Raw genomic sequence first — 42352 nt, forward strand, 5'->3', positions numbered from 1 at the left:
TTACCTTTTTGTTATTGGGGCGCCCGCCACCACCGCCCCGGCGATCGAGGCGGGAATCCGGGGCGCGAAGAACATGCCGGACAGGATCATCGTGCGGGTGCCGCTGCGGGCGGCGGTCTCGGCCAGGGAGCGGGCCAGACGGGGCCGGAGCAGCGGCTCGCCTCCGGTGAGCATGACCAGCTCCGGCCGGTCCGCCGGGGTGAACGTCCCGGCGAACCGCTGGAAGATCTCCCCGGGGTGCTCCTCGGAGCCGGGCAGCGAGCCGGTCGAGCAGTGACCGCAGCGCAGCGGGCACCGCCGGGTGATCGCCATGAGCACCGCGGCGGCGGGTACCGGGCGCAGCGCCAGGATGTCCATCAGGTGCACGGGAGCACCTCCGGGGGGTCCCCGGCCAGCTCGCGCAGGAGCGCGGCCGCGGCGCGCACGGTGTGCAGGGCGCTGGTGCCGACGGCGGCCTGCTGCTCGCGCGTCGGCCGCAGGCCGTCGAGCATCCGGTCCAGGCCGTCACGGTGCCCCGGATCCAGCGCGGCGTGCCGCCACAGGGTGCGGAAGGCCGCCCGGGGGTACCCGGTGCCCCGTTCGAGATGTTCGAGCAGTGCGGGGGAGGGCGCCTCGCCCTCCAGCACCGCGACGTATCCGAGCAGCGCGACGGGGTGGTGGTGCAGCACCCAGTAGTACTGGGCCCCGACGAGTTCGGCCACCGACGGGGGCGGCGTGCGGCGCAGCAGTTCCTCCGCCGAGGGCTCGATCGAGGCCAGGTCCTCGCGCAGCCAGTCGTCGTGACAGGCCTCCTCGGCCGCGTGCCGGTCCAGGTACTCGCCCAGCTCCCCCTCGCCCAGCTCCACCGCCCTGGCCGACGCGGCCCGCAGCAGCGGTACCGAGGCTCTGATGACCATGTGCATCGCGCACAGGTAGTCGCGGTAGCGCCGTCGAGGACCGGGGGCGCGCCACAGCGTGCTCTCCGCGCTCCTGAGCGCGCGGCCGGCCAGGTCGATCTTCGCCCGCAGGATGGCGCTGGGGGGTGGCATCGGGCTCCCGTCGTCTGAACGAAGTGTCGGCTCGGCCGGTTGGATAACGGTTGAAACCCGGTATGGAAGTACCTGGTGCCGCGCCCTGCCAGGGGCGGTGCCATGCCTCAAACCGGATTCCAACCGCGATCAAGGCGCGCTTTAACCGGGGGCTCGCACACTGGGCGCCACGTGCCGAAGAGGGAGCCAGACATGGCGGACGTCGCGGTCGAGACCAGCGAACTGCGCAAGACCTACGTGAGCTCGTCCGGGGTGACCGAGGCGGTGGCCGGGCTCACCCTGCGAGTGGGCAGGGGGGAGCTGTTCGGCCTCCTCGGGCCCAACGGGGCGGGAAAGACGACGACGATCGGCATGCTCACCACCAGGATCGTGCCCACCGGTGGTGTGGCCAGGGTGGGGGGCGCGGACGTGGTGCGCGAGCCCATCGCGGTCAAACGCCACATCGGTGTCGTGGCCCAGTACAACAACCTCGACCGGCAGCTCACCGCGTGCGAGAACCTGGAGTTCCGCGGCCGGTACGCCGGGCTGCCCGCGAAGGAGGCCAGGCGGCGGGCGCTCGAGTTGCTGGAGCGGTTCGGCCTGGGTTCCCGCGCCACGGCCAGGATCACCGAGATGTCCGGCGGCCAGGCGCAGCGCGTCATGATCGCGCGGGCGCTGATGCACCGGCCGGACATCCTCTTCCTCGACGAGCCCACCTCGGGTCTGGACCCGCAGACCAGGGTGAACCTCTGGGACACCCTGCGGGAGATCCGCGCCGGGGGCCAGACGATCGTGCTGTCCACCCACTACATGGAGGAGGCCGAGGAGCTCTGCGACAGGATCGCGATCATCGACCGTGGAGCCGTGCTGGCCTGCGGGGAACTCGCCGAGCTCAAGACGGCGACCGGCCTGCGGACCGTGCTGACCCTCACCTACGACGGGGACCCGGAGAAGCTCGTCGAGCAGGCCCGGCGGCTGGCGGGGGTCGCGGACGCCGAGGTCTCGGAGAACCGGCTGCGCGTCTTCACCCTGGCGCCGGAGGGCATCCTCGCCGCCCTGGTGAGCGCGGGCCAGGACGCCGGGCTGGCGCTGGCCGACGTCCGGGTCGTCCGGCCCAGCCTCGAAACGGTGTTCCTCGCCCTGACCGGGCGGGAGTACCGGGATTGACCTCCTCCCCGCGGCATCGCGCCGCGCCCCCTCTCCCGGGGCCAGAGCCCGGGATCTCCCCGCTCAAGGAGATGCGATGACGGCATCGACCATCGCGCCGCCGGCCGCGTCACGCGGCTACGCGCGCACCTTCGGCGCGCTGCTCGCCAGGGACCTGCGGGTGCTGCGGCGGGACCTGCCCTCCTTCATGGCCCGCACCGTGGTCCAGCCCGTCCTGTTCATATTCGTGTTCGCCGTGGTCCTGCCGCGGATCGGGTACGGGGCGGGGCAGGGACTCTCCGAGGCCGGGCGCGCGGAGACGTTCGCCACGATCCTGGTCCCCGGCCTGGTCGCCTCAGGCATCGTGCTCCAGGGCATCTTCGCCGTGACGACCCCGCTGGTCATGGAGCTGTCCTACACCAAGGAGATCGACGACAGGGCGCTGGCCCCGATCCCGGTCTGGGCCGTCGGGGTCGAGAAGATCGTCGCGGGTGCGATCCAGGGGGTGATCGCGGCGGTGGTCGTCTTCCTCGCGGTGCTGTTCGTGCACGGCCCCGGCGAGGCCCCGAACATCGACTTCGGCCGCTGGCCGCTGCTGATCGCGGTGCTGGTGCTGTCGTCCCTGCTGACCGCCTGCCTGGGCCTGCTCATCGGCACGCTGCTCCCGCCCCAGCAGCTCAGCGCGCTGTTCGCGATCTTCATAGTCCCGCTCATGATGCTCGGCTGCGTGTACTACCCCTGGTCCGCCCTGGAGGCGCTGCCCTGGCTGCAGACCGCGGTTCTGGTCAATCCGCTGGTCTACGTGAGCGAGGCGCTGCGCGGCGCGCTGAGCCCCGCCGTCCCGCACATGCCGGAGGCGGTCGCGCTGGGCGTGCTCGCCGCCGGGACGCTCGCCACGGGCGCGCTGTCGCTGCGGTCGTTCGCGCGGCGTCTGGTGGGTTAGCGGTGGACGGAGATCTGCCCCGGCGATGGTCCGGCGACCCGGTCGGCCGCGACGCCGAGCTCGCCGGCCTGCGCGACCTGCTCGGCTCGGCGCGGCTCGTCACGCTCACCGGCGCGCCGGGGGTCGGCAAGACCCGGCTGGCGCACGCGTACGCCCATGCCCGGGCCGGCGCCTATCCCGGCGGGATCTGGTTTCGCGACCTGACCGCCGGTCTCGGTGATCTCACCGGCCTCGATGCTCTTGCCGTGGTCCCCGGCGACGGGCCCGCGCTGCTCGTGCTCGACACCTGCGAGCGCGTCGCCGACCGGTGCGCCGTGACCGTTCCGGAGTTGCTCGGCACCCACCCCGGGCTCCGTGTGCTGGCCACCAGCAGGGAGCCGCTGAGCGTTCCCGGCGAGGTGACCTACCGCCTTGCCCCGCTGGACGTGGCGCGGTCCGCCCGCCTGTTCGCCGAACGCGCCGCGGCGCAGGGACGGCCCGCCAGCCCGGAGACCGCCGAGGCGGTGGAGGAGATCTGCCGCCGCCTCGACGGCCTGCCGCTGGCCGTCGAGCTCGCCGCCGCGCGCTCGATCATGCTGTCGCCGGCGCAGATCGCCGAGCGGCTCGACGACCCGCTCCGGCTGCTGGCCGGGGGGAGCCGTACCGCCCACCCCAGGCACAGGTCGCTGGAGGCGGCGATCGGCTGGAGCCACGAGATGCTCCCCGGACGGGAGCGGCTGCTGCTGCGCAGGCTCGCGGTGTTCGAGGACGGCTTCGTCATCGACGACGTGGAGGGAGTCTGCGCGGGCGCGGGTATCAGGCCCGACGTCGTCGTCGACCTCCTGGCCAGGCTCGTGTCCAGGTCCCTCGTCGAGTGCGACACCGCGGGCACCGTGACCCGCTACCGGCTGCTGCGGGTCGTGCGCGCCTACGCGGGGCAGGAACTGCGCGCCGACGGCGAAGCCGAGACCGTGCGGGCGCGCCACGCCGAGTACTACGCGGCGCTGGCCGAGCGGGCGGCGGAGGCGCTCACCACGGGCGCCGCCACGCCGCACCTGGAACGCGTCGAGGCCGCCTACGCCAACGTGCGGGCGGTGCTGTGCTGGTGCGTCTCCGGCGGGCCCGCGACGGTCGGGGCCAGGCTGGCGAGCGCGCTGGAGACGTACTGGATCGTGCGGGGCCGCCCGCGCGAGGGGCGCGGCTGGCTCGCCTCGCTGGTCTCCGCCGGAGGGCTGGTCCACGGCGAGGTGCCGGCCGCCGCGGCGCTGAGCACCGCGGTGCTCTCCTGCGCCCTCGGTGAGTACGCCGACGCCGCGGACGCCTGCCGCCGGGCCCTGGCCATGTTCCGCGAGCTGGGAGACGAGGCCGGGCAGACCCGGGCCCTCGCGGTGCTGGCGGGCCTGCGGACGATGAGCGAGCCCGCCTCGGCCAGCCGCACCCTCACCGAACTCGCCGCCCAGGGCAGGGCACCGGCGGGCCACGCGTGGAACTGCGCGCCGCTCGTCCTGCTCGGGCACGCCCGCGTCGCCGCGGGGGACCTCACCGGGGCACGCGCGGCACTGGAGCGGTGCGTCGCCATCGGCCGCAGGCACGGCTCGGAACTGAGCCTGGAGATGGGTCTGCTGGCCATCGCGCAGGTGGCCGTCTACCAGGGCGCTTACGCGGAGGCGGAGAGCGCGCTCGGACAGAGCCTGGCCGCCGCCGAGCGGATGGGCGACGTCTGGGGAAGGGCCGCGGTGCTCAGGGGGCTGGGGGAGGTGGCCTCCTGCCGGGGGCGGTACGGCCAGGCGGGGGAGCGGCTCGCCGAGGCGGTCGAGATCGCGCGCTCCGCGGGCTCCCCGCCGCTGCTCGGTGACTGCCTCGACACGCTCGGCAGGATGCTGCTCGACATCGGCGAGTACGAGGCGGCCAGGGAGGTGTTCTCCGAGGTCGCCGAGGTGGGCGAGCGCACCGCCGCGCGGCTGGCGGCGATGGGGCTGGCCGGTCTCGGCGCGGCGATCCTGGGTGCGGGCGGTGCCGCCGCGGCCGCCGCGGCCCTCACCTTCGCCGAGGAGGCCATGGCGCGCGCACGCGAGACCGACGACCGGCCGCTCACCTGGCGGTGCCTGTTCACCCTCGGCCGCGTCACCCGGTGCGCCGACCCGGTACGTGCCGCCTCCGCGCACCACTCGGCGCTGCGGGCCGGTGCCGCCATGGGCCTGCGCGCCCAGACGGCCGACTCGTTGGAGGCCATGGCCGGGCTCGCGGCAGGGCACCACCGCCACGAGCACGCCGCCAGGCTCTTCGGCGCGGCCCAGTCGCTGCGCGACCGGCTGGGGCTGTCGCGTCCCCCGGCGATGGCGCCGCAGCACGAGGCGGACCTGGCCGGGGTGCGCGCGGCGCTGGGCGCCGACGCCTTCGCCGCCACGTGGGCCGAGGGCGCCGGGCTGGACGTCGGCCAGGCCGTCGTCTACGCGGGCAGGGGCCGGGGGCCGCGCGGGCGGGGGGTCGGCTGGGCCGCCCTGACCAGGGCCGAACGCCAGGTGGCCCTGCTGGCGTCCGGCGGGCTGACCAACCGCGAGATCGGCGCGAAGCTCTTCGTGTCGCCCCGCACGGTTCAGGCCCAGCTGTCCAGCGTGTTCGCCAAGCTCGGCCTGTCCTCGCGCAGGGATCTGGCCCGCGAGTACGACTCACGGGCCAGATCCCTGCGCGAGCAGGACTCACCCCTCCTCGCGCAGCGCGACGACCCCGGTGGCGCAGAGGATCCTGAAGGCCGCGTCGCATACCTCACGGGTCGGCTCGGTGGCTGAGCCGGCCCGCGTCTTGTCCCGCCACTCACCGACCGTGATCCCCACCGCGGCCGCCTCGAAGGCGGCCAGCAGCGGGCCGGTCAGCGGGTAGCCCACCGCGCCGCCCCGGGGGAACAGGTAGCCCTGGCGTTCGTGGGCGAGCGCGTCGAAGGTCAGCGTGAAGTCGCGCAGCAGCAGGTGGACGGGGTGGTCGGCCCAGTGCACGGCGTCCGGCGCGACGCCCGCGACGAGTGCGCCGTCGGCGAGCCCCGGTGGATCCTGCGCGGTCGTCGCCCGCTGGGCTCGGACCGCGGTGTCCCAGGCGAGCCCGTCGAGTAGCAGGCGGCGCACCCCGGGGGGCAGGTCCGCCTTCTCGATGAGGGGCGCGGGGTCGGTGCCGGAGCCCAGGTCCAGGCGCTCGGCCCAGTCCGCGACGTCGCAGTCCGCGACCGCGATCATGCAGCGCAGCAGGGTGGGCGCGATGTCCTGCAGCGCCTCGACCCGCCCGGCGAAGACCATCGCCCGCCGGTAGTCCTCGGTGCCGAAGCCGCGCGAGCTGACGACGAGCGGGGGCTGGAAGTCGAAGAACTCGATCCCGTACTGCTCGGCGTACTCGAAGAAGTCGGTCCCGGGGAAGGCCATCAGCGGTGCGAAGTGCACCTTCTCCACACCGCTCGCGTAGGCGAAGCGTACGCTGTCGCGGACCTTGTCGGCGTTGTCCCCCGGCATGCCGATGATGATGTCCGCGGCCAGGGCGTGGTTGTGGTGGCGGCGGATGAGGGAGGCGGCCTGGGCGAACCGCTGCCGGTCGAACCTGCGGGCCGCCAGTTGCAGGGTGTCGGCGTCGGACGACTGGATGCCCAGGGTGATCACGCGGCACCCGGCGCGGTTCATCGCCCGTACGTAGTCGAGGTCGACGTGTTTGACATCCGGGTAGACGTCCACCACCGTCCCCCGGTTGTGCTCGGCGACGATCTCGAAGATCTCCATGGCCCGGTGCCGCGAGATGCCCAGGTGGGCGTCGCACATCCGCAGGTAGGGGATGCCCCCGGCCAGCAGGTAGGTCAGCTCGCGCTCGATCCGCTCCATCGGGAACGCGCGGAGTTTCGGCGCGCTGTAGAGGCAGAACCTGCACTTCTGCCGGCATCCCCGGCCCGTTTCGTAGGCCAGGACCGCGCCGGGCCTGCGCCGCAGGATCGGCTCCAGGGGGAGCCTGTCGGCGGTGAAGACCAGCGGCAGCGCGCCCAGGTCGACGTCGGGCGGGTCGTCGTTGTGCACGGGCTCGCCGTCGACGCGCCGGGTGAGGCCCGCCACCGCGTCCAGGTCGCCGCCCCGCGCCAGCTGTTCCAGCAGGTCCGGGTACGCCTCCTCGGCCTCGCCGCGCAGCACCAGGTCCAGCCACGGGTACTCGCGCAGCAGGTGGGCGGCCATCCGCCGGGAGTTGGCCTGGGCGCCGCCCCACACGACGCGGCAGTCCGGCAGGTGCCGCTTGACGATGCGTCCCATCCGGGTGAACTCATCGTGGTTCCAGACGAACGCGGAGAAGGAGATCACATCCGGCCGGTAGTCGAACAGCCGCGCCATGAAGGCGTTGTAGTGCCCCAGGTAGTCCTCGGCCAGGTTGCCCACGTCCTCGTGGAACCAGACCCGGTGCTCGACCCGCGACGGGGGGAGGCGGTCGGCCACGGCCGCCCGGATCAGCTCCACCCCCAGCGAGAACCCGTCGTCGTTGGAGTAGACGAGCACGGCCTTCAGGGTCATGACGATCTCCCCGCTGTCGCTTTCGGCGTCACTGCCGACGTCACTTTCGGCCGTGCGGAGCGCAGTTCCTCGGCGAGCCTGTCGAAGGCGGCCGCCGCCCGCGCGTGCGCCTCCCGGTAGGCGACGGCCTCGATCGGCTCCTCGTCCAGCGCGCGTTCCACGATCCCGATGAGGTCCTCGCCGGTGTGCGCGTTCCAGTGGCGGTGCGCCATGCCCAGCTCGCCGGTGAGCTCGTGCAGCTTGCTCGTGCCGTTGCGGCGGCTCCAGAACGGGTCGACCGCCACGAACGGGGTGGCGCCGCGCAGCGCGAGGATCGCGCTGTGGTAGCGGGAGACGAGGACGAGGTCGCAGCGGGAAAGGGCCTCGGTGAGCTCCTCGGCTCCGGTGGAGGATCTCCGAAGGGGCACCTCCCGGATGTGGGCGCCCGGCACCGACCGGGCGAACCGGGCGCCGACCTCCTCGTCCCCGTAGATGTTGGGCACCGTGATGAACTCGATGTCGGCGAAGCCCGCCAGCTCGATCAGCGTCAGGCCCAGCTCCGTCACGAACCCCAGCGCGGCGGCCCGCTCCCCGGGACCCGTCGCCTCGGCCATGACCTGCTCCGGTGGCACGCACAGCGCGAGGTCCGCCGCGCCGTGCCCGGCGAGGTTGCGGGAGACGAGGTGGGTGACCAGCTGCGAGGTCACCCCCGGGGCGCCGACGGCGACGCCGATCAGCGGCCGGCGCCGCCCCGGGCGCGGCGGCCGGGGCAGCGGCTCCAGCGCGAAGGCGGGATCGGGGACGACGGTCGTGTCCGGCACGCCGGTCGCCTCGCCCATCCGCAGGGCGGCTCCCGCGCCGCGCACGGTCAGGTGGTCGATCCGCTCCCGGACCGCCCTCAGGTAGCCGCGCCAGTCGTCGCGCGCCGCCGCCGGGGTGTCGTCCTGCAGGCCCACACCGTGCCAGGCGACCCACACGCCGGGGTCGAACGCCCGAGGGTCGCCGCCCAGGCAGAACACCTGCATGATCGGGTGCCGGAACGGCGGGCCGCTCCACAGGCCACCCGCCATCACGACGGCGTCGAACGATCCCGCGCCGGGCCAGTTCCCCTCCCCGTCCACCCAGAGCGGTGCGGGCTGTGCCGCCGTGCTCCACGGGCAGAAGTGCCCGAAGACGGCACCCGGCAGGCGGCGGGAGAGCTCGGCCTCCGTCACCGCCGCCAGCAGCCGGTCGCCGACGTTGGGCAGGCTGCTCCCCGCCCAGATCGCGATCCGCCGGGACATCTCGCTCACCCGCCGATGGGGAACGGCTGGCGCAGGCCGAACTCTTCCCAGCCGCGGCGCTCGGCGTACTCGTTGTAGACCCCGCCGCACTGCGTCCGCAGTGGGCAGCCGTCGCAGGGCGGCCCGTACGAGCGCATCTGCTCGTCCATGAACGCGTCGTAGTCGTCCAGGACGTTGCCCTGGTACATCATCCGGATCGAGCGCGTGCCGTCCTCGATGGCCAGCGCCTCGTGCGGGGTGACCACGCAGAGCGGGAAGCCCTCCAGCGTCAGCCGCGCCGGTGAGGCGAGCATCATCTCGATCACCGGCAGCAGGTGCCTGCGGGTCTCGGCGACCGTGGGCGCCTGCATGTCGAGGGCGAAGAAGCCGCTGCCCACCGGGTGCAGGTTGGAGATGTTGACATGGTCGACCTCCAGCTCGACGCAGAGCCGGCAGATGTCCATCAGCCGGCCCATGTTGAGCCGGGTGATGACGGTGTTGGTCCGCACGGCGACGCCCGAACGCTTGGCGTTGCGGATGCCCTCGATCGTCTCGTCGAACCCGCCCGGCGTCTGGGTCAGGCAGTCCTGGATCACCGAGGTGGAGCCGTGCAGCGAGACCACGAACAGCTCGACCCCGGCCTCCGCGAGGCGCTGGGTGAACTCCGGGTCCTTCAGGCGGCGCGCGTTGGTCTGGATCTCCACGCGCGGGTACTCCAGCAGCCGGATCGTACGCAGCAGCTCGAACAGGCGCGGATGGATCGTCGGCTCCCCGCCGTGCAGGTTCACCGACGTGTACCCCTGCCCCGAGTTCTCGGCGAGGAAGCGGATCAGGTCGCCGTACTCCACGCTGTCGGACTTCGCCAGCGGCGACCCCACGACGCAGAAGCCGCACTTCTCGTTGCACAGGTCGGTCACGTGCATGCTCAGCTGTTTCATGTCCACCTCACACCAGGCCCAGGCGGCGCGCCGCCGAGGCGAAGACCTCGGGGGTGCCGGGATGATCGGTCAGCGTCTCCAGGTACGCGGCCCGCTCGCGCGCCAGGCCGTCCTGGACCCCCCGGTCGTACAGCACGCCGTGCAGCGCGGACAGCACGGCGGGCTCGTCGAGCAGCTCGGCGTGAGCGAAGGTCGATATGTAGGGATTTTTCGCCACGATGGGGTCGAGGAAGCTGTGGAACCCCAGCGGCCACATCCGGAACGGATACATGGGCAGGGTCCGCGACAGCCAGGAGCGCACGTCCTCCGACAGGCCGGACAGCTCCGCCTCGACCCGGTCGATGTCCGGTTTCTCCGGGACGTCGAACCGGTTGGTCAGCACCAGCCCGGGGATGTCGGACAGCACGGCCCTGGCCAGGGTGGTGGCGCCCAGGTTGAGCGTCAGCACCAGGTCGACCGAGCCCAGCAGCACGTTGAACCGGTGCGGCGAGCAGGCGGGGATGACGTGGGCGCGGTCGGCCAGGTCCGCCAGCACCGGCGGCACGCTGCCCACCAGCACGAAGCGGGCGCTGGGCGGCAGCTGCCGCAGGTAGTGCACGAGCAGTTCGGGAACCTGGTCGGCGATCCGGTCACCGTTCTCGTCGGCGTACCTGTCCTGCTGCCATCCGGCCACCGCGAGCAGCACCATCCGGTCCTCGGGCGCCATCCCGAAGGTCTCGCGCAGGTGGTGGCGGGTGCGGCGGCTGACCCGCTCGTTGCCCTCCCACAGGCGGAAGGGGTACGTCCGGGAGTCGGAGTCGAGGTGGCAGATCGGTACCGGGCGCAGGTGGGTGGGCATGTCCATGATCCGCCGGGCGACGCTCATCGCCTTGCCCTGGAAGACGTCCACCGCGAACTCGGTGTTGGCCCACTCCCAGATGTCGATCGGCATGATCGGCAGGCCGTACCGCTCGATGAACCACGGGTCGACGCCATAGCGCTTGGGGAACACGCCGCAGTAGGTGAAGTAGTCGGACAGCACGATCGCGTCCGGGCGGAAGTCGCGGACCGTCTCGTCCACCAGCAGCGTGGCGAAGGAGCCCATCGAGTTGTTCAGCACCAGGTACGGGAACCCGCTGCCACGCAGCAGCTTCTCCGACGTGGGCTCGACGATGAAGAAGCTCTCGATTCCGGCCCCCCTGAGCTGGCGGGCCAGCGACATGCCGATCAGCGTCTCGCCGTATCCGGCGCTGCTCATCGCGAAGAAGAGAAGCCTCACGGACCCACCGCCAGAAGTGAGGGGCCCTCCATGGACCGGCGGACGGCGAGCGGCGTCCCGACATCCTGGAACGCGCCGCCGGGGAACTCGACGGCGCGGACCCGCAGGCCGCTGCGGACCGCGAGGTCGAAGTAGTGGCCGAGCACCGGCTCACCGTTCCGGTGGCTGTCGTTCCGGGGGGCCTTTTCCCGGGTGTCCTGGAGCAGCCCCTCGTGCAGGAGCCTCGCGAAGGCGTCCCCCCAGATCGCCGCGCCCCAGGTGTTCATGACCGGCGGGTCGGCGGGCTTGTCGAACACCCGGTGCACCCGGTCTCCGCGCAGGATCACCGGGCCGAGGCGGTGCGCGTCCGGCGTGGGGAAGACCGCGAGCGCGAGGTCGGCCCCCGTCTCCTCGTAGAGGTGGCGCAATCGGGTCAGCGCGTCGGGCGGGGTGAAGACCGTGTCGGGCATGACGAACACGACGTCGCGCCCCCTGGTCCATCCCCGGGCCAGGTCGAGCGCGCAGGCCAGGCCGCGCGCCTCCTCCTGGAGGAGGTAGGCGATGTCGACGCCGAGGTGGCGCCCGTCCCCGAGATAGGCGACCACCTCCAGCTTCCACGGAGCCACCACCACGATCGCGCTGCCGACCCCCGCACCGGCCAGCGACTCCAGCGCGTACTCGGCGACGGGACGTAGCCGGGCGCCTCCCTCGGCCTGCTCGTACACGATGGGCAGCAGTTCCTTGGGGTAGCGCAGCGGGGCCATCCGGGTGCCCCGGCCTGCGGCGGGTACGAGTCCGACGAAGTCCGTGCTCGTCAAGTGCCACTCCTTACTGGTTGGGGAGCGTCGGGCGCGGGCCGCGGTTCGGCAGGTCGCTCGCCGAACCGGACCAGCCGGATGGCGTCGATCAGCTCGCGCTGGAACGGGTCGGCCGCGATCTCACGCAGCCGGGCCCGCCCGTCGAGTGAGCGGAGCATCTTGTAGCAGAGGTCGCAGCCGTTGGTGAAGGTCGCTCCCTTGAACAGCCCGCGCACCGCGGGGGAGGAGGCCACCATGCGTGCCACGCCCTGCGGCCCGTACACCCGCAGGAACTGGTATTCGTAGTTGCGGTCGGCGTCGGCGAGGATCTCCTGGAACGACTTCTCGTGCAGGTTGCCCATGAAGTAGGCCAGGTCGGAGAGCGTGACGTAGGCCCCGGCCTTGCCGATGTGGCAGGCGGACAGGTCGCCGTTCGGGTTGATCAGCGGGGTCTCCAGGTAGCACGAGGCCGAGAAGTGCTCGGGATCGGGGGGCAGGCCCACCTGGTGCGCGGTCTTGATGAACGGGGTGGGGATCACCCGGTCCACATGCACCCGTACCCGGTCCTCGAAGCGCCGGTACAGCCTGCGGATCTGCTCCTCCTCGTGGTCCTCGGCGATGGTGATGCAGAGGCTGATCTCGGGGATCTCCCTGGCGATCGCCCCCTCGATCACGTTGACCACGTGCTGGGTGGGGACGCGTTCCTGGTGGTAGACGTCGGTGCTCAGAAAGAGCCGGGTGAGGCCCGGCAGCTGCCCGAGGATCTTGTCCACCGTCGCGGCCGAGCGGCCCCAGAAGCTGCTGGTGAACACCGAGATCCGCGGCCTGCCGGGGTGGCCGGCGGCGGCCCCGACCCCGGATCTGAGCATCCGGAATCGCTGGAAGGGCTCGCCGCCGGTGAAGATGATCTCCGGGATGCCGCTGTCGCACGCCTGTGCCACCCAGCGCCCGATCTCGTCCGCGGTCGGCTGGCGGTCCCGCGTGGAGCCGGTGAAGCCGCAGTGCCGGCAGCCCACGGTGCAGATCTCGGTGACGCTGACCAGTATCGAGTTGAAGTGCACGACACCCCCAGAGGCGTTTAGTAGTAGCCGCCGCCGCCGGGTTCCTTGACGGGGACCGTGTGCGCCTGGACTGCGGGCTTGAGCAGGCCGGCGCCGGCCAGCTCCTTGATCTGGTCGATGTGGTCGGCGCCGAGGTTGTACTCGGTGGCGACCGACTCGGGGTCACTGAGCAGCTGCTCGGCGAACCCGGGGTCGGATGCGGCGCGCTGCACGAGATCGCGAACGCGTGGAGACGACTCGCTCATTGGTCCCTCCCATGGGACGGGGTTTCGTGGGCCGGTCGGGCTTCCCACGCGATCAAGGTATGAATCCGGCGGTCCCCGAACCACCGCCTGGCAGGCGTATTCCGGGGCCGTCAGGAGGCGGAGGGCGCACCTCGGACCGGCTGCCCGGCCGCGCGCGATGGCCTATGCGCCCGGCGCGGTGGCCTAGATCCTCACCGGTGTGGCGTAACCGGCGCGCGGCGCGGGTGGGGGCGGCCACCGCGGCGCGAGGCGGCGTACCGTCGGGGGCATGCTCAGGTTCGCCGAGCTCGACGCCCTGCGGCGGCAACGCGGAAGGTCGGCCCTGCTCCTCATCACCGACCGGTGCCCGGTCGGCTGCGCGCACTGCTCGGTCGACTCCCGCCCGGACGGCCCGCGCGTCACCGACCGCGCCCTCTTCGCGGAGATCGTCGAAGGGCTCTGCGAAGACGAGGCGCTGCGGGTCGTCGGCGTCTCCGGCGGGGAACCGTTCGTGGAGCGGCGCGCCCTCGCCCACGCGGCCCGGCGGATCCACGCCTCGGGCAAGGCGCTGGTCCCCTACACCAGCGGCTACTGGGGCGCGGGCGGCGATCCCCCCGGATGGATCCGGTCCGTGCTGCGCCTGTCGGCCTGCGTCGTACTGGGCGTCGACGCCCACCACCCGAGCCCGCGCGCCGCCGTGACCGCCGCCGCCCGCGCCGTCGCCGCCGAGGGCGCGTGGCTGGTGGCGCAGGTGCTGGACGACCCCGCCCAGATCGAGGCGGCCCGGGACCTCCTCTCCGGCGCGCTGGGGGACGGCTGGCGCGATCTCGCCGAGATCCACCCGGTCCCGCCGCTGCCGTACGGCCGCGCCCGCGGCCTGTTCCCCGAGGCCCGTCGCGTGCCCGGCGCGCGGCTGGGCCGGTGCGCGATCGCGCACACCCCGACGGTCCGCTACGACGGGCGGATCTCGGCCTGCTGCGACGAGAACGTCATCATGGGGGCCGGCCCGCCCGACCTGCACCGCGTGGCCCGCGACCGCGCCGGTGTGCGCCGGGCACTGGCCGATCTCGCCGCCGACCCGTTCCTCGCGGTCCTCGGCTCCCTGGGTACGGAGGCGCTGACCGCCCTGCCCCGCTACCGTGACCTCGCGGAGCGGGAGTTCTCCGGCATCTGCGGGATCTGCCGCCACATGCTGAGACGCGCCGCGGGCGAGCGCGACGCCCTCCTGCACGCGCTGGCGCTTCTTTCGCCGCCCGGGGAGGCGGACCCCCTGGGGTGAGCCCGCCTCTCCGCGAGGGGCGGAGGGCGGGCTCCGGGCGCACCGTCAGCCGAACGCTGTCAGCCGAACAGGGCCCGGCGCAGCGCGACCACCCGCTCGGCGGAGGCACGGCGGCTGATCTCCGCCTGCGGGAGCATCCCGTCGAAGCCGTGGAAGGCACCCGGGTAGAGATGGAACTCGGTGGAGACACCCGCCTGAACCAGCCGCAGGGCGTAGTCGACGCACTCGTCCCTGAAGACCTCCAGCTCACCGACGTCGACGTACGCCGGGGGCAGGCCCGACAGGTCGGCCGCCCTGGCCGGGGCCGCGTACGGGGAGACGTCCTCGCCGCCTGCCCGCTCACCCAGCAGGGCCTTCCAGCCCAGGAGGTTCGCCGCCCGGTTCCACACGATCGCCTCGGTGAACTCCAGGCTGGACGGGGTGGTGTTGCGGTCGTCCAGCATCGGGCAGATCAGCAGCTGGAACGCCAGGGCCGGGCCGCCCCGGTCGCGGGCGAGCAGTACGGTTCCCGCGGCCAGACCGCCTCCGGCGCTGATCCCGCCCACCGCGATGCGATCCGGGTCCACCCCCAGTTCGGCGGCGTTCTTGGCGGTCCACACCAGGCCCGCGTAGCAGTCCTCGACCGGCGCCGGGTCCGGGTGCTCGGGAGCCAGGCGGTAGTCGACCGAGACGATCACGCATCCCAGTTCGGCGACGTAGTCGTTGAGGCGTGCGTCCTCCATCTCGACCCCGCCGAGGATCATCCCGCCGCCGTGGATCCAGTACAGGCAGGGAACGGCTTCCCGCCGCCCGGCCGGACGGTAGATCCGTAGCCGGATGTCGGGGTCGCCGTCCGGACCCGGCACCGTCCGGTCCTCGATCGTGACCCGCTCGTCCGGCGCGAGCGGAGCCATCGCGGCGCGCGCCGCGCTCAGCTGGAGGCGGATGCCGGGCAGGTCCTCCAGCCGTAGGGCACCGAGGTCCGCGACCGGCAGGGGGGTCGCCTCAAGGGCGGCAGCCAGTCCGGGATCAAGGTTCGGATGAAATGCCATGTCACTCCCATGGGATCGGTCCATTCCGTCGATCATGCGTGAACCCGCACCCCTCCACAACCGCGACATGGCTGGGATGAGGGCACCGCCGACCGCCCCTCGGCACGACGAGAAGGACCCAGCCGGCTCGGGGCCACGTGTGAGGGGGGAGAGGTGAATTCCGCGCCGATCGCGGAAGCCGCCACCGGAAATGAATCCCGATAAAAATCATTGGCGCCGGGGGCCGGCTTTGCCCTTCAATGAACAAAGGCAGGGGCGCCCGCTCCGGCTCAGGGAAAGGAGTGGCCGTGAACCACGGTGCATCGCCGGTGTGGCAGCTGAAGCTCCTCGCGTCTTCCCTGTTCAACAGCCTCGGTCAGGTCCCAGGACGGTCAGGCGGATAACCCCCGAAAGGGAAACCGCCGAGCCGCCAGAGACCCCGTCGCAGGCGGCTTCTTCATTTCCTCGGCCGGGTACGACCGCTTTCGCGGCGGTAACCGGACGGCTGATTTCCGAGATGGACAACTCCACAGTGCAGCACGTTGAACGCGAATTCGTTCGGGCTCCCCTTCCGGAGGGCGCGAAAGGATTCACCCCCGGGAGATTCCGGGGAGACACGCCGCAGAGGCCGAACCGGTAAGGCAGCCGGCTTCCACCCGGCAGGACGGGGTTCGAGTCCCCGCTGCGGCTCCGCCCTGAAAGAAGAGGGCCATGGGACTGAGACTCGGCGAGGGGAGTGGCGACCCCCGCCCGGTCGGCAGGCCCGCAGCGCGTCCGGTACGGCCCACGCCAACCGGCCCGGACGCGTGACGGAACGTAGCTCAGCAGGAGGAGCATCCGGCCAGGGACCGGAAGGCCGCAGGTTCGACTCCTGCCGTTCCGACGACACCGTGTCACCGCGACACGGGCGATACGGAGCCGTGGTGACCGTCGCCGGGAGGCGGGCACACGGCAACGCAGCACCGAACACGGCACCACCGGCGCGCCGCCCGGCGCGCCCGGCCGCTCTGGCCCAACGGCAGAGGCGCCGCGCTCAGGACGCGGATGTTCGGGGTTCGAATCCCCGGGGGGACTTGAACCGTTCGCCCATCTCCTGAGCAGGGTCGACGCCCCGTGGCTGGACATCTCATGCCCGGAATGAGCGCGCAAGGGGGCGGCTCCCGGACTCAACTCGACAAAATCGGGTCTGGCAGCGCGGCACACGCCCATGCCGGGCAACCCCAGCAGGCGATTTCCGCTGTGCCCGGGACAGGGGTAGCACGGCGGCCGATGCTCGGCGGCTGTACCACCGAAACCCGGCCCGTGACTCAGCAACCTGATCGATTCAGGAGTGAGGCCATGCGCCGCCCGTCGTCGCCACCGATAGCCGGGGCGATGTTGGTCGAAACGGTCCCGGTTGAGCGTACCCAGCGAGATCGGGCTGGGGACCGGGTCATCCTCGGCTTTGCTGTGGCTGTCCTGCTGGCGGTCGCCGGCGCGGCCGCGTCTCGTACCACCACTTCTACGGTCTGGCGCTGGATCTCAGTGAGTGTCACGCCCATGGCGATCACCTAGCGCCCCCGCTGATCGCGCCTCAAGTAGACTGCGTCAACGAGTGACGACACGGGCCGTTAAGGATTGTGACGCATCGCATGCTCGACATGGAGAAACTGATGATGCTGCGGGCGGTCGCCGCAGCGGGGTCCATCGCGGCGGCCGCACGGGAATTGCGTTACACGCGTTCGGCCGCGTCGCAGCAGATGGCGGCATTGGAACGACTGGCGGGGATACCGCTTCTGGTGCGTGCGGGGAACCGCATCAGCCTCACTCCCGTGGCATGGCAGCTCGTTGAACACACCGAGCGGATCCTCGTCGAGTTGCGCGCGGCGGAGACGACGCTGCACCGGGAGGCCGGTGAGGCCGCTGGGCTGCTGAGGGTCGGCGTGCCTTTCCGCGAGGGGCCGGCCATCATGAGCAGCGCACTGACCCAGTCACGGCAACAGTTCCCCAAGCTCGAGATCAGGCTCGCCGCGACAACAGACGAAGCCGCGGCGGAGGAGGTGCGGCTCGGCCGGCTGGACATGGTCATCCTGTCCCGGTACGGCGCCGCGACTCCGCACAGCCAGCCCGGACTCCGTGAGTGGGTTCTCGGTAGTGATCCGTTACGGCTGTGCGTCCCGGTCGGTCATCGGCTGTCGGGTGAGCGGAGTTGCGCCCTCGACGATCTGCGCGACGAGCCATGGGTCATCAGTCCGACCAGCACGCTTGGACGCCTCACCACGACGTTGTGCATCGCTGGCGGCTTCCAGCCGAAGATCGTCGCGACGGTGGACGACGTGGCGACCGCTCTCGGCCTGGTTGGCATCGGCTGGGGCGTGACCATCGCCCCGGATCTCACGCCAGCGGGTCCGGAGGCGTCGGTGCAACGCATCAGCCTCATCGGGGTCGACGTCGTCCGGCACAGCGTCCTCGTCGTGCGCGACGGTGAACAGCTTTCGCCCGGGATCGCGGCCGTCGTGTCCGCCGTACATGCCGTCAACGCTGCGTTGCGACTCGCCCAGGCGGCCCGCCCGACCTGACGTCTCGGCGGATCGCCGGAGGTGTTCGTGACCTCCGCTGCGGGGAGCCGGGTGACGCGCCTGGTCTTGGTCATGGGTGGCGGTCCAGCGAAGTGAGCGCGCTGGGCAGCGCCAGATCTGACGCTACACCGCCCCGGACGGCCTGCTTCCGGCTCGGCTGGACCGGCTGCGGTTCCGGGCCGGCAGCAGCGGCAGGGTCCGCGGCGCGACCAACGTGGACAGAACGACCACGCTCGTGGAGCGCCGGATGACCGACCGGTTCAGCTCCAGCAGCAGCTGCAGCTGCAGTTCCAGGTTCGACGCCGAGGCCAGGCGGCAGACGACGTCACCGGCCCCGGTGGTTGCATATGCCTCGATCACGCCCGGCAGGCTGAGCAACAGGTCGCAAACCTCTTCGAGGCGGCCCTGCGTGATCTCGAGCGTTGCCAGCGCCTGCACGGGACATCCAGCGGCCACGACGTCGACCTGCGGCACGTACCCCATGATGACGTCGGCAGCATCTTGTCCGGCGCGAACCCAAGCCACGGCTATGTGGACAGAGCCACATAGCGGCCCCAGCCGGTCGGCATGGCCTCGGCGCCCGGCCGTGATCAATGAACGCCCGGCTCCTCGGCTGGCGTACGGGTCAGTCGAAGATCCCGGGGAGCGCCGCGGCTGAGTCCGCGAAGCGCGGAGACCGGCGATCCGCTGTGCGTGGCGCCAGTTTCGCTAACGGTGGGGGAGCCGGATGGTAACGGTGACTTACTTGCCTTGGTCGCAACCCGGATGTCCAATTATCAGATAACAGTCGGCGACGATGTCGGAGGTTGATGTTACCTTTCTCAGCGCTGCGGCTGCCGGATGACCGCAGCACACGAGAATCCGAACTGATAAGGCTGTTCACCACTACATCTCCGGTCCGGAATGATCGGCCGTCATCTCACCCTGTCCTTCGCCTCGCGCACTTGTGACACTCCTTTGCTCGTCGCAGCCGGGGCCGATTTCGCGCCGTACTTTGGGGATGTCCTGTAAAGATAAAGGAGTACCTGATGATCCGCAGGATTGTTGAGTTCTTCCGTCGGCGTCGCCGCAGTAAGCGTCGTGACGACGGCTCTATTTACCCGATGTTCTGATCGGGAGCTTCCCATGACGAGTACTGTGACGGCGCCACGGATCGACGTGCGGGCTCTTTACCTGCGGGCGCTTGACCCGGAAGGTCCGCTGCCGTTGGGCGGCGCGGAGGCGCGGTTGATCGACGAGGCGCTCGCGGCGGTGCCGTCTGCGCCGTTGTCGGGATCGCTTGACGTGCTGGTCGGTGATGCCGGTCGGTGGAGTTCGGCGGAAGCCGCGCGTTTTCGGGTCGAGTTACCGGATGTCGATGTCGCGCGGGTTCTGCTGAATTCGGCGCCTCTCGCCTTGGCCGGTGGCGCTTGGCTGCAGTGGATGTCGAGTTCGGCCAATGGTGATACGGAGCTTGCCTTGCAGGTTCTCGCGCTTTATGCCACTGACATCGGAGTCGGTTCGCCGCATGCCGACCGGGGGAACGTTTATCGGGCGTTGCTGGCGCGGCGGCGTGTCGCGGTGGAGTCCAGTCCGCTGCGGTTGGTGGCCAATGAGCAGGTGGAAACTTTCAGTTTCCGGCTTCCTGCATTGTTGCTGGCGATGAGTCGGCTTCCCGGGCGGTATTTCGCGGAGTTGCTTGGTGCCGATGTCCTCTTGCGCGCGGTGGGCTGGTTGCCACCTCTGGCGGCGCTGCCGCCCGCGACGTTCGATGACACCGTACCCGGTGATCTCGACCTGGGCGGTCGGCGACCGGGTGAACAGGTGAGTGCCCTGGATCGCTCGGTGAACGCGGCGAAGACGTTGCTGGCGAACGATGAAACAGGCGAAGAGACGACGCGTCGCCTCCTGCTCGGGTTCGGCTGGGCGGCGCATGAGCTGCGGCAGTGGTGTGCTCGGTTGCGGGGTGAGATGAAGCTCGCGCGACATCCTGACTATGACGTCTGGCGCTTGTTGTTCTCCCGAGCTCGCCAGGCGGCTGTCTATCACGGCCAGTACATGCTGGAAGGACGACCGCTCGCGGAGTGGTTCGCCGATATCGATGCGGGTCCTGCGGCTTTTCTCGACGCGCTGGCCGGCAGCGGTCTGGTCCGGCCCGGCCATCCTGACCGCAGCCCGCTCCTGCGTGGGCTGATCGGCGAGAAGGGGCCGATGTTCCGGGTGTTCACCGAGGACGAGCTGGCGGTGTTGCGCCGGTGGATCGCTCAGTTGCCGACGGAGGAATGCGGCTCGGATGACCGCGAGGATCTCCATGTGGCCCAGCGGAACTGGTTCCGGACCGGCGCGAAGCGGCAAGCGGTTCTGCCCGCCGCCGGACCTCAGGCCGGTGAGGTCGAGCCGACCACGTTGCGGGACGCCTATCATGCGCTGCTCACCCGTACCGACACTCCCGGGTTGCGTCGGTACGCCTACGTCTACGCGACCCGGTGGCTCACGCGGAGCCGGTTCGGGCTGAACCAGGCGTCGCGGCAGCTGCCGGTGCGCTGGGATCAGGAGAGTGGGCTCCGCGGCTGGCTGGAGGATCAGCACGATCGTCACAGTGAGCAGGTGAGTCAGGCGGAGGACGGCCTGCCGACGCGTGAGCAGCTGATCCGGTCGACCTTGCAGCTCGCGCCGCTGATCATGATCGATGGGGGGTGGTTGCAGGGGTTCACCGATTACCGGCTCGCTTCGTCGGAGGCCGGCCAGTTCCTTTTCCGTACGTATTGGGATGAACTGGGCAATGGTGACATCGATCTGAACCACCCGCGGATTTACCGGGCGTTGCTGGCCGAGATGGGATATGACCTGCCGGACACCGCCTCGCCGGAGTTCGCGGCGTGGCCGGGGTTCGATGACCGGTCCTTCGCGCTGCCGGTCTACTGGCTCAGCATCGCGCGGTTCCCCCGGACGTTTCACCCGGAGATTCTCGGGCTCAACCTGGCGATGGAGTTGTCCGGCGTCGGTGGGAGCTACCGCACCGCACGCACCGCGCTGCGCGAGTACGGGTTCAGTACCCAGTTCGTGGATCTGCACAACACGATCGACAACGTCGCCACGGGACACTCGGCGTGGGCGTCCGACGCGATCGACTGCTACCTGGCGGACATGCCGTCCGGCGGCGATCAGGGCCAGCTGGGTCAGGTGTGGGAGCGGATCAGGCTGGGATATCGCTCGTTGAATCCGCCCGAGGGCCGGGGTGTGGAGATCTACACGACGGCCCGGTCAGTCCTTGCGACGGTCGGCCGGCGCAAGCAGCCTCGGAAAGGTGGTGCCCGGTGACAAAAACGGTTCTCGGCCTGTCGGCCTACTATCACGACAGCGCGGCGGCATTGGTCCGCGGCGGTGACATCGTCGCAGCCGCCCAGGAAGAACGCTTCAGCCGCACGAGGCATGATCCCGGCTTCCCGGCCGGAGCGGTGTCCTACTGCTTGGACGAAGCCGGAGTGCGCCTCAACGATCTGGACTCGGTCGCCTACTATGAGCAGCCGAAGCTGAAGTTCCGGCGAGTGCTGGCGACGTATGCCGCTTCGGCTCCGCACGGGTGGGCTTCGTTCCGTCGGGTCCTTCCCGAGTGGCTCGGCTGGAAGTACCGCACGACGGAGACTGTCCAGGCCCGGCTGGCCGACCTTGGCCGGGGCTCGCCGCCCGGGGTTGTCTGTTTTGGTCATCACGAGACGCACGCGGCCTCCGCGTTCCTGCCCAGCCCGTATCAGTCCGCTGCGGTGCTGACGGTCGACGGGGTCGGTGAATGGACGACCACTTCCTTGTGGCATGGCCGCGAGGATCAGCTGACCCAGGTGGCGGAGTTGAACTTCCCGCACTCGCTGGGGATGCTGTATTCGGCGTTCACGTACTTCTGCGGGTTCAAGGTCGACTCCGGTGAGTACAAGCTCATGGGTCTGGCGCCTTACGGGCAGCCTGTGTTCGCTCCGCTGGTCCGCGAGAAGCTGGTCGATGTGAAGGCGGACGGGTCCTTCCGTCTCGACACCCGCTATTTCGAGTTCCTGCGCGGTCAAGTGATGACCGGTCGTGCGTTCGAGCAATTGTTCGGCGGACCTCGGCGGCTGCCGGAGGCCCGGCTGACTCAGCGGGAGTTCGATCTGGCCGCGTCGGTCCAGTCGGTCGCCGAGGAGATCATGCTGAATCTCGCCGCTACCGCCCGCGAGATGACCGGGGAGGCGAATCTCTGTCTGGCCGGGGGCGTCGCGTTGAACTGCGTGGCCAACGGCAAGATCGCCAGCAGCGGGCTGTTCGACGAGATCTGGGTGCAGCCCGCCGCCGGCGACGCGGGTGGAGCGCTGGGGGCCGCTCTGCTCGCGGCACGGCACGACGGCGGGCGTGCCCATGTGACACAGGGGCGGGACGCGATGCGAGGTTCGCTGCTCGGCCCCGCGTACGCCACGGAAGACATCCAGCGTTTTCTCGACAGCGGCGGGTATCCCTACACCCGCCTCGACGAGCGTGACCTGACCGCCAGGGTGGCAGCGGAACTGGCGTCGGGAAAGATCGTCGGGTGGTTCTCGGGCCGGATGGAGTTCGGTCCCCGGGCGCTCGGGGCGCGGTCCATCCTCGGCGACGCGCGTGACCCGGAGATGCAGTCGAAGATGAACCTGAAGATCAAATTCCGTGAGTCGTTCCGGCCGTTCGCCCCGGTGGTGCTGGCCGAAGACGCCAAGGAGTACTTCGATCTGGGGCAGCCCAGCCCGTACATGCTGATTGTCGCCCCGGTGGCACAGCAGCAACGACTGGAACCGGGCGAGGACGAGAAGGCGGACAGCGAAAGCGCTGATCTCACCACACGGCTCAAGGTGACGCGAAGCAGGATCCCGGCGGTCACCCACGTCGACCATTCAGCGCGGGTCCAGACCGTCGACGGCGAAAGCAATCCGCTCCTGCACCGGCTGCTGAGCGACTTCAAATCCGCGACCGGCAGCTCGGTGCTGGTCAACACCTCGTTCAACGTACGCGGCGAACCCATCGTGGCCTCTCCTGAGGACGCTTACCGCTGCTTCATGCGGACCGAGATCGACCTGCTCGTGCTCGGCAACTTCCTGCTGGCCCGCACCGCGCAACCACGCTGGCACGAAGAAGACGACTGGCGACGCGAGATCCCGCTCGACTGATGCCCCGGTGAGGAGACGATGATGGCTTGGCTGCGCAGCAGTGTTCTGACGGCTCTTTTGTTCGTGCTCTACATAGGGGTCTTCCTGCCCTGGGGCCTCGTGACCCGCGTGGTGCGAGACCCGCTGCACCGCCGGCTCGACCGGACGGCCGTCACCTACTGGACGGTCATCGCGACATCCCCAAGGGGGGATTGAGCTGACTCCAGCGGTGATCACACAGTTTTCCGATCAATAGCCAAAACCGCCGAACAAGCCTGAAAACGAGTAAGAATTCTGCTGGAATTCCTACTTTGTTGAGCCGCAGATCTTGTCGTAAGGAGATCAGGTGGACCGTTACGCTGAATTAGTGCCACAGATGGCGCAGTACGAGAAGTACGCGAAGGGCGGAATACCCTGGCTACCGTACATCATGTATTTCAACGCGCTGAACTACAGTTCTCCGGTGATCAACACCGACTCGGGCGGCTTCCGTATCTCCCGGAGCGGCATGAAACGGTACTCACTGCAGGAAAATCTGCCCCCTGGTCCGGTCAGTCTCGTCATGGGCGGTTCTTCCGCCTTCGGCTTCGGTGCCACGTGCGATCAGAAGACTCTGGCCTCCCTGCTGTCGGAGAACAACACCGGGACACCGTGGTTGAACCTTGCTGCGCCTGCGTTCAATTCGACCCAGGAGGTCGTACTTTTCCTCCTGAACCGGCACCTGCTGCCGGAGGTTCGCGACATCGTCGTCTACGGGGGTCTCAATAATCTCGTCGTCGCCGGGCTTCCCGGGGCGGCCGAAAACTACGGCCAGTTCTTCTTCTCTGGTGAGTTCTTCGGCCATTTCAACGGCCAGGAGGTCGCCAGGACGGACGTCTCGCACATTCCCGGCCGAGACTCCACCAGCCAGAACCCCCTGTCTCGCATCGCACGGTTGCTCCGGCCGCAGAGCAAGAAGGCCGGGGACGCACCCAGTGGGCCCAGTGCGGAGGAAAGAGTCGAGATCGCCACTCGTCTCCTCTTGAAGGATCTCGACCGTCTGCTCGAACTGGCGGAGCCAACGGGTGCTCGTGTGCATTTCGTTCTGCAGCCCACACTTTCCTGGACCGGGAAGAAGCGCTCAGCCGAGGAGGCCGCCCTTCTAGAGGACGACACAGGGATGTGGGCGCAGATGTGGGCCGGCTTTCAACCCGTGTTCGCGGAAGCCGTCTACACCGAACACGCGCAGCGGGTAGAAGAGATATGCAAGACCCGCGGCGTCTCGTTCCTGGACATGAACAAGTCCCTGTTGCTCTCCGTCAACTCCGACGATTGGCTTTTCGTCGACCCGGTGCACCTCAACGACACCGGAACGGAAGCGGTGAGCGAGATCCTCAAACGAGAATTCAATCTTCACTGACCAAGCGGACAGCAAGAAGTATCCCTCATGTTTCGAAAGATCGTCGACTTTCTGCGCGGGCGGCACCGCAAGCGCCGGAGCGACGGCCATGTGCTGGCTGAAAAAAGAGGGGAATCGTGCCTCGTCGGCTCGCGTCATCGGAAGCACGGCATTTCTCTCCAGAACCTGCTGGGGCGAGCTCGGCTTGATTTCCGCAGACTTGATCAGCGCAACACGATCGACAACGTCGAAACCGGCCACCCCGCTTGGGCGTGAATACGATCGACAACTACATGGCCGAAATCATCGACCTTCTCGAACCAGGGCACGAGGACGTGATGTGGGACCGCACTCGCGCCGGATCCGTGGATTCTTCTGCGGTCCGGACTTTCCCACCCTCGCCCCCGGCCTTGGGTAATGTACACCCTGGCTTGTTGCGATGACTCGGACGATCAGGTCCACAAGAGTGGTGTCCTAAGAAAGCGAAGCCAATTCATGAACGTGACCACCGAAGTCGATCCCCACCTCATTGCCGTCGCCGCCGAACTGCCGCGCCCCGAATACTCGACCGACGAACTGATCGCCGCCGGGCACGGGCATCTTTCCGACAGGCTTGTGGCGATGTTGAGCAAGCTGGGTATCCAGAAGCGGCACTCGATTTTGAGCAACTACCCGGATGTCCTCTTCCGGGGCGCCGAGCCGGAACTGGACATCCCCGCGTCCACCCTGGCCGCCAGGGCCGTGCGCACCTGCTTGGCCAAGGCCGACGTGCCGATGGACTCCATCGGTCTCGTGCTCGGCGTGTCCAGCAGTCCCGCCCGGCTGCTGCCCAGTCTCGTGTGCGACCTGTTCGCCCTGATACCGGAAATTCCCCGGACCGCGGCGAATCTGAGCATTGAGTTCATGGGGTGTTCCTCGATGGCGAAGGCCGTCGACACTGCGCGGTGGTTTCTGAACTACCGGCCCGAGCAACACGTTCTTGTGTGCTTCATGGACGCGATCACGCCATTGTCTCCTGAACTGCCGGACTTCTACTCGCATTTCTCAGAGGTGGATGTGGAGGGCCGGCAGGGCACCGTGAACGTACTGCACGGGTTCCTGTTCGCGGATGCCGCCGTGGCGATGGTTTTCGGTGCGCAGGGCGGCGGGCCGTCGTTCGGCCCGGTGGCGAATCTGACGAACGAGCGGGCGTCGGACGCCGAACTCGGCACCGTCCCGGACGGCGGATCGGACATCCCGCTGGTGTACGGGCGACGGGCTTACACGCTGAGCCCCGACGTCACCCCGCGTGGCGCCTTCTATGCCAGTGAGACCCTGAAGAGGGTGCTGGACAGTGACGAGTGCAAGCTGCGTGATCCCAGCGAGGCCGCGGTGCTGCTCATGCATACCGGTAGTACTCGCATTCTGGACGAACTGTGCGCGCAGTTCGGTGTTCGGCCGGAGGACGACATCGTCGGCTCGTCGTATCGGGTGTTGCGAGACTACGGGAACACCATTGGTTGTTCTGTCCCGCTGATGTTGGCGGAGTCGACCCGCCGGCCGCCAGGGCAGGGATTGGTCGTCTCGTTCGGACTCAGCTTCGCCTGTGGCGCTTTCACAATGAACATCCCCGACGGCGGCTGGAGACCCTGACTGCCGACCCGGGCCTACCCGTCAGGGTGTCGGAACCCACTAGGAGCCAGGACTCGAATTCGCGTTTGGAGTGCACATGCGTTACACCCTTCCCTCCTTGTTCGCCGCAGCCGCGGATATCGGGCAGGACGAACCGGCGGTGTTCGCCGACGGTGGATACCGATCCTGGAGGCAATGGCGTGACGACGCGGACGCGTTGGCCCGGGGGCTGCAGGAGTCGGGTGTCGGGCCGGGCGACGTGGTGGCCGTCCATCTGCCCAACAGCTGGGATTTCCTCACTCTCCACATTGCCATCGCCGCCGCGGGCGCGGTGATGCTTCCGCTGCACCTTGGTCTCGGGCTGGTGGAACTGCGCTCGCTTCTCGAGCGCACTGGCGCCGGAACGATTGTCGTGCCGGCCGACAACCAGGGACGATCCGGGGCCGAACTCGCCCGGCAGCTTCGCACGGGCTCATCAGCGCTGCGGCATGTGCTGATGACCGGAGAGCCGGACGACACCGTTGGCGACGTCGGCTGGATCGAGACGGTGAAGCGCCAGTGGAAGGGAGCGTCGCCGCTGCCTGTGCGCGTGTCACCGGACGATCCATTCGTGTTCCTGCCCTCGTCGGGGACGACCTCGCTACGCCAGAAAATCTGCGTGCACACCCACGACAGCCTGCTGTCCAACGCGGCCGCGACCGCCGCTGACGGCCAAGCACTCCGCACCGACGAAATCGTCAGTGCCAGCCCGTTCACGCATCTTTTCGGCTTGCTTTCCATCCATCTCAGCCTGGTCACCGGCGGCAGGCAGGCGCTGTTGCCCAGGTGGGACGTCGAGCACTTCGGTCAACTGACCCGGCACGCCGCGCCAACGGTGCTCTTCGCGGTACCCGCGCAGATCCGGGACATCGTGTCACGGCTGGGCACAGTGGAGGACCCGAGCGGATTCACGCTGCGGGAGATGCGGGTCAGCGGTGCGGTTGTTCCTGCCGCACTCGTCGAGGAGGCGCGCCGCCGCACCAAGGCACGGGTGATCGTGCACTGGGGCATGTCCGAGCTGGGTGGGGGCCTGTTCACCCGGCCCGGCGATCCGCCTGAGACGGCGATCAGGAGTGTCGGCCGTCCGGTCTCCGAGGGGGAGGTGCGGGTCGTTGGGGAGAACGGCACGCTGTGCGGCGTGGGTGAGACCGGCGAACTTCAGTTCCGCGGCCGGTCCTTGTTCAAGGAGTATCTGGCGGAGCCGGAGCTGACACGTGCCGCGCTGACAGCGGATGGCTGGTTGCGGACCGGTGACCGGGCCAGCCTGAACGCGGACGGCACGGTCGCGTTCCGCGGTCGTGATGCGGACCTGATCAATGTCGGCGGGGTGAAGTTCAGCGCGACGGAGGTCGAGGTACTGCTCGCGACCTTTCCAGGTCTGCGGCAGGTCGCCGTTGTCGGCCGCCCGGACGAGCGTCTCGGCGAGTATCCATGCCTGGTCGCCAGCCTGCGCGACGGCGGGTCGGTCACCTTGGGGGAGGTCACCGAGCACCTGGCCGCCAAGGGAGTGGCGGACTATAAGATGCCCGCTGAGCTGATCCTGCTCGAAGAAGTACCCTGCACTCCGACAGGAAAGATCGCGAAGAGCCGCCTCATCGCGATGCTCGACGACGGTGCCGCAACCACGTCGACGTGGGCTCAGCGACTTCTGACACACAGCCCCGCCGAGCGCTTCGCCCAGGCGCTGGAACTGGTTCGGGCTCAGGTCGCCTCGGTACTCGGGCGGTCCGATCCGATCGGGCCGGACCAGGTCTTCACGGACTACGGCCTGCGCTCGCTGACCGCTGTCAAGCTGCGGATGGAACTGGTCGAGGCCACGGGGTGCGATCTGCCGACGACCGTGGCCTTCGACCTGCCAACGCCCCGCCGGCTGGCCCGGCATTTGGCCGACCTGCTCAGCGCCGAGCACCGTGTTCCGGGCAGCGTTATCACGTCACGGTCGCACCGGCGTGGTGACGAGGATCCCGTTGCCGTCGTGGGCATGGGTTGCCGGTTGCCCGGCGGTATCGCCTCTCCCGCCGAGCTGTGGGACCTGCTGGTGGCGGGAGCGGACGCGATCGGGGATTTTCCCGCCGACCGTGACTGGGACCTCGGCGCGGCCGCCTCTTACGTCCGACGCGGTGGCTTCCTTCCGGATGCCGCCTGGTTCGACGCCGAGTTTTTCGGGATCTCGCCGCGGGAAGCCGCCCTCATGGACCCGCAGCAGCGACTGTTGCTGGAAACGGCCTGGGAGGCACTGGAGCACGCCCGGATCGACCCGGTCTCGCTGCAGGACAGCGAGACCGGCGTATTCGTCGGCATGATGGCGTCGGACTATCTGCCGAGCCGGCAGGAAGCGGCACCGGGCTTCGACGGCGGGGCGATGATCGGAAACGCGAGCAGTGTCGCATCCGGCCGGATCTCCTACCTACTGGGGCTGCGCGGCCCTTCGCTCACCGTGGACACCGCGTGTTCGTCGTCGCTGGTCGCCTTGCATCTCGCGGCACAGTCCCTACACTCCGGAGAGTGTTCGCTGGCGCTGGTGGGCGGCGCCACAGTCATGTCGACTCCCGCTACCTTCGCGGAGTTCGCCCGGCAACAGGCACTCTCCTCCGATGGACGGTGTAAGGCCTTCGCCGCCGCAGCGGACGGTACCGGGTGGTCGGAAGCCGTCGGAATGGTCGTCCTCGAACGTCTCTCGGACGCTCACCGTGCCGGTCACCGGGTGCTCGGTGTCATCAGGGGCAGTGCCGTCAACCAGGACGGCAGGTCAAACGGGTTGACCGCGCCGAGCGGCCCAGCGCAACAACAAGTGATTCGCAGGGCATTGGCCGACGCTGGGCTCTCACCGTCCGATGTGGACGTGGTCGAGGCGCACGGCACGGGCACGAAGCTCGGTGATCCGATCGAAGCGCGGGCGATCCTGTCCAGCTACGGGCAGGACCGCGACAGCCCGTTGCTGCTGGGTTCGGTGAAGTCGAACCTCGGACATACCCAAGCCGCCGCCGGTGTCATCGGGACGATCAAGACGATCCTGGCGATCCAGCACGGGCTGGTGCCCAAGACGCTGCATGTGGATGAACCTTCGCCGCACGTGGACTGGTCTGCGGGGGCGGTGCGTCTGGCCACCGAGCCGGTGCCGTGGCCCGTGACCGGACGGCCACGTCGCGCCGGTGTGTCAGCGTTCGGGATCAGTGGTACGAACGCGCACATCATCCTGGAGCAGGCCCCGGTCGAGGCCGATGTGACCACAGCGCGGGCACCGCTGGCGGCGGTGCCACTGATCCTCTCGGCGTCGACGCCGCAGGCACTGAGAGCGCAGGCAGAACGATTGCTCGCCGACATGGACGCGGGCGTCGACGCGGCGGACATGGGCTACTCACTGGTCTCGACACGGGCGAGCCTTGAGCATCGTGCGGTGATCGTCGACGCCGATCGCGCCGAACTGGCCGCTGTTGCCCAAGGGACGTCCGCCGTGGCGGTGACCGGTCGCGCGGACGTGCCTGGCCGGACTGTGTTCGTCTTTCCTGGCCAGGGTGCGCAATGGGCCGGTATGGGCCTCGAACTGCTCGATTCCGCTCCGGTTTTCGCGGATGCCATGGTCGAGTGTGACAAGGTACTCAGTGAGTTCGTCGATTGGTCATTGATCGAGGTCCTCGGTGACGAGTCGGCCCTGCAGCGGCCCGATGTCCTCCAGCCCACCATGTTCGCGATCATGGTCTCGCTGGCCCGGCTGTGGCAGTCCCACGGTGTCACCCCCGACGCCGTGATCGGCCATTCCCAGGGGGAGATCGCCGCAGCGTACGTCGCCGGCGCGTTGTCGTTGCGCGACGCGATCCGGACAGTTGTACGGCGTGCGCTCCTGTGTTCGTCGCTGATCGGTACCGGCCTGTTGTTGTCCGTGGAGTCGACCTGGGACCTCGAACAACGGATCTCCCGATGGCCCGGTGTGAGCATCGCCGCGTACAACGGACCTTCTTCGGTGGTCCTGGCCGGAGGTGCAGACGCCATCACCAAACTGGCCGAGGAGTACCGAGCAGAAGGCATGCGGGCCAGCGTCATCCCGGCCAGCTTTCCGTCGCACTCCGCGTCCGTCGAGCCCCTCCGCGACCGGCTGCTGGAAGAGCTGTCCGGCATCAGCCCGCGACCGGTGGACATTCCCTGGTATTCCACGGTGACCGGCGCGGTGATGCGCGGATCGGAAGCCGGCGCCGGCTATTGGTACGACAACCTGCGCCAGCCCGTCCAGTTCGCTTCGACCGTGAAAACCCTGGTGTCAGCGGGATTCGGGCACTTCATCGAGATCAGCTCGCATCCCGTGCTCGTTCCGTCGATCCGGGAAACGGTGGGCGAAGCCGGATCGGCCGTGGGCACACTGTGCCGTGACAAGGGCGGTGTGCGACGATTCCTGACCTCGGCGGCTGAAGGCTACGTGCGCGGCCTGGCCGTCGACTGGGCGAGCTTGTTCGACGGCAGCGGAGCACGGCGGATAGACCTGCCTACCTATCCGTTCCAACGCAGTCGTTACTGGCTTGGCGGCGCGGCGCGGCCACGGGCGGCCGGTCTCGGCCAGCAGGGCCTCACACACCCGTTGGTATCGGCCCTCGTCGAAGATCCAGGCCACGACGGCTCGGTGTTCACCGGCCGGATTTCCCTGGCCGAACTGGCCTGGCTGGACGATCATCGCGTGAACGGCACGGTGGTGGTCCCGGGAACAGCATTGCTGGAACTGGCGATTCAGGTCGGCGACCGCTTCGGCCGCGGGCGGGTCAACGAGCTGTTGGTGCTCTCCCCCCTGGTGGTTCCCGATCACGGCGCTGTTCAGGTGCAGGTTCGCGTCGGCGACGAGCGGGACGAGTGTCTCACGTTCATCATCTATTCCAGGATCGAAGGTCGCGAGTCATGGACGAAGCACGCGACCGGAGAACTCGGCCCGGATACGACCTCCCCCGGATTCGCCCTGTCCGCATGGCCACCGGAGGGGGCGCAGGCGGTGGATCCAAGTACCGTGTACCAGTCCCTCGTCGATGCCGGTGTGGCGCACGGGCCGATGTTTCGCACCTTGCGTGTGGTCTGGCAGCGCGGTTCCGAATTGTTCGCCGAGGTGGAACTCCCGGAGGGACCGCGCGACGAATCGTCCGCGTTCTGGCTGCATCCCGCTCTGCTTGACGGAGCACTCCATCCGACCGCGTTGCTCAGTGGCCCCTCCGACGGCCCGCTGCTGCCGTTTGCGTGGCGAGGCGTGAGCCTGTTCGCGACCGGGGCGACGGCACTTCGGGTGTGCCTACGCCCCGACAGCGATGGAACGGGGGGATTCGCCCTCGACATCACCGATGACCAAGGCATTCCGGTCGCGCAGGTGGAATCCCTCATCCATCGCCAGCTCACGGCCGGCCTTCCCGGCGCGGGCACGGCGTATCGGGAATCGTTGTTCCGGATGGACTGGGCCGCCGTCGACCCTGACCGGTGTCCGCGGTCCGACCATGACGTGCTGGATCTGAGTGCGGAGCGCGACCTACGGAGCGTCCTTGCCAGGGTCGTCACGACGATGCGGGATCGGGCGCCCGGCGCGGCCGGGCTGGTGGTCCTTACCAGCCACGCGGTGACCACCCGGGAGGGCGAGGACACCGATCCGGCCCAAGCCGCGGTGTGGGGTCTGGTCCGTTCGGCGCAGCAGGAGAACCCGGACTCATTCCTCCTTGTCGATACGGACGACCCGGCGTCATTCGAGCCGACCTTGCCCCCGGGGGAAACCGAGTTCGCCATCCGCTCCGGTGCGATCCTGGTTCCCAGGCTGGTCAGGCAGCCAGTGGACGACGAACCGACGACGCTGAACCCCACGGGCACCGTGCTGATCACCGGCGGAACCGGGACCCTCGGCCGGCTGCTGGCCAAACACCTGGTCCAGCAGTACGGGGTGCGTCAGCTGCTGCTGCTGTCCCGGCGAGGACCGGACACTCCCGGTGCGGACGTGCTTCACAAGGAGCTGGCCCACTGCGGCGCAACGGTGAACATCGTCGCCTGTGACGTGGGCGACCGTGCGGCCCTCGCCGATGTCTTGGCCGGAATAGCCGCCGAGCACCCACTGACGGGGGTGGTTCACGCCGCCGGGCTGCTCGACGACGGTGTGGTCGGCTCGCTGACCGCCGACCGGTTCGACACCGTGCTACGCGCCAAAGCCGATGCCGCATGGCACCTACACGAACTCACCCTGGACCGTCCTCTGGAGATGTTCGTGTTCTTCTCCTCGATCGCCGGCCTGCTCGGCAGCCCCGGCCAGGGCAATTACGGTGCGGCCAATGCCTATCTGGACGGGCTGGCTGCCTACCGGCGGGCTCGAGGCCTCTCGGCGGTGTCGGTGGCCTGGGGACTGTGGGAATCGGACACCGGCATGACCGGCACGATGACTGCGGTGGATCACGACCGGATTCTTCGCAGCGGCATCGAGGCATTGTCCGACGAGGATGGGCTTCGCCTCTTCGACGCCGTGCTCACCGCGGGTCCCGCGCTGCTCGGGGCAATGCGCGTCAACGTCCCGGCACTCCGGCGCGGTTCGCCGAGACCCGCATGGAACGGCATCGTTCGGCCGCCGAACAGGCGGACCATCGTGACCGGAGCCAGTGAAGCCGGCACAGCGGGCTCGTTGCGCCGACAGTTCGCAGAGCTCGACGAGGCTGGACAGGTTCGGCTCATCGAGAACACGGTGCGCTCTCATGCCGCTGCCGTGCTGGGCCACAGTGACCCATCCGTAGTGGACCCGAACCGGGAATTCCTGCAAAGCGGATTCGACTCGCTGTCGGCGATGGAGTTGCGTAACCGGCTCAACCAGGTCACCGGCCTGAAGCTGGCCTCGATGGCCGTGTTCGAGAGCAGGACTCCCGCCAGGCTGGCCGATCTGGTGCGCCGCGCCATGGTCGAGCAGCCGGACGCGAGCGTGACCAGGACAGACGTGTCCACAATGGATCATCATGGCGATGACTTGGTCTTTTCGCTGGTCCGGCAGGCCGTGGACGCAGGGAAGGTCACCGAAGCCTTCGGCCTCATGCGTGCGGTTGCCGACCTCCGGCCGTCCTTCGCGTCCGTCGCGGATCTCGGCTCGTTACCGACGCCGATGACGTTGGCGGAGGGACCGTCCGGCGTTCGGCTGATCGCCTTGAGTTCACCAATGGCCGACGGTGCCGTTCACCAGCACGCGCGGCTCGCCGCGCATTTCCAGGGCGTCATGCGCATGTCGGCGGTGCCGTTGCCAGGATTCGAGTCGGCCGAAAAACTGCCCGCCACCGGCGAAGTCGCGGTCGCTGCGGTAGCGGAAAGCGTGCGGCGGGTCAGCGCGGGTGACCCGTTCGTACTGCTCGGCTATTCCTCCGGCGGGGCGCTTGCCTATGCCACCGCCGACTACCTGGAGACCAAGCTGCAAATCCGACCGGCCGCAGTGGTTCTTCTCGACACGTTCAGACTCGGCGACCCGTCGGCCCCCCTCGATCAAGTACTGCAGCGGATGTTCTCGGTCGAGCCGACCTTCGGCGCGATCACCGGCGACCGGCTCTCTGCCATGGGGCGCTGGCTGGCCGTTATGTCCGAGCTACGGTTCGACCCGATCACCGCGCCGGTTCTGTTCGTCCAGGCCGCCAAGCCGTTCACGCAAGATGACCAGGATTCCGGCCGCTGGGTGGCCACGCCCTTCGAGCCGACACACACTCTCAGGTCCGTGCGATCCGACCATTTCACCATGGTCGGGACCGATTCTGACCAGACCAGTCGCGTAATCCAGGAATGGCTTGAAAAGACGCTATGACTGCATTTCGTCATCGCTGGTCTATTTTCGCCAGATCGTGAATCGTGCTGAAAATGGCGAGGAAGCACTCGTGCGATGCACGAACGCTCTCGACGTATTAGACGTCAACGGACTTCACGCGAAGATTACGAACTTTGAAATCCTGCCGGCGGTGCCCGCCCGCCGGCCGGGACCGGAGTCACTCGGAGGCAAAGATGCGAGACCAAGGTCTGGGTTCCTGGCCTGCCAGGCGGGCCCGGATGAGCGCGGCGAACGTGGCGGTCCGATACGAGGATCAGGCCATCACCTACGCCGAGCTCGATGAGCGGGTCGCCGCGCTGGCGGGCCGAATGCGTGCGCTCGGCGTTCGCCGGGGCGACCGGGTCGCCTATCTCGGTCCGAATCACCCGTTCTACCTCGAAGTGCTGTTTGCGACCGGGTTGCTCGGCGCGGTGTTCGTGCCGCTGAACTTCAGGCTCACCGCCGGAGAGATTGACGACCTTCTCTCGGACTGCGCGGCCAGGTTGATCATCTACGGCGAATCCATGAAGGAGAAAGTCTCCGAACTCGATAGGGACCGGCATGGTGTTCGGGCGCTGGCGTGCACCGAACTCGACAGCGCCGTGCGCGAAGACGTTCCACCTGACGAGCACGTCAGCCTCGAGGACCTGTGCGTGATCCTGTATACGTCCGGTACTACGGGAAAGCCCAAAGGCGTCATGCTCACGCACGGCAACCTCACCTGGAACTGCTTCAATACCATTGTCGAGAACGATGTGACCACCGATGAAAAAGTGCTGATCGCGGCCCCGCTCTTCCACGCCGCGGCACTGTGCATGATGTGCCTGCCGACCCTGCTCAAAGGTGGGACGGCAGTTCTCGTCTCCTCGTTCGAACCGGATTCGGTGCTGGACCTGATCGAGCGCGAGCGCATCACAGTCATGTTCGGCGTGCCCGCGATGTTCGAGGCAATGGCCAGTCGGCCGCGCTGGCCAGAGGCCGATCTCTCGAGTATCCGTCGCCTCTTGTGCGGCGGCGCACCGGTACGCCTGGCGACGATCCGCCGTTACCTTGACCGGGGACTGAACTTCGGTCAGGGATACGGTCTTACCGAGACGGCTGCCGGAGTGCTGATGCTCGACCGCGCTCATCTGGAGATCAAAGCCGGATCCACTGGCGTGCCTTCGTTCTTCACCGACGTCCGGGTCGTCGACGCCGATCGGCGAGAGGTGCCCAAGGGTGTCCCGGGGGAAGTCATGGTCAGCGGCCCGAACGTGATGCGTGGCTACTGGGGTCAACCTGATGCCACCGACGAGGTCTTCGACGCGGGATGGTTCCAGACCGGTGATGTCGGCGTCGTTGATGAGGACGGTTACTTCTTCATCGTCGATCGGATCAAGAACGTGATCATCTCCGGCGGCGAGAACGTGTACCCCGCGGAGATCGAAGGCCTGTTGCGCGGCCTCGACGGTGTCTCCGCCTGCGTCGTGATCGGCGTGCCGGACGAGAAGTGGGGCGAAGTCGGCAAGGCCGTGGTCGTCGTCGATCCGCGTGCTCGCATCGACGAAGCCACGGTGCTTGCTCAGTTACGGCTTCGCCTCGCCGCGTACAAGGTGCCCAAGTCGGTGCAGTTCGTCGACGCGCTGCCCACCACCGCGTCCGGCAAGATCTCCAGATCTGAGGTCCACCGACGCTACGGTGACGGAGGGGTGCTGCGAGAACGTGGTTCGGATCAGTGACCGGTATTACTTGCGCGGCGGCGCCCTTTGCACCTGATTTCTTTGACTGTTCGCCATACATCACACAGTCATATTGACCGGGCCACACCCGGCAAAGTGCATCGTTCGTAAACCCTACGCTAAGGAGTCAATCGGTGCGTGCTGTACAGGTCGGGGAGTTCGGCGGTCCCGAGGTGCTCAAAGTGGTGGACCTGCCGGAGCCGGTCCCGGCTGACGGCCAGCTGCTGGTGAAGGTGAACCGCGCCGGCATCAACTACGCCGACACGGATCAGACCGAGAATTCCTTTCCGTCCCCGCAGAAGCTGCCCTTCGTGCCCGGCTTCGAGGTCGTCGGCCGCGCACAGGACGGCCGCCGCGTGGTCGCGTTGAGCGTCGACGGCGCCTACGCTGAGTACGCCCTGGCCGACGAGCGGCTGGCATTCGACGTGCCCGACGGCGTGTCCGACGCCGCCGCACTGGCACTGGTTCTGCAGGGCGTCACCGCGTGGCACCTGCTGCGCACCTCGTCGCGCATGCGGCCGGGCGAGTCCGTGCTGGTGATGTCGGCCGCGGGTGGAGTCGGCTCGCTGGCCGTCCAGTTGGCCAAGCTGTGGGGCGCCGGCCGGATCATCGGTACCGCGTCCTCGGCCGACAAACGCGACCTTGCCGTCGAGCTGGGCGTGGACGTGGCGATCGACGCCAGTCCGACCGAGGGACTGACCGAGCGGATCATCGAGGCCAACAACGGCAAGCCGGTCGACATCGTGCTGGAGATGACCGGCGGGGAGGTCTTCGATGCCACGCTAGGCGCGCTGGCCGGCTTCGGCCGCCTGGTCGCCTCCGGCTCGGCCTCCAGGACCACCCGACCGCCGGTCTTGCCGTCCAAGCTGATGGCGAACTCCACGTCGGTGGTCGGCTTCTTCCTACCGGACTGCTTCCACCGGCCGCCGATGATGCGCGAGCCGATGGACGAGTTGTTCGCGATGGTCGCCGACGGTCGGCTGGTGCCGCAGTTGGGCGGTGACTACGCGCTGACCGATGTGGTGCAGGCGCATGAGGACCTTCGCTCCCGCAAGACCGTCGGCAAGCTCGTGCTGGACCCCGCGAGGTAACCGGTTCGCCCGCGGCGGCCCGTTCGGTCATCATGAGCTCCCAAGGGCTTCTTGAGGTCGGGCGGCCTCGCGTGTCGGCACTGGTCGGGGAGAACGGCGCGGGTAAGACTACCCTGCCGCGCATCCTGTCCGACGCGCGGAAACCCGCCGATGGCGGCGGGTCGTGCGGGGCGGCCTTGGCGTGATGCCGCAGTTCATCGGCTCGGTTCGTGATGAGTCCACGGTCCGCGACTCCGGCCAAACCCTCGCTGTTGCATGCCGCTCATTGGTCAGCCTGGCGACGCCGGCATCAGGCCCGAGCCCGGTGGTTCCACAAACGCGCCCGTCTGGTTACCGCATAGCCCCAGCTCAAGTCGCGAATGGCTAGCTAGAGGTGGGCGTGCTCAAGCCGTCCGACGCCACCTTCGACGCGCAACCTCGGCGCCTGGTCCAACAGCGGGATGTCGGGCTCGTCGTCGCCGGGGACCCGCCAGTCCTGGACGGGCATAAGGCCCGGTTCGATCAGCTTGAACCCGTCGAACAGCTGTAGCACCTGCTCGTGCGTGCGGAAGACGGACTGCGCGGGGGAGCCGGCGGTGGCGAGGCTGAGCTGTCTGATCGATTCTGGGGCGCTCTCGGCCATGGTGTGGGACAGGATGAGGTGGCTGCCGGGCGCCATCCGGTCGCGGAAGTGCTTGATGATGCCGGCCGGGGACTCGCTTTCCATGACGAAGTGCAGCACGGCGACCATCAAGATCCCGACTGGCTGCTCGAAGTCGATCAGCTCGATGACCTGTGGGTCGTTGAGGATCTCCGCCGGTCGGCGCAGGTCGGCGCGCAGAGTGGTCAGGCCGGGTTCGCTGGCCAGCAGGACCTCGGCATGGCGTTGGACGACCGGGTCGTAGTCGACGTAGACGACACGCGCCTCGGGAGCCACCCGGCGCGCGACCTCGTGGACGCTCGGCGAGGTGGGGATGCCTGTGCCGAGGTCGAGGAACTGCTTCACCCCTCGGGCGGCGACGTGGCGTACTGCTCTGGTCAGAAACATTCGGTTGGCTCTGGCCACCGCCCTGGTGTCCGGGGCCACCGCGAGCAAACGGCCGCCGATCTCCCGGTCGATGGCCAGGTGGTCTTTCCCACCCAGCAGGTAGTCGTAGACCCGTGCGGAGCTGGGTACGTTGGGGTCGACACCGGGAGGAACGCGCTCCAGCTCAGCCATGATCGCCATCATAGTCGCCTCATATCCCTGCACATCCGGTCAAGTGCCCCGCGATTTGTGAGGTCTGCCCACAGATTGCGGCGCCGATCGGGCCGAACCGCCCGTGAGGGTGTGTCGCCATCGCGTCTGGTGTCGGGAGCGAGGCCGACTGGAGGTGATCTTGAACGTGACGAGGAAGCATCACGGGAGTGATCACAACGATCTGTCGCCCGCTCCCAGGTAGGAATCCGCTGCGGAGGAGGCCGTGGCGAGCTCGACCGGCCGCCGTATCACCTCCTCCTCCACGCCGCGGCGACCGGTTTGTGTCCGAGGGGCGGCACGCGATACGACGCCGGAGACGGCAGGGGTGGCTATCCGCCGCTCCGCCAGGGCAGTAGGACCGGTTCGGCGGGAAGGTCCCCGGCCAGCAGGCCGGGCAGCAGGACAGGCAGGTTGACGGGGAAGACCAGCTCCCGGGTGGTCAGGAACTCCCGGTGCGGCCACCAGCGGTGCGCCGAGATCTGCGAGCGCTCCAGCTCCTCCTGTCCCGAGACGTCGACGGTGTGGCCGTCGACGCGCAGGAAGAAGAACGAGTCGGTCGCCTTGACCAGGACGTCGCCGAACTCGGCGAGGCCGGAGGTGCGGGCCACGACGGGCCCCAGCCGCTCCTCCGCGACGTCCAGCCCGGTCTCCTCGCGCAGCTCGCGGACCGCGGCGGCGGCCAGGCTCTCCCCCTCGTGCACCCCTCCGCCCGGGGTGACCCAGAAGTGCTCGGCGGGCCAGTGCGCGGGAGCCCGGAACCGGAACAGCAGGAGGCGGTCGTCGTCGTCGACCAGCAGGACCCGGGCACTGGGGCGGGAGATCGGGGCAGCCACCTTCCCGATCATAGAAGAGCCTCTCGTCCACGGGGTCGTTCGCGCGACGCCCGGCGGTTGACGGCCGGGGCACGGGTGAGAGAACGGCGCGTCGCCGAGGCCGGGGCACCCGCTCGTCCCGTGCGGCGGCGGGAGCCGGTGATCGGGTGTCAAGCGGTCGTCAAGGTATGCCGGGCCCCGCGTGGGGGAGGCGTCAAGCCTGGGTGCCGAGGCGTATGGAAACCGTCAAGCGGCGCAATAAGCGCGGAAAACAGCGCTTTCCTTGCATGTGCCCTGCCCGTCGGGCGGTGGTGAGAACAAATCCCGGATGCGAGGAGTGGGGATGGCAGACGTCATCTTCGTCGCCCTGACGATCGCGGTCTTCGCGATACTCGGGCTGGTCGTCAAGGCGGTGGAACGGCTGTGAGTACCGTCAACGCCGCCGGTCTGGTCGTGGTCGTCGGCCTGGTGATCTTCATGGTCGTGGCCTTGCTGTTTCCGGAGCGCTTCTAATGTCGTCGACCATGGCCGGAGTCCTGTTCATCGGATCCCTCGTCGTCGCCCTCGCGCTGGTCCACCGGCCGCTGGGCGGCTACATGTACCGCGTCTACACCGGCGGGAGGCACCTCGCCCCCGAGCGGGTGATCTACCGGCTCATCGGCGTCAGGCCGGACGCCGAGCAGGGGTGGGGTGGCTACGCCCGCAGCGTGCTGGCGTTCTCGGCGGTCTCCGTCCTTTTCCTCTACGGGCTGCAGCGGCTGCAGGACAAGCTGTTTCTGTCGCTGGGCTTCCCCCCGGTGACCGACCACGTCGCGTGGAACACCGCGGTCAGCTTTGTCACCAACACCAACTGGCAGGCCTACTCCGGTGAGTCCACCATGGGCCACCTGGTGCAGATGTCCGGCCTGGCGGTGCAGAACTTCGTGTCCGCCGCGGTGGGCATGGCGGTGGCGATCGCCCTGGTCCGCGGTCTCGCCCGCAAGGAGACCGGGGAACTGGGCAACTTCTGGGTGGACCTGGTCCGCGGCACCCTTCGCATCCTGCTGCCGATCGCCCTGGTCGGCGCGGTCGTGCTGCTGGCGGGCGGACTGGTCCAGAACCTCGCCTCCCCGCACGAGGTGACTACCCTGACCGGCGGCACCCAGGCGATCACCGGCGGTCCGGTGGCCAGCCAGGAGATCATCAAGGAGCTGGGCAACAACGGCGGCGGGTTCTACAACACGAACTCGGCGCACCCCTTCGAGAACGCCACGAGCTGGACCAACTGGGTGGAGATCTTCGCGATCCTCCTGATCCCGTTCGCGCTGCCCCGCACGTTCGGCCGCATGGTCGGAGACAGGCGGCAGGGCTACGCGATCGTCGCGATCATGGGGATCCTGGCGCTGACCGGCGTCGCGCTGCTCACCGGGCTGGAGACCGCCCACGGCGGCACGGTCCCGCAGGCGGCCGGCGCCGCGCTGGAGGGCAAGGACATGCGCTTCGGCGTGCCCGACTCCGCCACCTTCGCCGCCGCCGCCACCCTGACCTCGACCGGCGCGGTGAACTCCTCCCACGACTCGTTCACCGCGCTCGGCGGCATGATCACGATGTTCAACATGATGCTGGGCGAGGTCGCCCCCGGCGGCGCGGGCGCGGGTCTGTACGGCATGCTCGTCCTCGCGGTGATCGCGGTATTCGTGGCCGGGCTCATGGTCGGCCGCACCCCCGAGTACCTGGGCAAGCGGATCGGCGCCCGCGAGATCAAGTTCGCCGCGATGTACTTCCTGGTCACGCCGGTGCTGGTGCTGACCGGCACGGCGCTGGCGATGGGCTCGGCCGAGCAGCGGGCGAGCATGCTCAACACTGGCCCGCACGGCTTCTCCGAGGTGCTGTACGCCTTCACCAGCGCGTCCAACAACAACGGCTCCGCGTTCGCCGGCCTCACCGCCAACACGCCGTGGTACGACGTGGCTCTCGGCCTGTGCATGGCCTTCGGCAGGTTCTTGCCGATCATCTTCGTACTCGCCCTGGCGGGCTCCCTGGCCGCGCAGGCACCGGTGCCCGTATCAGCGGGCACCCTGCCCACCTACCGGCCGCAGTTCGTCGGCATGGTCGTCGGCGTGACGGTGATCCTCGTCGCGCTGACCTTCCTGCCCGCCCTGGCACTCGGCCCGCTCGCGGAGGGATTCCAGTGATGTTCACCCGGACGTTCCAGATGCCGGGCCATACCCCCACCCCCGGGAACGGCAGGGTGGGCGGCGGTCTCCTCCACCCCAGGCAACTGATCACATCGCTGCCCGAGGCGCTCAGGAAGCTCAATCCGGCCACGCTCTGGCGTAACCCGGTGATGCTGATCGTCGAGATCGGCGCGGCCTTCACCACGGCGCTCGCGGTGGTGGACCCCTCGTTCTTCGCCTGGGCCACTGTGGTGTGGCTCTGGCTGACCGTGCTCTTCGCCAACCTGGCCGAGGCCGTCGCCGAGGGGCGCGGCAAGGCACAGGCGGCCACGTTGCGCGCTGCCAAGCGCGACACCACGGCGCGGCGGCTGCGTGGCCGCGACTCCACCGAGTGGGACGTCGTCGGGGCACCCGAGTTGCTGCGGGGAGACTTCGTCGTGGTGGAGGCCGGGGAGATCATCCCAGGTGACGGCGACGTGGTCGACGGCATCGCCTCGGTGGACGAGTCGGCCATCACCGGCGAGTCCGCCCCGGTCATTCGTGAGTCGGGCGGCGACCGCTCGGCGGTGACCGGCGGCACCAAGGTGCTGAGCGACCGGATCGTCGTCCAGATCACCCAGCGGCCCGGCGAGAGCTTCATCGACCGGATGATCGCCCTGGTCGAGGGTGCCGGCCGGCAGAAGACGCCCAACGAGATCGCCCTCAACATCCTGCTGGCCGCCCTGACGATCATCTTCCTGGTCACCACCGCGACCATGCAGCCACTGGCGATCTACGCCAAGGCCCAGAACCCCGGAGTCCCGGACTCGCCCGCCCTGACCGCGGACGGTGTCAGCGGCATCGTGCTGGTCGCGCTGCTGGTCTGCCTCATCCCGACCACCATCGGGGCACTGCTGTCGGCGATCGGCATCGCCGGCATGGACCGGCTGGTCCAGCGCAACGTGCTCGCGATGAGCGGCCGCGCGGTCGAGGCGGCAGGAGACGTCAACACCCTGCTGCTGGACAAGACCGGCACCATCACCCTGGGCAACCGGCAGGCGTCGGCGTTCCTGACCGCCTCCGGAGTCTCCGCGGACGAACTGGCGGAGGCCGCACAACTGGCCAGCCTGGCCGACGAGACCCCCGAAGGCCGCTCCATCGTGGTCTACGCCAAGCAGGAGCACGGGCTGAGAGAGCGCCTGCCGGGAGAACTCGCCCGCGCCCAGTGGATCGGGTTCACCGCGCAGACCCGGATGAGCGGTGTCGACCTCGAAGGCCGCCAGGTCCGGAAGGGCGCCGCCACCGCCGTGATGAAGTGGATTCGCGACCACGGCGGCCATCCCGTCGAGGCGGTCGGAGGCATCGTCGACGCCGTCTCCGGCTCCGGCGGCACCCCGCTGGTCGTCGGCGAGATCGCCGACGGCAGGGCGCGGGTGCTGGGGGTCATTCATCTCAAGGACGTCGTCAAGCAGGGCATGCGCGAGCGGTTCGACGAGATGCGCC

Annotated in this window: 31 protein-coding genes and 2 tRNA genes; 20 read left to right on the forward strand and 13 right to left on the reverse strand. The window is 69.0% G+C overall.

What is annotated here, in order from left to right:
* Together ABT130_RS32115 and ABT130_RS32120 are read right to left on the reverse strand one after the other, a co-directional pair.
* Positions 1-357: a radical SAM protein gene (locus ABT130_RS32115; RefSeq protein ID WP_350961779.1), complete on the reverse strand. Its 357-nt coding sequence runs from the start codon at positions 355-357 to the stop codon at positions 1-3.
* Entirely contained in the window at positions 357-1028 is a 672-nt protein-coding gene (locus tag ABT130_RS32120) for an iron-containing redox enzyme family protein (protein ID WP_350961718.1), read from the reverse strand. Before ABT130_RS32120 ends, ABT130_RS32115 begins: the two co-directional genes overlap by 1 nt.
* Before the next feature lie 192 nt (positions 1029-1220).
* Here ABT130_RS32120 and ABT130_RS32125 point away from each other — a divergent pair, with 192 nt between their 5' ends.
* The 3 genes from ABT130_RS32125 to ABT130_RS32135 all read left to right on the forward strand — a co-directional run bounded on the left by ABT130_RS32125 (position 1221) and on the right by ABT130_RS32135 (position 5864).
* Complete coding sequence (locus ABT130_RS32125; protein WP_350961721.1) at positions 1221-2174, forward strand: ABC transporter ATP-binding protein; 954 nt, start codon at positions 1221-1223, stop codon at positions 2172-2174.
* A gap of 76 nt (positions 2175-2250) precedes the next feature.
* On the forward strand, positions 2251-3096 hold the full coding sequence (locus ABT130_RS32130) for an ABC transporter permease (protein ID WP_350928628.1): 846 nt from the start codon (positions 2251-2253) through the stop codon (positions 3094-3096).
* Between the two features lie 2 nt (positions 3097-3098).
* A complete protein-coding gene (locus tag ABT130_RS32135) occupies positions 3099-5864 on the forward strand; it encodes a helix-turn-helix transcriptional regulator (protein WP_350961724.1) in 2766 nt (921 codons plus the stop codon).
* Here the strand turns inward: ABT130_RS32135 and ABT130_RS32140 are convergent.
* The 7 genes from ABT130_RS32140 to ABT130_RS32170 are packed head-to-tail and all read right to left on the reverse strand — an operon-like array spanning position 5775 to position 13123.
* Complete coding sequence (locus ABT130_RS32140) at positions 5775-7604, reverse strand: B12-binding domain-containing radical SAM protein (protein WP_350961726.1); 1830 nt, start codon at positions 7602-7604, stop codon at positions 5775-5777. The two genes, ABT130_RS32135 and ABT130_RS32140, sit on opposite strands and share 90 nt — an antisense overlap.
* Positions 7601-8866 carry a polysaccharide pyruvyl transferase family protein gene (locus tag ABT130_RS32145; protein ID WP_350928677.1) on the reverse strand — a complete coding sequence of 422 codons (1266 nt, stop codon included), beginning with the start codon at positions 8864-8866 and terminating at the stop codon, positions 7601-7603. The genes ABT130_RS32140 and ABT130_RS32145 overlap by 4 nt, the downstream gene beginning before the upstream one ends.
* Before the next feature lie 5 nt (positions 8867-8871).
* On the reverse strand, positions 8872-9783 hold the full coding sequence (locus ABT130_RS32150; protein ID WP_350961729.1) for a radical SAM protein: 912 nt from the start codon (positions 9781-9783) through the stop codon (positions 8872-8874).
* 7 nt (positions 9784-9790) lie between these two features.
* Positions 9791-11041, reverse strand: a complete 1251-nt coding sequence (locus ABT130_RS32155) for a DUF6365 family protein (RefSeq protein ID WP_350961732.1) — start codon at positions 11039-11041, stop codon at positions 9791-9793.
* A complete protein-coding gene (locus ABT130_RS32160; protein WP_350961735.1) occupies positions 11038-11838 on the reverse strand; it encodes a sugar phosphate nucleotidyltransferase in 801 nt (266 codons plus the stop codon). The genes ABT130_RS32155 and ABT130_RS32160 overlap by 4 nt, the downstream gene beginning before the upstream one ends.
* Positions 11835-12878 (reverse strand): radical SAM family protein, encoded by a 1044-nt coding sequence (locus ABT130_RS32165; RefSeq protein WP_350928640.1) that lies wholly within the window; start codon positions 12876-12878, stop codon positions 11835-11837. The genes ABT130_RS32160 and ABT130_RS32165 overlap by 4 nt, the downstream gene beginning before the upstream one ends.
* A 17-nt stretch (positions 12879-12895) precedes the next feature.
* The gene (locus ABT130_RS32170; protein WP_350928642.1) at positions 12896-13123 is read right to left on the reverse strand and encodes a hypothetical protein; all 228 of its coding nucleotides are present in this window, start codon (positions 13121-13123) and stop codon (positions 12896-12898) included.
* 268 nt (positions 13124-13391) lie between these two features.
* Here ABT130_RS32170 and ABT130_RS32175 point away from each other — a divergent pair, with 268 nt between their 5' ends.
* Entirely contained in the window at positions 13392-14381 is a 990-nt protein-coding gene (locus ABT130_RS32175; RefSeq protein ID WP_350961738.1) for a radical SAM protein, read from the forward strand.
* Positions 14382-14440: 59 nt separating this feature from the next.
* On the opposite strand, the gene ABT130_RS32180 is transcribed toward ABT130_RS32175, so the two are convergent.
* Positions 14441-15412 carry an alpha/beta hydrolase gene (locus ABT130_RS32180; RefSeq protein WP_350961741.1) on the reverse strand — a complete coding sequence of 324 codons (972 nt, stop codon included), beginning with the start codon at positions 15410-15412 and terminating at the stop codon, positions 14441-14443.
* Between the two features lie 597 nt (positions 15413-16009).
* On the opposite strand from ABT130_RS32180, the gene ABT130_RS32185 reads away from it, so the two are divergent.
* The 3 genes from ABT130_RS32185 to ABT130_RS32195 all read left to right on the forward strand — a co-directional run bounded on the left by ABT130_RS32185 (position 16010) and on the right by ABT130_RS32195 (position 17949).
* A tRNA-Gly gene (locus ABT130_RS32185) sits at positions 16010-16081 on the forward strand.
* A 120-nt stretch (positions 16082-16201) separates the two neighbouring features.
* Positions 16202-16274: transfer RNA gene (locus ABT130_RS32190), tRNA-Pro, on the forward strand.
* A gap of 748 nt (positions 16275-17022) precedes the next feature.
* Positions 17023-17949, forward strand: coding sequence for a LysR family transcriptional regulator (locus tag ABT130_RS32195; protein WP_350961744.1), 927 nt, complete (start codon positions 17023-17025; stop codon positions 17947-17949).
* 123 nt (positions 17950-18072) lie between these two features.
* On the opposite strand, the gene ABT130_RS32200 is transcribed toward ABT130_RS32195, so the two are convergent.
* Positions 18073-18432, reverse strand: a complete 360-nt coding sequence (locus ABT130_RS32200; RefSeq protein WP_350961747.1) for an Lrp/AsnC ligand binding domain-containing protein — start codon at positions 18430-18432, stop codon at positions 18073-18075.
* A gap of 642 nt (positions 18433-19074) precedes the next feature.
* Here ABT130_RS32200 and ABT130_RS32205 point away from each other — a divergent pair.
* From ABT130_RS32205 to ABT130_RS32250, 10 genes are all read left to right on the forward strand, one after another.
* A complete protein-coding gene (locus ABT130_RS32205; RefSeq protein WP_350961750.1) occupies positions 19075-21249 on the forward strand; it encodes an iron-containing redox enzyme family protein in 2175 nt (724 codons plus the stop codon).
* Positions 21246-23093, forward strand: a complete 1848-nt coding sequence (locus tag ABT130_RS32210; RefSeq protein ID WP_350961782.1) for a carbamoyltransferase family protein — start codon at positions 21246-21248, stop codon at positions 23091-23093. The genes ABT130_RS32205 and ABT130_RS32210 overlap by 4 nt, the downstream gene beginning before the upstream one ends.
* Positions 23094-23111: 18 nt before the next feature.
* On the forward strand, positions 23112-23288 hold the full coding sequence (locus ABT130_RS32215; protein ID WP_350928650.1) for a hypothetical protein: 177 nt from the start codon (positions 23112-23114) through the stop codon (positions 23286-23288).
* Positions 23289-23418: 130 nt separating this feature from the next.
* Positions 23419-24471, forward strand: coding sequence for an SGNH/GDSL hydrolase family protein (locus ABT130_RS32220; protein WP_350961753.1), 1053 nt, complete (start codon positions 23419-23421; stop codon positions 24469-24471).
* Between the two features lie 27 nt (positions 24472-24498).
* Positions 24499-24726 carry a hypothetical protein gene (locus ABT130_RS32225; RefSeq protein ID WP_350961756.1) on the forward strand — a complete coding sequence of 76 codons (228 nt, stop codon included), beginning with the start codon at positions 24499-24501 and terminating at the stop codon, positions 24724-24726.
* 219 nt (positions 24727-24945) lie between these two features.
* Complete coding sequence (locus ABT130_RS32230) at positions 24946-26082, forward strand: 3-oxoacyl-[acyl-carrier-protein] synthase III C-terminal domain-containing protein (protein ID WP_350961759.1); 1137 nt, start codon at positions 24946-24948, stop codon at positions 26080-26082.
* Positions 26083-26158: 76 nt separating this feature from the next.
* Positions 26159-33874, forward strand: a complete 7716-nt coding sequence (locus tag ABT130_RS32235) for an SDR family NAD(P)-dependent oxidoreductase (RefSeq protein ID WP_350961762.1) — start codon at positions 26159-26161, stop codon at positions 33872-33874.
* Between the two features lie 239 nt (positions 33875-34113).
* Positions 34114-35592 (forward strand): acyl-CoA synthetase, encoded by a 1479-nt coding sequence (locus tag ABT130_RS32240; RefSeq protein ID WP_350961765.1) that lies wholly within the window; start codon positions 34114-34116, stop codon positions 35590-35592.
* A 134-nt stretch (positions 35593-35726) separates the two neighbouring features.
* Positions 35727-36683 carry a quinone oxidoreductase family protein gene (locus tag ABT130_RS32245; RefSeq protein WP_350961768.1) on the forward strand — a complete coding sequence of 319 codons (957 nt, stop codon included), beginning with the start codon at positions 35727-35729 and terminating at the stop codon, positions 36681-36683.
* Positions 36684-36715: 32 nt separating this feature from the next.
* Positions 36716-36868 carry an ATP-binding cassette domain-containing protein gene (locus tag ABT130_RS32250; protein WP_350961771.1) on the forward strand — a complete coding sequence of 51 codons (153 nt, stop codon included), beginning with the start codon at positions 36716-36718 and terminating at the stop codon, positions 36866-36868.
* Between the two features lie 182 nt (positions 36869-37050).
* Here ABT130_RS32250 and ABT130_RS32255 read toward each other — a convergent pair whose 3' ends face one another.
* Entirely contained in the window at positions 37051-37881 is an 831-nt protein-coding gene (locus ABT130_RS32255; RefSeq protein ID WP_350928664.1) for an SAM-dependent methyltransferase, read from the reverse strand.
* Between the two features lie 350 nt (positions 37882-38231).
* A complete protein-coding gene (locus tag ABT130_RS32260; protein WP_350961773.1) occupies positions 38232-38735 on the reverse strand; it encodes an NUDIX hydrolase in 504 nt (167 codons plus the stop codon).
* Positions 38736-39137: 402 nt separating this feature from the next.
* On the opposite strand from ABT130_RS32260, the gene kdpF reads away from it, so the two are divergent.
* The 3 genes from kdpF to kdpB form a co-directional block, all read left to right on the forward strand.
* Positions 39138-39227: a K(+)-transporting ATPase subunit F gene (gene kdpF / locus ABT130_RS32265; RefSeq protein ID WP_350928668.1), complete on the forward strand. Its 90-nt coding sequence runs from the start codon at positions 39138-39140 to the stop codon at positions 39225-39227.
* Complete coding sequence (gene kdpA / locus ABT130_RS32270) at positions 39227-40888, forward strand: potassium-transporting ATPase subunit KdpA (protein ID WP_350961776.1); 1662 nt, start codon at positions 39227-39229, stop codon at positions 40886-40888. Before kdpF ends, kdpA begins: the two co-directional genes overlap by 1 nt.
* A partial coding sequence (gene kdpB, locus ABT130_RS32275) for a potassium-transporting ATPase subunit KdpB (RefSeq protein WP_502992232.1) occupies positions 40888-42352 on the forward strand: 1465 nt, incomplete at its 3' end. The genes kdpA and kdpB, both read left to right, overlap by 1 nt.

Origin of the sequence: Streptosporangium sp. NPDC001681 (assembly GCF_040298085.1) — a bacterium.
In the GTDB taxonomy this organism is placed as follows: Bacteria; Actinomycetota; Actinomycetes; order Streptosporangiales; family Streptosporangiaceae; genus Streptosporangium.

Coding starts and splice junctions, on each gene's coding strand:
- ABT130_RS32235 (WP_350961762.1), top strand. CDS start 26,159: ATGCGTTACACCCTTCCCTCCTTGTTCGCCGCAGCCGCGGATATCGGG.
- ABT130_RS32255 (WP_350928664.1), bottom strand. CDS start 37,881: ATGGCTGAGCTGGAGCGCGTTCCTCCCGGTGTCGACCCCAACGTACCC.
- ABT130_RS32180 (WP_350961741.1), bottom strand. CDS start 15,412: ATGGCATTTCATCCGAACCTTGATCCCGGACTGGCTGCCGCCCTTGAG.
- ABT130_RS32215 (WP_350928650.1), top strand. CDS start 23,112: ATGATGGCTTGGCTGCGCAGCAGTGTTCTGACGGCTCTTTTGTTCGTG.
- ABT130_RS32175 (WP_350961738.1), top strand. CDS start 13,392: ATGCTCAGGTTCGCCGAGCTCGACGCCCTGCGGCGGCAACGCGGAAGG.
- ABT130_RS32250 (WP_350961771.1), top strand. CDS start 36,716: ATGAGCTCCCAAGGGCTTCTTGAGGTCGGGCGGCCTCGCGTGTCGGCA.
- ABT130_RS32225 (WP_350961756.1), top strand. CDS start 24,499: ATGTTTCGAAAGATCGTCGACTTTCTGCGCGGGCGGCACCGCAAGCGC.
- ABT130_RS32125 (WP_350961721.1), top strand. CDS start 1,221: ATGGCGGACGTCGCGGTCGAGACCAGCGAACTGCGCAAGACCTACGTG.
- ABT130_RS32145 (WP_350928677.1), bottom strand. CDS start 8,866: ATGTCCCGGCGGATCGCGATCTGGGCGGGGAGCAGCCTGCCCAACGTC.
- ABT130_RS32140 (WP_350961726.1), bottom strand. CDS start 7,604: ATGACCCTGAAGGCCGTGCTCGTCTACTCCAACGACGACGGGTTCTCG.
- ABT130_RS32240 (WP_350961765.1), top strand. CDS start 34,114: ATGAGCGCGGCGAACGTGGCGGTCCGATACGAGGATCAGGCCATCACC.
- ABT130_RS32205 (WP_350961750.1), top strand. CDS start 19,075: ATGACGAGTACTGTGACGGCGCCACGGATCGACGTGCGGGCTCTTTAC.
- ABT130_RS32130 (WP_350928628.1), top strand. CDS start 2,251: ATGACGGCATCGACCATCGCGCCGCCGGCCGCGTCACGCGGCTACGCG.
- ABT130_RS32195 (WP_350961744.1), top strand. CDS start 17,023: ATGCTCGACATGGAGAAACTGATGATGCTGCGGGCGGTCGCCGCAGCG.
- kdpA (WP_350961776.1), top strand. CDS start 39,227: ATGTCGTCGACCATGGCCGGAGTCCTGTTCATCGGATCCCTCGTCGTC.
- ABT130_RS32115 (WP_350961779.1), bottom strand. CDS start 357: ATGGACATCCTGGCGCTGCGCCCGGTACCCGCCGCCGCGGTGCTCATG.
- ABT130_RS32150 (WP_350961729.1), bottom strand. CDS start 9,783: ATGAAACAGCTGAGCATGCACGTGACCGACCTGTGCAACGAGAAGTGC.
- ABT130_RS32230 (WP_350961759.1), top strand. CDS start 24,946: ATGAACGTGACCACCGAAGTCGATCCCCACCTCATTGCCGTCGCCGCC.
- ABT130_RS32200 (WP_350961747.1), bottom strand. CDS start 18,432: ATGGGGTACGTGCCGCAGGTCGACGTCGTGGCCGCTGGATGTCCCGTG.
- ABT130_RS32170 (WP_350928642.1), bottom strand. CDS start 13,123: ATGAGCGAGTCGTCTCCACGCGTTCGCGATCTCGTGCAGCGCGCCGCA.
- ABT130_RS32120 (WP_350961718.1), bottom strand. CDS start 1,028: ATGCCACCCCCCAGCGCCATCCTGCGGGCGAAGATCGACCTGGCCGGC.